Here is a 54,179-nt window from a genome sequence, read left to right as displayed (position 1 = left end):
AGGATCTGCGCACCGACAAGGGCGTCGTCTATGGCGACACGATCGACCGGATGGACTTCGCCTATCTCGCCAAGGTCACCGCAATCAACGCCGCCACCGTCGCGCGACTCGCCGCCGCGCCGGCCGCACCGGCCAATGTCACCCTGGTCGGCGATCTCTCGCGCGACACGAAGGTGAGCTGGACGCCGGTGCCGGGCGCGTCGGGCTATCGCATCCGCTGGCGCGCCAACGACACCGCCGCCTGGGCGCACGCCCGCGACGTCAGCGGCACCAGCGCGACGATGGTGCAGACGCCGGTCGACGACACCTTCTTCGCGGTCTCGGCCTTGGCGGCGGACGGCAGCGAGAGCCTGCCGACCTTCGGCGGCCGCGCCTCGCGGCGGTAGGAGGCGGGCGGGCGTCGATGCTGTGGCCGGTTCCTGTCGAGAAACGGGCGCGCGGCATCGATGCCGCGGCACTCCCCCGTCGGCGACACCGTGTCCATGGATCCCGGCCTTCGCCGGGATGACGAATTTGGGGGGCGGCCCTTCCCACTTTCCTCGTCACCCCGGCGGAAGCCGGGATCCATGGTTACGGGGCGTACGTGGGGCGTACCGCCGTACGACACGGTATCGGCAGCCCGACAACCGACGAAGGACGGCAGCGGGAGCCCGCCGGCCTTCGACGAGCAAGCCCTCGCGTCGGTAGGAGTCGGGAACAGCCGTCGCCGTTGTGCCCCGGCCCTGTCGAGACGCGGCCCCGTGGCATCGATGCCGGCGCCCTCCCCCATCGGCGGCACCGTGTCCATGGATCCCGGCTTTCGCCGGGATGACGAATGGGGGGGGGCGGCCGGTCTCCACTCCCTCGTCATCCCGGCGGAAGCCGGGATCCATGGTTACGGGGCGTACGTGCAGCGCACCGCCGTTCGGCACGGCGTCATCGGCAGACCATGGACGGAAGAAGGACAGTGCCCCCCGCTCCTACCCCCCGCTCCTACTTCCCCCGCCCGAGCCATTCCTCGAGCGTCTCCGGCGGCTCCGCCCGTGCCGATGCGCGCGACGGTGTTGCGAATCCCTCGGTCAGCATCTTCGCCACGCGCCGGTCGCGCAGCGCGACCGAGCGTTCGCCGATCACCACCGCGATCAGCCGCCGGTTGCCGCGCTTGGCGGAGGCGGCGAGCGCGAAGCCGGCTTCGGCGGTATAGCCGGTCTTGATGCCGTCGGCGCCGGGATAGCTGCCGAGCAGATGGTTGTGATTCTGCACCCGTCGCCCCGCCCAGCTGAACGAGCGGGTCGCAAACGCCGCATAGCGCATCGGGTGGTCGCGCAGCAGCGCCATTGAGAGGCGTGCGATGTCCTGCGCGGTGGTGAGGTTGGCGCCGGGCAATCCGGTGGCGTTGGTGAACGACGTGTCCTGCAGGCCGAGCGCGCGCGCCTTCTGGGTCATCATCCGCGCGAAGCGATCCTCGGTCCCGCCGATCCGCTCGGCGAGCGCGACCGCGACGTCATTGGCGGAGATCACCGCCACCGCGCGGATCGCCTGTTCGACGGTCATCGTCGCGCCCGGCCGCATGCCCACCTTGGACGGCTGCATCGCCGCGGCATAGCGCGAGAAGCGCACCGGATCGCCGGGGTGGAGCGTGCCGGCATCGAGCGCGTCGAAGGTAAGGAACAGCGTCATCATCTTGGTCAGCGACGCCGGCCGCCGGACGATGCCGGCATTTTCGGCGAAGAGCACGCTGCCGTCGCGCGCATCGACCAGGATCGCCGAGACCGGCCGGGTCACCGCCGCCGCCGGCACCGCCGCCGCGATCCCGCCGCACAGCATCAGCGCGCCGCACCAGACATGAAGCGTGCGGCGCGTCACCATCGTCATGCCATACGCCTTACTGCGGCTCCTGATCGTTGGACGTCGCCGTATCGTCGCGCGCCGGCGGCGCGTCGCGGCTGACCCGCGCGGTCATGCCGGTCGCATCGGCATCGTCGAGCACCTGCGCGTCGGGCTTGATCGGCGCTTCGGGCGGCGGCGCGATCACCGCGGCGGCATTGGCGTCGGGCAAGGGCTCGGGCGCGACGGTCGGCGTCTCGATCGGCCCGACCTCGGTCGAGGCGTTGGTCATCGGCTGGTCGAGGCCGAGCGTATTGTCGTCCATCGGCCCTTCGGGATCGGGCTTGGAACAGGCAGCGAGCGCGAGCAGTCCGGCGGCCAGCGCCGTCCCCGTCATCGCCATCCTCATCGTCTTGGTGCGAACGCTCATCATATCCTCGTTATCGTGATGCCAGTGCCTGCCGCGCCGAGCGCGCCTCGATCTTCGCCGCCAGCGTGCCGTCCCAGCCATAGGGATCGTCGCGGAAGTTCATCTGGCCGCTGCCGCTGGCGAAGGCGGTCCAGTAGAGCAGATAGACCGAGACCGGTTTGGTCAGCCGCGCCCGCACGGTATCGCCCTTCGCCACCGCGGCGTCGATCGCCTCGGGCGTCCAGGTCGGATCGCCCTTGAGCAGCAATTGCGCAAGATCGGCGGGCTTCTCCAGCCGCACGCAGCCGTGGCTGGCGAGGCGGCTGAAGCTCGCGAACTTGGCGCGCGACGGCGTGTCGTGGAGATAGACCGAGAAGGCGTTGTCGAAGTCGAACTTGAAGCGGCCGAGCGCGCTCTGATCGCCCGCCACCTGTTGCAGGCGGGTGCCGTCGATGACGCGGAAGCCGTTGCGCTTGAAATAGCCGGGATCACGCTTCTGCTTCGGCCACAATTCCTTGGTGGCGATCGAGGTCGGCACGTTCCACGGCGGATTGATGACGATGCTGTGGATCGTCGACGACAGCATCGGCGTCTCGTCACCGGGGCGGCCGGTCACCGCGCGCATCGACATCACCGGCGCGTCGCCGTCGAACACGGTGAGCACCGCGGCGGCGATGTTCACCTGGATACGGTCCTTGGGCAGGTCCTGCGGCAGCCAGCGCCAGCGCTCCATATTGGCCATGATCTGCCGCACCCGCGCCGCGGTCGGCACGTTGAGCGCGGCGAGCGTCTGGGTCGAGACGGTGCCGGTCGGGTTGAGGCCATAGCGGCGCTGCGCCCGGCGGACCGCCTCGACCAGCGGCGCGTCGAAGGTCGTGCCGGTGGTGGCGACGTCCTTGTCCTCGACCGCGAGCCGCTCGCGCAACGCGACGACGCGCGCGCCGGTCGCACCGAAACCGAGATCCGGTCCGGCCGCCAGCATCGGCCAGCCACCCGAGGCGGCGATGCCGCGATAGCGATCGAGCCCCTGCTTCAGCCCGTCATAGCCCGCATAAGGCGGCGGCAGCGCCGCGAACCAGGCGGCGATCCGGTCACGCTTGACGGCATCGGCAAAGCCGGGGAGCGGATCGTAGACCGGCGGGCGCAGCCCCCAGTCGCGCTGGAAATCCGATTCGTCGAGCCGGCCGGCATGGACCGCGCGGGCATGGTCGAGCGCCTCGCGGACCAGCGCGTCCCGCGCCTCCGCGGTGGCGGCGGGCGGCGGGGTCAGCGCCAGACCCTGCGCCATCGTGTCCTTGCCGAGCAGCGCGGCGAGCTGCGTCGCCTGCGCCTCGGTCAGCGTCGGCAGCGGCACCGCGGGTGCCATCGGCACCGTCGCGGGCGCCGTCTGCGCCGGCACCGGCACGGCGACCGGCGGCGCGAGCTGCGCTGCGGCCGGCGCCACCGACGCCAGCCAGGTCGCCATCATCACCGTTGCTGTCGTTCGTCTCATCATCATCCCCCGGGCGGACGCCCTGAGTGGCGTCCGTCGCACCGTGCACCTCGCTCTAGGCTGAACGGACGGTCGCTGGCCACCGACAAGCGTCGGATTATTTACCATATGGTTATCCAGCGCTTAACTGTCACCGAGCGGTGGGCGGCATGACGCGATGGCGATCCCGTCGCCGCTCGTCGCTCGACCACGCTGCCTGCCGTCGCAGATCATCGCGACCTCGCGGATCCCCTCCCCAATTCCACCGAGGCGGTGGCCGGGGTCCGCGCTGGCGAAGCCTTGCTGGTCTTCGCTACTGCTTCCCCACTGGACCCCGGCCTCCGCTGGGGTGGTCGGCATTTGTCGAGAGGTTCCGCAAAGCCAATACCGATCGGCGCCAAGAAGATCACCGGGCTCTGCTTTTCCGAAAGTGCCGGAACAGACCTGCCACGCCAGTCGATCGCCCCCGGGACCGCGCCTCAATACCCTGCGTAGTCGCTGAACTTGGTGATCGTCGGATCGAACTTCATCACCACCTTGCCGGTCGAACCGTGGCGCTGCTTGGCGACGATCAGCTCCGCGAGGCCGTAGACGCGTTCCATGTCGCTCGCCCATTTGGCGTGATCCTCGAACACCTTGGCGTCGTCGCCTTCCATCGGCCGCTTCGGCTCGCGTTGCGCGGTGTAATAATCCTCGCGGAACACGAACCAGACCATGTCGGCGTCCTGCTCGATCGATCCCGATTCGCGCAGATCGGACAGCATCGGCCGTTTATCCTCGCGCTGCTCGACCGCACGGCTGAGCTGCGACAGCGCCAGCACCGGCACGTTCATGTCCTTCGCCAAAGTCTTCAGCCCGCGTGAGATTTCCGAAATCTCCTGGACGCGATTCTCCTTGCCGCCCTTGCCGCCGCTGGTCAGCAGCTGGAGGTAATCGACCACGACCAGTCCGATCTCGTTGTTGTGGCGGCGTTGCAGGCGGCGCACGCGGGTGTGGAGCGCGCTGATGCTGAGGCCGCCGGTATCGTCGATGAACAGCGGCAGCGTCTCGAGCTCCGCGGCGGCGGCGGCGAGCTGGCCGAACTCGGCCTTGCTGATCTTGCCCATACGCAGCGATTCGGAACTGATCCCCGATTGCTCGGCAAGGATACGTGTGGCGAGCTGGTCGGCGCTCATTTCGAGGCTGAAGAAGACGACCTTGGCGCCGACCGATTCGCTCGGCGGGATGCCGTCGGCCATGTCGCGCATCCAGCGCCGCGCCGCGTTGAAGGCGATGTTGGTGGCGAGCGAGGTCTTGCCCATGCCCGGTCGGCCGGCGAGGATCATCAGGTCGGAATGATGCATGCCGCCGATCTTGGCATTGACCGTGTCGAGCCCGGTGGTGACGCCCGACAGATGCCCGCCCGAATTGAGCGCGCGTTCGGCCATCTTGACCGCGGCGGTGGTCGCCTGCGCGAAGGTCTTGGTGGCATTCTCGGCACCGCCGTCGCCGGCGACCTTGTAGAGTTCCTCTTCAGCAAGCTCGATCTGCGCGCGTGGATTGACCTCTTCCGACGTATCCATCGCCCGCTCGACCAGCGTCCGGCCGACGTTGACCAGCGCACGCAGCATGGCGAGATCATAGATCTGCGTCGCGAACTGGCGCGCGCCGATCAGCCCGGCGCCCGATCCGGTCAGGCTGGCGAGATAGGCGGGGCCGCCCAGCTCGCGCATCCCCTCGTCCGCTTCGAACATCGGCCGCAACGTCACCGGCGTCGCGAGCATGTCGTTGACGCGCAGGGTCTTGATCGCGGCGAAGATGCGACCGTGGACGGGTTCGTAGAAATGCGTCGGTTCGAGCCGGTCGATCAGATCGTCGGCAAGCCGGTTGTCGATCATCATCGCGCCGAGCATCGCCGCTTCGGCTTCGACGTTACGGGGCAATTGCAGCGGCTCGGCGGGAGCCGCCGGAATCGGAAATGCGAGTGTGGCCATGCGCCGATCATACCCATGGCCGCGCCCGGCGGACAAACTCGTAATTGTCGTGACCGGCATCGGCCACTATCGGACGACGATGGCCGACCCGCGGATCATCGCCGTCACGCTCGACGAACGTAGCATCGGCTGGCGTTCGGCCGATATCGAGCAGGAGCGGCGGATCGCGATCTTCGACCTGCTCGAGGGCAACCGATTCGCGCCGCAGCGCGTCCATGCCGACCAATATGCCGGCCCCTACCGGATCACGCTCGAGTCGGCGGAAGGGCGGCTCGGCATCCACATCCACCGCGAGGACGATAGCCATCTGGAAACATTGGTCCTCGCGCTTGGCCGCTTCCGCCGCGCGATCAAGGACTATTTCGCGATTTGCGATAGCTACTATCAGGCGATACGCGCCTCTACCCCGCAACAGATCGAGACCGTCGATATGGCCCGTCGCGCCATCCACAATGAAGCCGCCGAGATGCTGCGCGAGCGGCTCGCCGGCAAGATCGAGGTCGATTTCGACACCGCGCGCCGGCTGTTCACGCTGATCTGCGTGCTGCATCTGCGCGGCTGATGATCGCCTTCTTCCTCAAGGCCGGCGGCGTGCTCGCCGCCGCGGGCGCGATCGGCATCGCCGGGTGGAGCTTCGCGACCAGCTGGCATCCCGCCGCCAGCCAATATCCGTTGCAGGGGCTCGACCTGCCCGAGAATCCCGGCGCGATCGAATGGGGGACGGTGCGCGCCCGCGGGGCCGACTTCGCCTATCTCGTCGCCACGTCGGGCGCGGACCGGCGCGATCCCGGATTCGAGCCGAACTGGGCCTCGATCCCGGACGCGGGGCTGCGGCGCGGCGCGGTGCACGTCTATTCTTTGTGCCAGCACGGCCGCGATCAGGCCAATGCCTTCAACGCCTTCGTCCCGCGCACCGCCGATGCGCTGCCGGTCGCGGTCGACGTCAGCTTCCACGACGATTGCACCGCCCGGCCCGAGCGCGCCGCGCTGATCGAAGAGCTCGGCGAATTCGTCCGGATGGTCGAGACGCACACGCGCAAGCCGGTGCTGCTGCGGCTGAGCAAGCCGGTCGAATCGGCCTATCAGATTTCCGCGGCGATCGACCGGCCGGTCTGGGCGGTCGCCAATCTCTTCCCCCCTGCCTATGCCGCGCGGCCATGGCGGATGTGGCGCGCGAGCGACATCCGCCGGATCGACGGCATTGAAGGCCCCGTCAATTGGGATGTCGTCGCACCATGACTGAAGTTTCCGGCACCGATATCGTCGACCGCGACGACGCCGTCCGCCTGATCGCCGCCGCCCGTGCCGCCGCCCGCCACGCGCATGCGCCCTATTCGCGATTCGCGGTCGGCGCGGCGCTGCTGATGCGCGACGGCAGCCTGATCACCGGCGCCAATGTCGAGAATGCGAGCTACGGCCTGTCGCTCTGCGCCGAGACGGTGGCGGTCGCCACCGCCAGCGCCGCCGGACGGCTGCGCGAGGTGGTCGCGGTCGGCGTGATCGGCGGCGCGATGGACGCCGCGGGGCAGGCGACCGGCACCACCCCCGTCTCCCCCTGCGGGCGCTGCCGGCAGGTGCTCAACGAGGCGGCGCAGCTCGGCGGCCGTGACCTCGCCGTCTATTGCGGGGCCGCGGAAGGCGATGCGATCGCGCGCTATCGCCTCTCCGAGCTGCTGCCGGACGCCTTCGGCCCCGCCGACCTCGGCATCCGCTAGGACGCCGCCGCCCTCAGCGGCAGTTGCAGCGCGGCGCGGGCCGCCAGACGCGACGCGTCTTGCTGCGCACCGCCGGCCGGCGCGTGTAGGTGACATGGTCCTCGAACGTCTCGGTGGTGGTCGTCGTCACCACCGGCGCGCTCTGGATCACCACTGTCGTCGAGGATGATGCCGGATAATAATAGCCGTCGCGATAATAGCCGCTGCCGCCGCTCGACGTCGTCACCGTCGTCGTGCCGTCGGACGAGCGCCACGACGATCCGCCCGGCGCATAGGCGACCGGCGGCGGGCCTTCGGGCGCCACCGGCACCTCATAGTCGTGGCGATAGGGTGCGGGCGGCGGCGGCGGCGGCGGCGCGCGGCGATTCCCGGCGCGATCGATCGCATAGCCCGCCGCCGCACCGACGCCGGCGCCGATCACCGTGCCGCCGAGCCGGTTGCCGCGCCCGGCGATGACGTTGCCGGCGACCCCGCCGACCGCCGCACCGGCGACCGCGCCGCCGACGCCGTTGCTGCGCCGGGGTGCGCGATCGTCATAGCGCGCCCGGTCGTCATAGCTGCGGTCGTCATAACCCCGATCGTCATAGCCCCGATCGTCGTAACCGCGATCGTCGTAACCGCGATGGTCGTAGCCGCCGTCGGCATAGACGCGATCGTCCTGGCCATAACCGACGCCGGTCCCATCCCAATCGACGCCGTCGCGCGTATCGAAGACCGAGCCGCGCGCATCGATCAGCACCGCATCGTCGTAATAGCGCACCCAGTTATAGCCGGGCATCGGTCGGCTGAGACCATAAGCCTGCCAGTCGGTGACGTAGAACCGCGGCGCGATCCAATAGCTCGGCAAGGCATAGCCGCGATACGGCCGGCGATAGGCGTGCCAGCCGCCGGGGGCGTTGGCTCCGCCCCACCAATGGCCGTCGACCTTGCTGCCCCACCGCATCGTCGCGGGGCGCGCGACCGGGGCCGGGCGCGCCACCGGGGCCGGGCGCGGGCCGCGCGGTGCCTGCCACGATTGCAGCCGCGTCGCGGGCGCGACGCCCGTCGGCGCAGGGTAGCTCGTGCCCGGCTGCACCATCGGCCCCGGCCCCGGCGTCACCACGCGTTGCGCTTCGGCACCGTGAACAGAGCCCAGCATCAGGCCGGCCGTCGCAATCCACCACGTCCGCATCGTCATCTCCCTGTCGCCGGTGCGCCGCCCCTCGCCCCGAAGCTTACCAAAATCTTAACGCACCGCCTATCATTTCGCCTCCGGACTCACCAGCATCGCCGCCGTCCCGTTTCGGATCAGCGCAGCCGCTCGGCCAGCAACGCCGCCAGCGATTCGCACCCCGCCGCATCCTCGGCGTCGAAGCGCGCCGGCACGGGACTGTCGAGATCGATCACGCCGATCAGCATGCCGTCGCGGACGATCGGCACGACCAGCTCCGACCGGCTCGCCGCATCGCAGGCGATATGGCCGGGAAAGGCGTGGACGTCCTCGACCAGCTGCGTCGTATGCGTCGCCGCCGCGGTGCCGCAAACCCCCTTGCCGAGCGGGATGCGGATGCACGCCGCCTTGCCCTGGAACGGCCCCAGCACCAGCTCATCCGCGACGAAGCGGTAGAAGCCCGCCCAGTTGAGATCGGGCAGATATTGCCACAGCAGCGCTGCGGCATTGGCCATGTTGGCGATCGCGTCAGGCTCGTCGGCGGTCAGCGCGTCGAGCGCCGCGCGGAGGTCACGGTAGAGATCGGCCTTGGCGCCGGCGGTGATGTCGAACTGGTACATGCCGCCGATGTAGGCGCGCCGATGCGGCGCGTCACCTCCGCTGCGCACGTCGCGCGGTCATCCGGCTAATCGAGCCGCACCCGCCCCCGCCCCGCCTTGATCGAGCTGCGGCCCTTCTTCTCGTCGACGCGGCGGGCCTTGGCGGTCTTGCTCGGCTTGGTCGGGCGGCGTTTCTTGGGGATGATCGTCGCTTCCTGGATCAGCGCGACCAGCCGTTCGCGCACCTCGCGGCGGTTGAGCTCCTGCGAGCGGTTGCTCTCGCCGCGCAGCGTCAGCACGCCCTCCTTGCTGAGCCGCGAACCGGCGAGCACGGTCAGCCGCTGCTTGACCAGATCGGGCAGATTGGGCGAGCCCCAGACGTCGAAGCGGAGCAGCACCGCGCTGTCGGTGGTGTTGACGTGCTGGCCGCCGGGCCCGGAGGCGCGGGTGAAGCTTTCCTCCACCTCGCGCTCGTCGATCGCGATCGATCGCGTCACCTGGATCAGCGGCATCGGCGTCGGGCTCAGGCGGCGGGCGGCGCCGGTGCGAGCTCCGGCCAGACGCCGAACCGCTCGGGCAGCGGCGCTTCGGCGGCGATCGGCTCCTTGCCCTCGCGCGGCACGGTGAGTGCGGCGGCGTGGAGCATCATCCCGCCCCGCTCGCCCGCACCGTAAACCGGATCGCCGATCACCGGCAGGCCGAGGCCGGTCGCGGCATGGACGCGGATCTGGTGCGTGCGGCCGGTCGCCGGGCGGAACTCGACGAGCGCGCGGCCGTCGCGTTCGGCGATCAGCCGCCACGCAGTCCGCGCCGCCTTGCCGTCGGGATCGGCGACGATCCGCCAGCCGGTCTCGCGCGTACTCACCTTGCCGAGCGCGAGGTCGATCACCCCCTCGCGCGCCGCCGGCACGCCGGCGAGGATGGCGAGATAGCGCTTCTCCACCGCGCCGCGCTCGAACGCCTGCTGGAAGCGCGCCTGCGCCTTGGGGTTGCGCGACAGCAGCAGGCAGCCGCTGGTGTCGCGATCGAGCCGGTGCACCGGCGTCGGCCAGCGCTGAAAGCCGAATTTCAGCGAATCGAGATGATTCTCCAGGCTGAGGGAGCCGTCGCGCGGCTTGTCGACCGGCAAGCCGGCAGGCTTGTCGATGACCAGAGCCTCGCCGTCGATGAACAATACGCGGTCGCCATGCATGAGAAACGCCTTGCCACTCCCTGCCCGTCCGCGCCAGAGGCGCGCGATGCGCCGCGCCGCTCTTCTGCTCGCCACGATGTCGCTCGCCACGCCGGCGACGGCTCAGGTCTGCGCGGGCGCCTCGGCGAGCATGGCGAGCGACGGGCGGGTCTACGGCCATCTGCCCTATGGCGACGCGCCGCCCGACGACCTCGTCGCCGCGCCGCCGGGCTTCGCGCTGCACGACTGCCAGTTGCGCCGCGACATGATCCCCGATCTCGAACGGCTGCTCGCCGCGGCGCGCGGCGATCCGGCGGTGATGGGCCAGTTGCGCGCGCTCTCCTGCCACCGGTCGATCCTGCGCCAGGCGAGCGTCTTCTGCCGCGATCATCCCGAGGCAGGCGGCCTCGGCGATGCGACGCGCGCGATCTCGGTCGCGCCGCCGGGGCATAGCGAACATGCCACCGGCTATGCGCTCGACTTTGCGGTGCGGCCCGCCAACGGCTGTCCCGACGCCGAAGGCTGTATGGCGGCGACGCCGGCCGCGCGCTGGCTGGTCGCCAATGCGCCGCGCTTCGGCTTCGAAATGTCCTTTCCCGGCGGCAACCGGCAGCACGTCAAATGGGAACCGTGGCACTGGCGGTGGGTTGGCACCAGCGCGACCGCGCCCGGTGCGGCCCGCGCGCGCTTCATCTTCGCCAAGGCGCGTGCGCAATTCCCGGCCGATCCGGCAGTCGACGGCGTGCGGACGATCGCACGGCTGTTGCCGTTGGTCGCGGTGTCGGTGCCGCCCTGGCCCGCGCCGACGCCGCGCAAGGGCAAGCGCCGCCGCTGAGCGGCTCTTGGGTAAACGCCGCCGATGGGCGGCACGGAGGGATTGATGTTCGTCGATTTCCGCGAAGTCCCGCCCCCGCCGCGCTGGGAGCCCGAACCTGCCCGCCGCCGCTTCACCCCGCGCCAGCGCAAGACGATGGAGATCGTCGTCGGCGTCAACCTCGTCATGCTGGTCTTCGCCCCGCTCGGCGGCGCCACGCTGGTGCAGGCCATCGTCGCCCTGTGGCGCTAGGCGGAGCTACTGGCGGACGTACCGGAAATACCACACCTCATGCCCCTGCCGGCGTGCCTTGCGCTCGTAGCGCGTCTCGGGCCAGTCGTCGGGGCGGGTGAGGAAATCGTGCGGCGTCGTGGCGGTCCAGACGAAGTCGCGGCGCTGGTTCATGATCATCATCGCCCAGCGGCAATAGGTCGGGTCGTCGGTGCCGAGCCGGAATTCGGCGCCCGGCTTGAGCTTGGCGGCGATCGCGTCGAGCGGGCCGTGGTTGACCATGCGGCGCTTGGCATGCCGCGCCTTGGGCCAGGGATCGGGGTGGAGCAGATAGACGCGCGACAGGCTCGCGTCGGGCAGCCGTTCGACGACGTCGAGCGCGTCGCCCATGTGCAGGCGGACGTTGGTCAGGTCGCCGTCGCGGATATGACCGAGCGCCCCGACGACGCCGTTGAGGAACGGCTCGCAGCCGATGAAGCCGGTGTCCGGACGCATCGCCGCCTGGCCGGCGAGATGCTCGCCCGCGCCGAAGCCGATCTCGAGTTCCAGCGGCCGGTCGTCGCCGAACAGCGTCGTCGCGTCGAGCGGCCCCGCCTCGGGCACGCTGAGCGGCGCCAGCGTCTCCTCGACGAGCGCCGCCTGGCCAAGGCGTAACTTGTGGCCCTGACGGCGGCCGTACAGGCGGCGGATGGTGGCGGGATCGTTCATGGCCGCGCGCCCTAGAACACAACGCCTTGCAGGGAAACGCCACAATCGCGCACGCGGTGGAGCAAAGCCGCCGGACGGAGTGTTGCACCGCTGATGGCCGACGATACACCCGATGACGATACGCTGAAGGCGGCAGACGCCAAGACGCTGCACAAGACGGTGCGCGAATCGGGAGAGGACGAGCTGCGTCGCCCGGCGATGCAATTGTTCTGGTCGGCGCTCGCCGCCGGCATCGCGATCAGCGTCTCGCTGCTGACCGAGGCGGCGCTGCATGCCGCGCTGCCCGATACACCGTGGCGCGAATTGGTTACCGGCTTCGGCTATCCGATCGGCTTCCTCGCGGTGATCCTCGGGCGGATGCAATTGTTTACCGAAAGCACGATCACCGCGATGCTGCCGCTGGTGACGCGGCCGTCGCGCTGGGCGCTGTGGCGGACGGTGCGGCTGTGGGGGATCGTCCTTTTCGCCAATCTCTGCGGCACCGCGATCGCCGGACTCGCCATCGCCCAAGGCGTGATCGGGAACGAGGAGATCCGCGCCGCGGCGCTGACCATCTCGTCGAGCATCACCGAACTGTCGGCGGGGCGGACCTTCGTCAATGCGATCCCGGCCGGCTTCATGATCGCGATCCTCGCCTGGGCGCTGCCCAATGCGCGCAGCCAGAGCGTGCTGGTGATCGTCGCCTTCACCTATCTGCTGGTCATCGCCGGCTTCAGCCATTCGATCGTCGGATCGAGCGAGGCGTTCCTGCTGATGTTCGCCGGCCGGATCGGCGTGGCGCAGACGCTGTTCGCGCTGATCGCGCCGGCGGTCCTCGGCAATCTCGTCGGCGGCGCCGGCATCTTTGCGGTGCTCGCGCACGGCCAGGTCCGCGGCGAAATGCCGCAGGAGGATGAGACGTGAACACGGCGCAGACGGCAGCGAAGCGGGTCGAGCAGGTCGACCGCCGGCTGACCCATGACGCGGCGGCCGGCAAGGACAGCGCGCCGGTGCAATGGGCCAGCTGGGTCGGCGAGATCGCCGATCAGCCGCAACTGATCACCGCCTCGATCGCGACGATCGCGGCGGGGGTGGTCGGCGGGCGCCGCGACCTGATGCGCGGCGGTGCCAGGATGCTCGCCGCGCACCTCGTCGCCACTGCGGCGAAGAGCGCGATCAAACATTCGATCGACCGGGCGCGCCCCAGAAAGGCGATCGACGAGGGCGACGATCGCTTCGAACCCGGCGACAGCGACGATCACCAGCTCAACTCCTTCCCGTCGGGCCATACCGCGGGCGCCGTGGCGGTGGCGCGGGCGGCGGCGCGCGAGATCGACGGTGCCGCCGCGCCGGCGGCGATCGGCGCGATCGCGGTGGCGGCGATCCAGCCGGTGGCGGGCAATCATTATCTCACCGACGTGCTCGTCGGCGGTGCGATCGGCTGGCTGTCGGAGGCGTTGGTCGACGCGGCGTTCAGACGGCTCGCCCCGCACGGCACGGACGAGCGGCTAGGACGTTAGCACAGGACCCATTGGGTTTTAGCTGTCCCTCATGCTAACGCCTCAATACGGAACCGTTATGACCATCCCGACCGAACCTCCCCGCGAAAAGCGCAACAGCGTCATCGTCCGCGCGCTCATCACCCCGCCCGGCGGCGCCAGCAGCGAACGGCGCGTCCGCAACCTGTCACGGTCGGGCGCCTGCGTCGATCATGACGGCGAACTGACCGCCGGGATGCGGATCGGTCTGGTGATGGGGCGGATCACCGATCTGGTCGGCGAAGTCGTCTGGGCGAAGGAGCGGCTCGCCGGCATTCGCTTCGAGGAGCCGGTCGATCTCGACGAAGCGCGCCAGCCGCGCGGTACGACAGCCCCGGCCAAGGCCGGGTGGATCGCCTCGATCAACGACGCCTATCGCCGCTGAGCAGACCACCTCCCGCGCCGGGCGCGGGAGGCGGCGTGATGCCAATCAGGCGACGGCGGCCTTGAGCCGGTCGACCAGATCGGTCTTTTCCCAGGTGAACAGGTCGCCTTCGGGCTCGCGACCGAAGTGGCCGTAGGCGGCCGACTTCACATAGATTGGTGCGTTGAGCTTGAGGTGCTGGCGGATGCCCTTGGGCGTCAGCCGGACGAGCTGCGGCAGCACCTGCTCCAGCTTCGCCTCGTCGACCGTGCCGGTGCCGTGCGTGTCGACATAGACCGACAGCGGCTCGGCGATGCCGATCGCATAGCTGAGCTGGATCGTGCAGCGCTTGGCAAGGCCCGCCGCGACGACGTTCTTGGCGAGGTAGCGCGCGACATAGGCGGCCGAGCGATCGACCTTGGTCGGATCCTTGCCGCTGAATGCGCCGCCGCCGTGCGGCGCGGCGCCGCCATAGGTGTCGACGATGATCTTGCGGCCGGTGACGCCCGCGTCGCCATCGGGACCGCCGATCTCGAACGCGCCGGTCGGGTTGATATAGACCTTGGTCTCGTCGGTCACGAAGCCCTCCGGCAGGGTGCTCTTGAGCACGCCGGTGACATACTCCTTCAGCACGTCGTACTTGGCGGCATCGGCATTGTCGCCCTGCAGGCAATAGCCCGCCTTGTGCTGCGTCGAGACGACGAGCGCGACCGCGCGCACCGGCACGCCATTCTCATATTGCAGCGTCACCTGGCTCTTGGCGTCGGGCTCAAGGAACGGCGCCTTGCCCGAATGACGGTCGGCCGCCATCGTCTCGAGGATCTTGTGGCTGTAATAGAGCGTCGCCGGCATCAGGCCGGGCGTCTCGTCGGTGGCGTAACCGAACATGATGCCCTGGTCGCCCGCGCCCTCGTCCTTGTTCGACCCCTCGTCGACGCCCATCGCGATCTCCGCCGACTGGCCGTGGAGATTGTTCTGGAAGTCGAAGGTTTCCCAGTGGAAGCCCGACTGTTCGTAGCCGATCCGCTTCACCGTCGCGCGCACCGCGGCCTCGATCTCGGCGAGCGCGCCGTCGGCCCAGGCGCCGTTCTCGTACACGCCCTTGCAGCGGATCTCGCCCGCCAGCACGACGAGGTTGGTGGTGGTCAGCGTCTCGCAGGCGATGCGCGCCTCCGGGTCCTTGGACAGGAACAGATCGACGATCGTGTCGCTGATCTGGTCGGCGACCTTGTCGGGATGGCCTTCGGAAACGGACTCGGACGTGAAGATATAGCTGCTGCGCATCACTGCCTCATAACGATATAAAGATGCCTTTATATGACCGCTCCTAACGCGCGGACCGTCGGATGGCAATCGCCGCCACCGCGAAGCCGAGCGCGACGATCAGTGCCGCCCAATTGCCCAATCGGCTGAACAGCGTGGGCGGCAAGGGCGCCGGCATCGGCAGCTCGATCGCCCCCGCCGTCTCATGCGGAACCGTGGCGAGCAGCCGCCCATCGGCGGCGATCACCGCCGAAATCCCGGTCGGAGTCGAGCGCACGATCGGCAGCCCCTCCTCGATCGCGCGCATCCGCGCCTGGGCGAGATGCTGCGGCGGCCCCCAGCGGCCGAACCAGGCGTCGGTCGACGGATTGAAGATGATCGCCGGTCGATGCGCCTCGTCCACCGTGCGGCCCGAGAAGATGATCTCGTAACAGATCTGGAAGCCGATCGCGCCGAAGCCGGGGATGACGAGCGTGCGCGGCCCTGGGCCGTCGTCAAAGTCGAAATCGCCCGGTACCAGCCGCGCGAGGCCGAGCGGCCTGAGCAGCCACGGTACCGGCAGATATTCGCCGAACGGCACCAGATGCGCCTTGTCGTAGCGGCCGACGATGCGCGCGCGCGCGTCGATGGCGAACACCGAATTGGACGCGCCGGCGACATCGCCCTTGGCGTCGAAGCGCAGCGGCGTGTGGCCGGTCATCAGCACGTCACGCGGGCCGAGCAGCCGCGCCAGCCGCCAGCGGTTGAACAGCGGACTCTGACCGAAATAGATCCAGCGCGGATAGCCGCTCTCCAGATAGTCGCGCATCACGCCTTCGGGCCACAGCACCAGCCGCGGCCGCGGCCCCGGCCGCCCCGACTGGCGGATCAGCGCGGCGAGCATCACCTCCTGGTCGCCCTCGCCGCGAGCGTCCTGCCCGATATTAGGCTGGACGACGCGCAACAATGGCGCGGAGCGCGGGGCCGGCGGCGCGTTGGTCCAGAGCGCCGAGACGGCGGCCAGCGTCAGCATCGCGGCGAGCGCGGCGGGCAGATGCCAGCGCCGCCGGGCGAGCAGCAGCAGCGACACCGCCGCCAGCACCGTCACCCCCGACAGGGCATAGGTGCCGATCCACGCCGACAGCCGCGCGACGCCGATCACCGGCAGCCAGATCACCGCGATCGGATCCCAGGCATAGCCGCTCATCAGCACCGAGCGCAGATATTCGGCGGCGATCCACGCGGCGGCGAAGACCAGCGCATAGCCGGCGTCGGGCGCGCCGCGCCGGCCCACCCGCCAGCTGACCCACGCCGCCGCCATCGGAAAGACCGCCAGATACAGCGCCAGCGCCACCGCGGCGAAATAGCCGAGCACCGGCGGCATCTTGTCCTGAAAGTCGAAGGCGTGCTGGAACCAGTTGTTGTTGATCGTGAAATGGCCGAGGCCCCAGCACCAGCCGAGCCACAGGGCGCGCCGCCCCGTCTCCGCGCGGTGCACCAGCGCGGCCAGCCCGGCGAGCCCCAGCAACGTCAGCGGCCAGAGCTGCAACGGCGCGAAACCCGTCGCGGCGATCGCACCGAGCAACAGGGCGGCAAGGGCAGGACGGCGGGTCAGGAAGCGCATGATCGCGCCTGTAGCGCGCAGCGGCGGCAAAGTCCTCCCCGCCCGCGTCTCAGCTGGTCCAGGCGGCGATATCGTCCTGCAGGCCGATCAGCGCGAGGCCGTGCGCGATCGACGTCAGCTCGCCGCCGGTGGCGATCCGCGCCGCGCCGAACCGTTCGGCGAACAGGCGGCGGATGCGCGGCGTCAGCGAGGTGCCGCCGGTCAGGAAGACGCGGTCGATCGCCGCCGCCGCTACCCCGGCACGCGACAAGGCCTCGTCGACCGCGGCGTCGATACGCGCGATATCCGGCGCGATCCACGTCTCGAACGCGTCGCGCGTCACCTCCGCGGCGATTCGGAGCCCGGCGCCTTCGAAGGTGAAGCGCGCCTGTTCGGCGCTCGACAACGCTCGCTTCACCGCACCGATCGCGTCGTAGAGGTGGTAGCCCAGTTCCTGTTCGATCACCGCGATCATCCGGCCGATCGCATCGGGATCGAGCGCGGCGCGGCGCAATTTGTCGAGTTCGGCGAGCGTCCGCCGATTGCGCATCAAGGCGAGGCGCGACCAGTCGGCGAAGTCGGCGAAATAGCCGGCGGGGATTTCGAGGATCTTGTCGAACGACCGGTAGCTGCCGCCCTTGCCGAGCAACGGCAGCACCAGCCGTTCGAGGATGCGCTGATCGAACCGGTCGCCGGCGATGCCGACCCCGGCGTGACCCAGCGGCACGCAGCGCCGCGCCGCACCCGGCACGTCGACGCGCACCACCGAGAAGTCGCTGGTGCCGCCGCCGAAATCGGCGACGAGGATGGTCGCCTGCTCGCTCAGCCGCGCCGCATAGCTGAACGCCGCGCCGAGCGGTTCGTAGACGTAATGCACCTCTGCACCGAGTGCGCCGAACACCTGATCGTAGCGCTGGCGTGCGAGCGCCTCGTCGGGGCGGCTGCCGGCATAAGCGACCGGCCGGCCGACGACGACGCGGGCGATCGGCCCATTGAGCCGCCCGCGCGCCCGTGCCCGCAATTTGGCGAGGAACAGCGCGCCGAGATCCTCGAAGCGCAGTCGCCGCTCGAAGACATTGGCATGATCGAAGCTCGCGCTGGCGGCGACCGACTTGAACGATTGCAGGAAGCGGCTGCCTTCCGGAAAGTCGAGATATTCGCGGATCGCCCACGGCCCCGCCTCCGACGCGAGGCCGCCGCGCACCTCCGCATCCTCCCAGAAGCACAGCGCCGAGCGGAACACCGGCTCCTCGCCATCGGGCGCGTCGAGCGGGACGAGGTCGGCGGCGGTGCCGGCCGCAATCGCCGCGACGGTGTTGGTGGTGCCGAAGTCGAGGCCGAGCGCAGGCAAGGGAACAGTCATCCCCGCGCCTCTGTCACGGCCGGCCGGGCCGCGGCAAGGATTAGCGGTGGCCTCCCCCGGCCCGCTCGCCTAATCGTGGCGCCATGACGCTGCGCCCCTTCCACCTCGCCTTTCCGGTCCACGATCTGGCTGCGGCCCGCGCCTTCTACGGCGGCGTGCTCGGCTGTCCGGAGGGGCGATCGAGCGACCAATGGATCGACTTCGATCTCTACGGTCATCAGATCGTCGCGCATCTCGATCCCGCCGCGCGCGCGGTGGCCCATGCCAACGAAGTCGACGGCCACCACGTCCCGGTGCCGCATTTCGGCGTCGTCCTGACCATGGCCGACTGGCGCAGCCTCAGCGAGCGCGTCGCCGCCGCGGGCGTGACCTTCGGCATCGCGCCGCACATCCGCTTTCCCGGCCAGGCGGGCGAGCAGGCGACCATGTTCTTTGCCGATCCATCGGGCAACGCGCTCGAGTTCAAGGCGTTCGGCGATGATGCGATGCTGTTCGCAACGAGCAAGGACCCGGCATGAGCGCGCCCATCGAAGTCAATATCCCCCATAGCCTCGGCAAGGCCGCGGTCCGCGACCGGCTTGACGGCGGCATCGGCAAGATCGGCCGGCTGATCCCCGGCGGCGCCGGCGTCGAGCATCGCTGGGAGGGGGATACGATGCATTTTACCGTGACCGCCATGGGTCAGGCGGTCGGCTGCCGCGCGACCGTGTCGGACAGCAACGTCCATGCGGTGGTCGACCTGCCCGGCTTTCTCGGCCTGTTCGCGGGCAAGATCCGCGACGTGATCCAGGCGGAGGGACCCAAGCTGCTGAAATAGGCTCCTCCCCGTGCCGGGGAGGAATAGCCCTTCACCCCATATGCTTCTTGTCGAGCTTCCGCGCCAACGTCCGCCGGTGCATGCCGAGCCGCCGCGCCGCTTCGGAGATGTTGAAGTCCACATCAGCGAGCGTCTGGTGGATATGCTCCCATTCCAGCGTTTTGATCGAGGTCGGCGGCGCTGCGGCGATCGTCGCGCCGGCATCGCCGTCGACGCGCGCGAACGCCGCCTCGATATCGTCGGTATTGGCGGGCTTGGTCAGGTAATTGGTCGCGCCGAGCTTGATCGCCTCGACCGCGGTGGCGATGCTGGCGAAGCCGGTCAGCACGACGATCCGCATCGCGGGATCGAGCGCATGCAGCGTCGCGACACAGCTCAGCCCCGACGCCCCGCCGAGCCGCAGGTCGACCACCGCATGGTCCGGCGCGAAGGCTGCGACCGTCGCCTCGATCCCCTCCGGACTGGGCAGCATCGTCACCGCATAGCCGCGCCGCTCGAACGACCGGCCGAGCGTACGCGCGAAATTGGCATCGTCCTCGACGATCAACAGCCGTCCGCTCATCGTGCCTCCTCCTCCAGCGCCAGCGCCGCGACCGGCAGCCGCAGCACCAGCTCCGCACCGCCGGCAACGTTCCGCGCAGTGAGCGTGCCGCCGAGCGTGCGCAGGACATTGGTGGCGAGGAACAGCCCCAGCCCCGCCCCGCGCCGGTCCTTGCTGGTGTTATAGGGGCGACCGATCCCGGCGAGCACGGCGGGCGAGAAGCCGCCGCCGTCGTCGCGCACGGTCAGCACGATCGTCGCCGCGTCGATCGCCGCGGTCAGCGTGATCTCGCCCGCGCCCGCCTCCGCGGCATTGTCGAACACATTGGTCAGCGCCTGGCCCAGCGCCTTGTCGGCGACGATCGCGCGATCCTCGCCGAGCCGGTCGTCATAGGTCACCCGCCCCGGCCACACCGCGACGAGGCCCGAGAGGAAACGGCGCAGGGTGGTCCGCTCGGGCGCCTCGCCGGTGACCTCGCCGGCGGCGAAGAGGATGCCGGAGACGATCGTCTTGCAGCGCAGCACCTCCGCCTGCATCTCGTCGACCTCGGCGGCGAGCCGCGCGTCGCCGCGGATCGCCGGCTCGCTGCGCCAGTCGCCGAGCAGCACGAGGATCGAGGCGAGCGGCGTGCCGAGCTCGTGCGCCGCACCGCTGGCGAGCAAACCCATGCGGACGATCTGGTCCTGCTCCGCCGCGCGCTGCCGCATCGTCGCGAGATGCGCGTCGCGGCTGCGCAGATTGGCGGCGATGCGCGTCACGAACAGCACCAGCAGGACCGCGGCGAGCACGAAATTCGCCCACAGCCCGACGATATAGACCGGCGACAGATGCGACGCGAACCACGGCGGCAGCGCCAGCGGCGGGCTGAGCCACGCGACCAGCCCGAGCGCGACCGAGGCGAGCCCGACCAGCACCCAGCTCGACCAGGCATGAAGCAGTACCGCGCCCATCACCACCTGAAGGAAGTAGAGCGAGATGAAGGGATTGGCCGGCCCGCCGCTGAGATACAATTGCGCCGACAGCGCGGCGACATCGCAGGCGAGCGAACCGAACAGCTGGAAATTGGTCACCGGCCAATGCGGATGGCCGAGCCAGGTCATGACGTTGAGCATGACCAGCGCGGCGAGCACCACCCCCATCGCCACCACCGGCAGATCGATGCCGAGCCCGTACCGGACGATGAGGATCGCCGCGAGCTGGCCGCCGACCGCCATCCAGCGCAGCAGCACGAGCAGCCGCATGTTGCGCGCCGCGGCATCCTCGGGCGCGGGCGGCGGCAGGCGGGGCGGCTGGGTCGACATGGGAGGAGTGTAGGCGGGTTTACGGCGGTGCGCCAATCGTGGCGACCGGGGCGATATCCGGCGAGACGCGCTGGCTTCGGTCGCTACCATGGCCCGCTCGAGCCTCGCGTTACGCCCCACCGTCATGCCGGGCTTGTTCCGGCATCCACCGTTCCGCGATCAGGCGCCGTCGATTTCGCGGCACCATGGACTCCGGAACAAATCCGGGGTGACGAGGCGTTCGAGGCGGCGGAGCGACTTCGGCCAAGTCTCAGCGCCGCCGTCCGGCCGCGGGACGAGCCGACGGCGACACGCCGTTCCCGACCTTCCAATCACCCCGGATCACGTCCGGGGCAACGAGGGTTGATCGGCGGCCCGCGTTTCCGCGCGCCGCCCTCACCTCACTTCAGCTTGGCGGCCGTCTCGGCGATGCGCTTGCCCTGATAGCGCGCGCCGTCGAGGTCGATCTGGCTCGGCTGGCGGCTGCCGTCGCCATCGGCGATCGTCGAGGCGCCATAAGGCGTGCCGCCATGGACTTCCTTGACCCCGCCCTGCGCCTGATAGCCGTAGTCGAGGCCGACGATGGTCATGCCATGATGCAGCAGGTTGGTGATGATCGAGAAGAGCGTCGTCTCCTGGCCGCCATGCTGGCTGGCGGTCGAGGTAAAGGCGCCGCCGACCTTGCCGATCAGGCCGCCGCGCATCCACAGCCCGCCGGTGGTATCCCAGAAGGCGGCCATCTGCGCCGGCATGCGGCCGTAGCGGGTCGGCGCGCCGACGATGATCGCGTCATAGTCGGCGAGCGCGTCGGGGCCTTCGATCAGCGGATGCGCGGTGTCGGTCTTGAAATGCGCGGCCTTGACCACCTCGTCGGGCGCGGTTTCGGCGACGCGGCGGATGTCGACCTCGGCACCGCCGGCGCGGGCGCCTTCGGCGACGGCATCGGCCATCTGCTCGATATGGCCGTAGGACGAATAATAAAGCACCAGAACCTTGGTCATCCAGACATCTCCGCGTTTCGTATCCGACCCTACATGGCCGCGCTGGCCCGATGGGTAAACCGGCGCGCTGGAAACCGTCCGTTTCCGCACCCGGTTCCCCGGCTCACCCGGTCAGCAGCGCGGCCAGCCGCGGGTCGCGCGGCACGAGGATGTCGAACAGCCCGAGCGCCACCAAAGCCGGCCGCGCCGCCAGCATCGCCGCTGCCGCCGCGGCGACCTGCTCCGGCGTCGCCTGCGCATCGAGCCACGTCCGCGCATTGGCGAGGAACGCCGCCACCGTACCCTTGCGCAGCATCATGCCGTCGCGTTCGACGAAACTGGCCTCGTCCGGCAGGATGTCTTCGGCACGCATGGCGTCTTCCTCTACTGGATGATCCTATTCTAGCGCGCAAATCGATGGAACGGCACCGCCGGCGCTGATAGCGGTCAGCCACTCGCCAGCGAAGGAGCCATGATGCGCCTACCCGATCTCGAAGCCTGGGCGATCTTCGCCGCGGTCGCCGAACATAAGTCGTTCAGCGCCGCCGCCGAGACGATCGGCCTCAGCAAGGCGACGGTGTCGAAGGCGATCACCCGGCTCGAGGAGCAGATCGGCCAGTCGCTGTTCCACCGCACCTCGCGGCGGCTGGCGCTGACCGAGGCGGGCAAACCGCTCGCCGCGCACGCCGGGCGCATCCTCGCCGAGGCGCAGGCCGCCGAGGAAGCCGCACGCGATGCGCTGAGCGCGCCGACCGGCCGCATCCGGCTCGCCGCGCCGATGAGCTTCGGGGTGCGCAGCGTCGCGCCGCTGCTCGCCAAATTCCTCGCTGAACATCCGGGGGTGGAGATCGATCTGCACCTGTCCGACGCACGCGTCGACATCGTCGCCGAAGGGTTCGATGTCGCCTTGCGTATCGGCGACCTGCCCGACAGCAGCCTGCGCGGCCGTCGGCTCTGCGAGGTGCGGATGCATCTCGTCGCCGCGCCCGCCTATCTCGCCGCGCACGGCACGCCGGAGCAGCCCGGCGACCTGACCCGCCATCGCGTGCTCGGCTATTCGAACGCCTCCGCGCCGTGGCGCTTCCAGCATGCCGACGGCCGCGACGTTGCGATCCGGCCGCAGGGGCCGCTGATCGCCAACAGCGGCGAGGCGCTGCTGCCGACGCTGATCGCCGGACTCGGCATCGCGCGACTGCCCGGCTTCATCGTCGGCCCGTATATCGCGAGCGGTGCGGTGGTGACGATCCTGCCCGACTGGTCGGCGGCGGCGATCGGCCTCCACCTGCTCACCCCGCCGAGCGCGCTGCGCCCGGCGCGGGTCGAGGCGTTGATCGGCTTCCTCTCCAGCCGGCTGCGCGACCCATGCGCCGAAGTCGATCAGCCGGCGCGGGCGACCTGAAAGCCGGCGAACGACTGGCTGACCGGCATCAGTTCGAGCCGGTTGATGTTGAGATGCGGCGGCAGCGTCGCCACCCACAGCATCGTCGCGGCGATATCCGCGGCGGTCATCGGGTCGGCGCCCTTGTAGAGCGCATCGGACGCCGCCTGATCGCCGCCGGTGCGGATCGTGGTAAATTCGGTCTCGACCATGCCCGGTTCGATCGAGGTGACGCGGACGCCCTTGCCGTGCAGGTCCGATCGCAGCCCCAGCGAGAATTGCTCGACGAACGCCTTGGTGCCGCCATAAACGTTGCCGCCGGTATAGGGATAGGTCGCGGCGACCGACGACAGGTTGATGATCGCGCCGCGCCGCGCGATCAGCGCGGGGAGCAACCGGTGGGTGAGCGCGACGAGCGCGGTGACGTTGGTCGCGATCATCGTCCGCCAGTCGTCGAGCTTCGCCTCCTGCGCCGGCTTGGTGCCGAGCGCAAGGCCGGCGTTGTTGATCAGCAGGTCGATGTCGCGCCAATCCTCCGGCAGCCCGTCGATCGCCGCGCCGGCGGCCGCCTCGTCGGCGACGTCGAAGGCGAGCGTGTGGACCGCGTCACCCAGCTTGGCGCGCAGGGCGTCGAGCCGCTCGGCGCGCCGCCCGGTCGCGATCACCCGCCACCCCGCCGCGACGAACGCCTCCGCCGCCGCCGCGCCGATTCCGGCGGTGGCGCCGGTGATGAATGCCGTCTTGGTCATGAGCTCTCCGATGATCGTGGGAAGGGACGCGCAACGGATGCCGTCACGGCGTGTCGAACAGCGAGGCGAGCTGCTCGATGATCGTGCCGCCGAGCTGCTCGGCATCCATGATCGTCACCGCCCGCGCATAATAGCGCGTTACGTCGTGGCCGATGCCGATCGCGACCAGCTCGACCGGCGACTTGGCCTCGATCCAGCCGATCACCTGGCGCAGATGACGCTCCAGATAGCTGCCCGAATTGACCGACAGCGTCGAATCGTCGACCGGCGCGCCGTCGCTGATCACCATCAGGATACGCCGCTCCTCGGGCCGCGCGAGCAGGCGGCTGTGCGCCCAGAGCAGCGCCTCGCCGTCGATATTCTCCTTGAGCAGCCCTTCGCGCATCATCAGGCCGAGATTGGTGCGTGCGCGCCGCCACGGTTCGTCCGCTTTCTTGTAGACGATATGGCGGATGTCGTTGAGCCGCCCCGGCTGCGGCGGCCGTCCCGCGGCCAGCCACGTCTCGCGCGCCTGCCCGCCCTTCCACGCGCGGGTGGTGAAGCCGAGGATCTCGGTCTTCACACCGCACCGTTCCAGCGTCCGCGCGAGGATATCCGCGCTGATCGCGGCGATGCCGATCGGCCGCCCGCGCATCGATCCCGAATTGTCGATCAGCAGCGTCACCACCGTGTCGCGGAAATCGGTCTCGCGCTCGATCTTGTAGCTCAGCGACTGGCCGGGCGTGACGACGACGCGGGCGAGCCGCGCCGCGTCGAGCATGCCTTCGTCCTGATCGAAGTCCCAGGCGCGCGACTGCTGCGCCATCAGCCGCCGCTGCAGCCGGTTGGCGAGCTTCGACACCGCCGATTGCAGATGCGCGAGCTGCTGGTCGAGATAGCCGCGCAACCGCGCCAGCTCCTCGGCGTCGCACAGGTCGGTGGCGGCGACGACCTCGTCGAATTGCGTCGTCCACGGCTTGTATTCGAACTGCGGCATGAAGTCGCTGTTCGGGCGATTGGGGCGGACCGGCTGCATGCCGTCGTCGCCGTCGTCGCCGGGCTCGCCGTCGAGGTCGCTCATCGACTCCTCGCCGGACTCCTCGCCCTCGCCCTCGTCGCTGTCCGCCGGTTGCGATTCGCCGCGGGCATCGACCTCCGCCTCGCCCTCGCCGCCGTCCTGCTGCTCGTCCTCCTCGCCCTCGTCCTGCTGCTGCTCGTCGGTGCCCTCGTCCTCCGAGCCGCCCTCGTCGGCATTCTCGGGCAGCACCTCGCCCTCGACCAGCTCGAGCTCCTCGAGCATCTTCATCGCGAGACTCTGGAAGGCGCGCTGGTCGTCGAGCGCCAGCGCGAGGCTCGACAGGTCGGTGCGTTGATCGATCCAGTCGCGTACCAGCGCGAGACCCGGCGCCGCCGCGGCAGGTGCTTCCAGCCCGGTCAGCCGCTCGCGGACGAGCAGCGACAGCGCGGTGGCGAGCGGCACCTCCTCACGGCTGCGCGCGCGCGTGATCGGATCGCTGCGCATCCTGACGTCGAGCGCCTGGGCGAGATTGTCGGTGATTCCGGCATAGCCACGGCTGCCGAGCGCCTCGACCCGCGCGCCCTCGACCGCGTCGAACACCGAGCGCGCCACTGCCTCGGCCGGCGCATGGCGCTGATGGAGTGCGCTGTCGTGATGCTTGAGCCGCAGCGCGAAGCCGTCGGAAAAGCCGCGCGCCTCCGCCACCTGATCCGCCGGCAGCGTGCGGGCCGGCATCGGCACCTTGATATGCTTGCCCGATTGCGCGGGCGTGTCGGCGGTGAAGCCGAGATCGAGCTCGGGCTCCTCGGCGATCGCGCGCGCCGTGCCGGTGAGGACCGCCTTGAACCGGTCGAGAGGAGTGTCGGTGGCCATTCAGCTGTCCAATGCGCGTTGCGCGGCGTCTCGCAGCGCGGGAATGTCGCGTCGCGCCGTGTCGTAGATCACGTGGGGGTCGATCCGGCTATAATCGTGCCGCAGCCGATTGCCGAGACTGCGCACGTCGTTGAACGGTACCGGCAGGCCGAGTGCCGCGGCAGGCTCCGCGCCGATCTGCACCACCGCCTCCGCGATGCGCTCGATACATCGCTCGACGGCATCGACCGTCCGCACGTCGGCGCGGTACCGGTCGAAGTCATAGCCATCGAGATATCCGGCGATCCGGTCGGCATAGAGGACGATATGCTCGAGCCGGGTGCGTATGCGATCAAAAGACATGCACGCGATCCTGATCGACCTGTGCCTGCAACGGCGGCTCCAACGAGGCTTCCGTCATGAAATCGACTTTTGCCCCGAGCATCGCCTCGATCTTCCCCTCGATCCCGAAATAGCCGAACGGGCCGAGCGCGCGGATCGCATCGTAATCGACGCTCGCGACCAGATCGACGTCCGAATCGTCGCGCGCCTCGTCACGCGCGGTCGAGCCGAACATCGACAGCCGGGTGATGCCGAGTTGCCGCAACTCACCCTCGCACGACCGCAACCGCCGCAGCGCTTCGGCCCTCGTCATGCCCGCCTCCTTATGCCTTCCCCACCACGCTTTCCGGCAGGTCCTTGCCGAACACGCGCTGGTAATATTCCGCCACGAGGGAACGTTCGTTCTCGTCGCACTTGTTGAGGAAGCTCAACCGGAAGGCGAAGCCGACATCGCCGAAGATCAGCGTGTTCTGCGCCCAGGTGATCACCGTGCGCGGACTCATCACCGTCGAGATGTCGCCGTTGATGAAGCCCTTGCGCGTCATGTCGGCGACGCGGACCATCTGGTCGACGGTCTTCTTGCCCTCGGGCTTGTCATATTCGCCGGACTTGGCGAGCACGATCTGCGATTCGACCGCGGCGGGCAGATAGTTGAGCGTGACGACGATGTTCCAGCGATCCATCTGACCCTGGTTGATCTGCTGCGTGCCGTGATAGAGGCCGCTGGTGTCGCCGAGGCCGACCGTATTGGCGGTGGCGAACAGGCGGAACCACGGGCTCGGACGGATGACGCGGTTCTGGTCGAGCAGCGTCAGCTTGCCCTCCGTCTCCAGCACGCGCTGGATGACGAACATCACATCGGGGCGGCCGGCGTCATATTCGTCGAAGACCAAGGCGGTCGGCGTCTGCAAAGCCCAGGGCAACAGGCCCTCGCGGAATTCGGTGACCTGCTGGCCGTCGCGCAGCACGATCGCGTCGCGCCCGACGAGGTCGATACGGCTGATATGCGCGTCGAGGTTGATGCGGATGCACGGCCAGTTGAGCCGTGCCGCGACCTGCTCGATATGGCTTGACTTGCCGGTGCCGTGATAGCCCTGCACCATCACGCGGCGGTTGTGCGCGAAGCCCGCCAGCACCGCCATCGTCGTGTCGGGATCGAAGACATAGGCGGGATCGAGATCGGGGACGCGTTCGTCCGCCTCGCTGAACGCGGGCACCTGCATGTCGCTGTCGATGCCGAACAGGTCGCGCACGCCGACCATCTTGTCGGGCGCGTCGAGGATCGTCGTCTCGCGGCTGTCAGGCTGGGTATTGGAAATATCGGTCATCGGGTCGGGGTACCGTATCGAAGATGGCAGATCACAGGCGGCCCTCCCCAACGCGCGAAGCGAGCGAATGGCGCAACGGGAAAGCAGTGGAAAGGGATTGTCCTGTCGTCAAGTCGCCGCGGGCGCTGCGCGCTCGGCGTGACGCCGCCGCGCTCACGCGAAGGCCGGCGCCTGTCGCAACTGCTGGTACGCGGCGATCACCGACTGCAGGCGCGCTTCGTGGCTGCGGTCGCCGCCGTTGCGGTCGGGGTGGTAGCGGCGGACGAGCTCCGAATAGCGTTTGCGCAGGGCCTGCCGGTCCGCGTCCGCCGCCAGCCCCAGCACCTTGAGGCTGGCGCGATCCTGCCCGGACAGCGGCTTGCCGTCGCTCCGCTCGGGCGCGACCTCGCGGCGGTAGCGCGCACCGATCGCGTCGAGCGGATCGCTGAAATCGGCCCAGCGCGGCCCGGGATCGCCGGTCCCCGCGCGCGAAAAGGCGCGCGTCTCGCTTTCCCAGCCGGCCATCGGGCGCTGCGCCTGATGGATCTCGTCCGCGGTCATGCCGTCGAAATAATTGTAGCCGCGGTTGAACGCGCGGACGTGGTCGAGGCACATCCAGCGGAAGGCGCCCGGCCCGTTGCCGCTCGCCGCGCCTTCGATCGGCGGCGCGCGGAACTCGCCCGGTTCGGGGCAACCCGGCTCGGCGCAGATCCGCCCCTGTGCTTCCATCCGGCCATGGAACCGCGTCTGCGGCCGGTCCTTCTTGTCACTCGCGCGCGTCACGAACGCTCCCTAATTGGCGCAATGCCGATATATAGGCGCGATGACCGACACCGCCACCGCCTCTCCGCTCGCCGAAATCATCGCCGCCCGGCTCACCGCCGCCCTCGCCCCGAGCCAGCTCGAAGTGCGCAACGACAGCCACCTGCACGCCGGCCATAGCGGCGACGACGGCACCGGCGAATCGCACTTCTCGGTGATCGTCGAGAGCCCCGCCTTCGCCGGACAGAGCCGGGTCGCGCGCCAGCGGGCGGTGAACCAAGCCCTCGCCGATCTGTTGTCGACGCGGATCCATGCCCTCGCCATCAAGGCGAGCGCACCGGGAGAATGAGTCATGCGCTATCGCCTGTGGTACTGGCCGACGATCCAGGGCCGGGGCGAGTTCGTCCGGCTCGCCTTCGAAGCCGCCGGCATCGCCTATGACGATTGCGCGCGGATCGAGGGCGCGGAAGCGATGCTCGCCGATCTCGAGACGCGCGCCGCCACCGGTCGCGGCCCCTATGCGCCGCCCTATCTGGCGCTCGACGGCCATGCGATCGCGCAGGTCGCCAACATCCTCCAGTTCCTCGGCCAGCAGCACGATCTCGCGCCGTCCGGACTCGCCGACCGCTCCTGGCTCAACCAGGTGCAGCTGACCATCGCCGACCTCGTCGCCGAGGTGCACAACGTCCACCACCCGGTGGCGATGATGGACTATTATGACCATCAAAAGCCGGAGGCCGCCCGCGCCGCGGCGCAGTTCCGCGAGGAGCGGTTGCCCAAGTTCCTCGATCATTTCGAAGCGGCGGCACGCCAGGGATCGGGCGACTGGCTGTTCGATCATCGCTGGAGCTATGGCGACACCTCGCTGTTCCAGATCGTCGAGGGGCTGCGCTACATGTTTCCGCAGCGGATGGCGACGCTCGAGCCGCGCTATCCGGCGCTGGTGCGGCTGCATGATGCGGTCGCCGATCTGCCGGGAATCCGCGCCTATTGCGCGAGCGAGCGGCGGCTGCCGTTCAACACCGACGGCATCTTCCGCCACTATCCCGAACTCGACGCCGCCTGACCCCCGCGCCGGGAACGGCTGCGTTTCGCAAAACCCGCCTTCGCGCCGCCACCGCAAGCGCGTAGAACGCCGGCCATGGCCCGCATCCCCCGCCCCGCCGCCCGCATCCTGCTCGTCGACGGCGCGAACCGCGTGCTGCTGATGCGCTTCACCCCCGACGACCGGCCACCCCTGTGGTGCACGCCGGGCGGCGCGGTCGACCCGGGCGAAAGCTATGCCGAGGCGGCGCGGCGCGAATTGTGGGAAGAGGTCGGCCTGACCCGCGACTGCGGTCCGGAGGTCGCGCAGCGCACCTGCGAGTTCCTGACCTTCGAAGGCGTCGAGGTGACCGCCGACGAACGCTATTTCCGTGTCGACGTCGACTCGCACGCGGTGCGCGCCGGAGCGCTGACCCCGCTCGAACAGCGCGTGCTGGCGGGATCGCGCTGGTTTGCGCGCGACGAACTGGCCGACTGGCCAGAGATTATCTATCCTGCTGATCTTGAACAGCTTCTCAGCGAAACGGACCCACGCCATGCTGGATGACTTCGTGCTGCAGACGATCACCCCGGTGACGCACGACCTGGGCGGCTTCAAGGTGCACCGCACCCTGCCCAACAAGGAACGCACCATGGTGGGGCCGTTCCTGTTCTTCGACCAGATGGGGCCGGCGCATCTGGAGGTTGGCAACGGCATCGACGTGCGGCCGCATCCGCACATCAACCTCGCGACGGTGACCTATCTGTTCGACGGCGCGATCGATCATCGCGATTCGCTCGGCACGCGCCAGCGGATCGAGCCGGGCGCGGTCAATCTGATGACCGCGGGCCATGGCATCGTCCATTCAGAACGCTCGCCCGGCGACGAGCGTGACGCGGGGCCGGCGCTGTCGGGGATCCAGACCTGGCTGGCGCTGCCCGAGGCGCAGGAGGAAACCGATCCGGCCTTCGAGCACGTCGCCAAGGCGGCGCTGCCGACGCTCGCCGCGCATGGCGTGCGGGCGCGCATCATCATGGGCGAATTATGGGGCCAGCGCGCGCCGACCACCACCTATGCCGGCACGATCTACGCCGACATCGTGCTCGATCCCGGCGCGAGCGTGCCGGTCGACGCGGCGGCGGAGGAACGCGCGGTCTATCTTGCGATCGGCGAGGCGAGCCTGGAGGGCGTGCCGCTCGAACCGATGAAGCTCTACGTGCTGCGGCCGGGCATCGCCGCGACGCTGCGCTCGTCGCAGGGCGGCCGGGTGATGCTCGCCGGCGGCGACGCCTTCCGCACGCCGCGCCACGTCTGGTGGAATTTCGTCTCGTCGAGCCGCGAGCGGATCAACGAGGCGAAGCGCGCGTGGAAGGCGGGCGAGTTTCCGGTCGTGCCGGGGGACGACAAGGAGTGGATCCCGATCCCCGCGGTCCCCAACACGGTCAGCTATCCGTGAGCCGCCGGCCGTGACCCTGCCCGCGCTGCGCCGCATCGCTTTGTCCACCGGCGTCGAGCTCGACGTCGCGATCGCCGGCGACCCGACGCAGCCGCCGGTGATCCTGCTGCACGGCTTTCCCGAATCGCACCGGACGTGGCGCGGCATCCTCCCCGATCTGGCGCGCGACCATTACGTCGTCGCGCCCGACCAGCGCGGCTTCGCGCGCTCGTCCAAACCCGACGGGGTCGAGGCCTATGCGGCAGACGCGATCCTCGCCGATCTGATCGCGCTCGCCGATAGGCTGGCGATCGATCGCTTCACGCTCGTCGGCCACGATTGGGGCGGCGCGATCGCCTGGATGGCGGCGCTCGCCCGGCCCGACCGGGTCGCGCGGCTGGTCATCGTCAATGCGCCGCACCCCTTCCTTTTCCAGCGTGCGCTGTTCGACGATCCTGCGCAGCGCGCGGCGAGCCAATATATCCGCCGCTTCCGCGATACGACGATCGATCAGGGGCTGACCGGCGCCGGCCTCGAGCGCTTCTTCGGCTCGACGTTCGCGCAGCATGTCACGCAGGCGATCGCCGGGCCGGACAAGGCCGCCTATCTCGACGAATGGGCGCAGCCCGGCGCGATGACCGCGATGCTCAACTGGTATCGCGCCTCCGGCGTCATCGTCCCCGCCCCCGACGAGGCCCCGCCGCGCCCGGCCTTCCTCGACCGCCCCTTCCCGCCGGTGACGCAGGACACTTTGGTGATCTGGGGGATACGCGATCGGGCGCTGCTGCCTGCCCTGGTCGACGATCTCGGCCCCTATGTGCCGCGGCTGACCGTCGCCAGGATCGACGCGGGGCATTTCGTGCCGTGGGAGGCGCCGGAAGCGGTCGTCGCGGCGATGCGGGACTGGCGGATCTGACCGGACGCGGTCCGATACGTACCGGATCGAGATCGATATTTGGCTTTCGCTAAGCTGACCAAAACATTCCTCATGCGTTCAGGCGCTTGGGCGGAAAAGGCCGCCATGCCCCTCACCGTTCCGGCGGATGAGGGCGCGCCACAGAGGAGTGTTCACCGATGCGTAAGTTCATCATCGCCGCCGTTGCCGCAGCGACCATCCTGCCCGCCGCCGCGGCGAGCGCGCAGAGTGCGCGTGAGGTCCGGCAGAGCGAACGCGAAGTCCGCCAGAGCGAGCGCGATCTCGCCCGCGCGCGCGCCTATGGCGACCGTGGCGACATCCGCGACGCGCGCCGCGAAGTGCGCGAGGATCGCCGCGAGCTGCGCGAGGATTGGCGCGACTATCGCCGCAGCCATGCCAACGTCTATCGCCGCGGCGCCTATAACGGCCCACGCGGCTATCGCTATCGCCCGGTGACCGCCGGTTATCGCTTCGCGCCGGAATATTACGGCCAGCGGTATTGGATCAACGATTACGGCACCTATCGCCTGCCGCGCCCGGGCTACGGCTATCAGCGCTGGGTGCGTTACGGCAATGACGTCGTGCTGGTCGACACCCGCTCGGGCCGCGCGGTGCAGGTCTACAACCGCTTCTTCTACTGATCCGCTGCGGGGAGGGTCCGCCCTCCCCGCCCGTTAGTCGCCGTCCGCCTCATAGGCGCCGCGGCGCATGACGTAATCGCGCGTCTCGAACGGCGGCGCGAGCCCCTCCACCCAGGCGCCGTGCGCATGGGTGAGCGCGACCAGCTCCATCGGCGTCCCGCCCGGCCAGCCGCGCACCCGCACCTCGTGCCGATGAAGATCGCGATTGGGCTCCATCATCACCCAGCCGAGCGGCCGGTCGGCGGTGGCGCGGGCGCCGGCCGCCGCCATCGCGGCGACGATGCGCGCGCGGCCCGCGGCGGGCAGATATTGCCACACCACCGAATGCATCAGCACCCGCGTCACGCCCGCCGCCTGCGGTTCGGCGAGCCGCGCCTCGACCCAATCGGCCGCGTCGCCCTCGTCCAGCGCGACGCCCTGCATGCGGACCAGAGCGATCGCCGCATCGAGCCGCGCCAGCCGCTCCTGCGCATCGACCCAGACATAGGCGGCGAGCCGCGCCGCCTGCGCCGGGTCGCCGACATCGACCGGGGCGATGTCGACACCGCGCGCGCCGGTCACCTCGACCGGCACGGCGGGCGGCGCTACCCCGCGCCAGTCCGGCACGAGCCGCACCGCCGCCGCCTCCGGCCCGACGGTGATACCGCCGAGATCGAAGCGATACCGGCCGAGCATCAGGTTCAGCCCGGCGCTCGATCCGATCTCGAGCAGTTCGATCCGTGGTCCATAGCGCTGCGCGAGATGCAGCAGCCCGGTCATCAGCCCTGCCGATCGCGCCGCCTCATTGGTCTGCGGCGGCCCGTCGAGCCACGGCAGCAGCCGCGCGTCATGGTCTCGCACCACCTCAGCGAGGATCGCCGCCACCGCGTCCACGTCGGAAACCGCGCCGTCGAACACCGAGGACAGTGCGGCGTCGGCGCCGGCGCGGTGCAGCGCGTGCAGACCGCCGACCAGCCGCAGCACCAGCGCATCGGCGATCGGCTCGCCCGGCCAGTCGAGCACCCGCCGCCCGGTCGCGCTGGTACGGTCGAGCACCTGCCCGAGCGCGGTGCAGACCCGCGCGGTGATCGGCGCGGCCATCGCGGCGCAATAGTCGGCCTGCACCGGGAACGCCTGCCGATTGTCCGACTCACCTGCCATCGCCCGCCTCCTGCCGGCGCGTGTTGCGCGCATCCCGGCCCGTCAGTAAAGCCCGACCCGTGTCGACACCCCCATTAGTCATCGCCGTGCCGAAAGGCCGTATCCTCGCCGAAGCGCTGCCGCTGCTGGCGCGCGCCGGTATCCGGCCCGAACCCGCGTTCGGCGACGAGGCCAGCCGCGCGCTGCGCTTCGCCACCGATGTGCCGCATATCGAGCTGATCCGCGTCCGCGCCTTCGACGTCGCGACCTTCGTCGCGCATGGCGCGGCGCAGCTCGGTATCGTCGGGTCGGACGTGATCGCCGAATTCGGCTATACCGAGCTCTACGCGCCGGTCGACCTCGGCATCGGCCATTGCCGCATCTCGGTCGCCGAACCCGCGGCGATGGCGGCGCATGACGATCCGCGCGGCTGGAGCCACGTCCGCGTCGCCACCAAATATCCGCACATCACCGCCGCGCATTTCGCGGCGCGCGGCGTCCAGGCCGAATGCGTCAAGCTCAACGGCGCGATGGAGCTGGCGCCGACGCTCGGCCTCGCGCCGCGCATCGTCGACCTCGTCTCCTCGGGCAAGACGTTGAAGGAAAACGGCCTGGTCGAGGTCGAGGTGATCGCGGAGGTGACCAGCCGGCTGATCGTCAACCGTGCCGCGATGAAGACCCGCGCCGAGGTCGTGCCGCTGGTCGAGGCGTTCCGCCAGGCGGTCGCGCAGGAGCAGGCGGCATGATCCGCCTCGACACGCGCGATGCCGGCTTCGCCGATGCCTTCACCGCGCTGGTCGACGGCCGCCGCGAAGCCTCCGCCGACGTCACCCGCGACGTCGCCGCGATCATCCGCGCGGTGCGTGACGAGGGCGAGGCGGCGGTGGCCGCCTTCACCCGCAGGCTCGACCGCCACGACCTGTCCGACACCGGCTGGCAGATCGAACCCGCCGCCTGTGCGGCGGCCTATGCCGCGCTCGACCCGGCGCTGCGCGACGCGCTCGACCTCGCCGCCACGCGCATCCGCGCCTATCACGAGCGGCAGCGGCCCGCCGACAGCGACTATACCGACGCCGCCGGCGTCCGCCTCGGCGCGCGCTGGCGCGCGGTCGATGCCGCCGGGCTGTACGTACCCGGCGGCCGCGCCGCCTATCCGTCGTCGCTGCTGATGAACGCGATCCCCGCCAAGGTCGCCGGGGTCGAGCGGCTGGTGATGGTGACTCCGACACCGGACGGCCAGATCAACGACCTCGTCCTCGCCGCCGCGCATCTCGCCGGCGTCGACGAGGTGTGGCGGATCGGCGGCGCGCAGGCGATCGCCGCGCTTGCCTACGGCGCGGGCCGCATCCGGCCGGTCGACGTCATCACCGGCCCCGGCAATGCCTGGGTCGCCGAGGCGAAACGGCAGGTCTATGGCGTCGTCGGGATCGACATGGTCGCCGGCCCCAGCGAGATCGTCGTGGTGGCGGATGCGCGCAACGACCCGCAATGGACCGCCGCCGACCTGCTCAGCCAGGCCGAGCATGACGTCACGACGCAATCGATCCTGTTCACCGACGATGCCGATTACGCGACCCGCGTCGCCGCGGCGGTCGAGGACGAGCTGGCGATCCTGCCCACCGCCGCGGTGGCGCGCACCGCCTGGGAGGCGAACGGCGCGATCATCGTCGTCGAATCGCTCGACGCCGCCTGCCCGCTCGTCGACCGGCTCGCGCCCGAACATCTCCAGCTCGCGGTCGACGATCCGCAGGCGCTGTTCGACCGCGTCCGCCACGCCGGCAGCGTCTTCCTCGGCCGCCATACGCCCGAGGCGATCGGCGATTACGTCGCCGGCCCCAACCACGTCCTCCCGACCGGCCGCCGCGCGCGCTTCGCCAGCGGCCTGTCGGTGCTCGACTTCATGAAGCGCACCAGCTTCCTCGGGCTGGACGAAGCCGCACTGGCGACGCTCGGCCCGGCGACGGTGGCGCTCGCGCATGCCGAGGGGCTGCCGGCGCATGCGCGCTCGGTGGCGCTGCGGCTGCGGTTGAATCGGTGATCAACGTCACGCCGCAGTGATTCGCGCGCTTTCGGCCTCGCTCCGGGATGCGCAGGCCATTAGTCATACGCTTGACTAACCTATCGATTTTACCGAGGCGTCTTCGGCCGGCGCGCGAGTTGAGCATCAATATATTGCGCTCCTCGCCTATCGATACCAGCATTACGTTAACTGGTCACTTACCTTGAAATATTTTTTGCGCGAGAATTTCCGATTCTCCACATATTTGAAATACCGCCGCTTCTTTGGCTGCCGTGTGGCAGCTATGGCACAACTACAGCCGGACCTTTCACGCGGTCACTCACGAATATTGACGCTGAATCATTAAGTCTGACAATTGCAGGAACCAGGCAAACTGGGATCGAAGCAATGGGGAGGGGGCTTTATGAAGCGCACTGTGTTGTGGGCGTCCGCAGCGCCGTTATCGTTCGTCGCCGCACATGCGACCGCACAAACATTGACGCCTCGACAGGTGGACTTGCCATCCATCGTGGCAAACGCCGCGGTTACACAAAGTAAATCCGGCGACAACGTCGATCACGATGGTGCGGCGGCGGCAAACCTACTAACCGATGAGGACGCCCAAACAGACGACATCGTGGTCACGGGCTACCGCGCAAGCCTTGGCACCGCGCAAGGCATCAAGCGCAATTCCGATGCGATTGTCGACGTGGTGGTGGCTCAAGACATCGGCAAGCTACCGGACAATACCGCCGCCGAGTCGCTGGCACGCGTTACCGGCATACAGGTCAGTCGCTATAGCGACGAAGTAAACGGCGTGCTGGTGCGCGGTCTGCCGGACGTGGCGACGACCGTGAATGGCCGCGACATTTTCACGGCCGAAGGACGCCGCGTTGCCTTGCAGGATTTCCCCGCGGGCGCCCTGCAGGCGATCGAGGTGTACAAGTCGGGCACCGCAAACCTGCTGGAGCCGGGCTTGGCAGGCCTGATCAATGTACGGTCCTTCCGCCCCTTCGATTTCACCGATCGCGGACTGACCTTGGCCGGCGGCCTGCGCGGGACTTATAACGATCAGGACAAGAAGAAAGACCCGTCCGGCAACCTGTTACTGAGCTACAGGGCCGATACGCCGGTCGGTGAGATCGGTGTGCTTATCAACGGATCCTACACGCAGTCGACCTATCGCAACGCAGTCCGCTACGGTGAGGGTTTCATCGCCAGCCCCGCCGATGGCACCGATATCACCGTGCTCCCCCCATCGGTCGGAATGGCGTTCAAAATTCCGTACCGGATCGGCGTCTACAACGACAGCGGTCGCCGGTGGCGGCCGGCGGCCAATGCGAGCGTCCAGTGGAAGCCCGCCAGCAATTTCGAGCTCTATTACGATTTCATCTATCAGGGCTATCGGGGGGATACGGCTGCCGATTGGTTCGGCGAATATCTTCTGGCCGACAAGGTGACGCTGAGCAAAGTCGTCTTGAAGGATGGCCATCCCGATCAGGTGTCGACGCTAACGAAGTCCGGCGGCGATCCGGCGGAAATGTATCGCAGCACCACGCATGGTCAAACCGATACCCTTCAGGCTGCGGGTGGAGGCAAATGGGACATCGGTCGCGCCCATCTGTCGACTGACCTTGCCTATACCCGCAGCCGGTATACGAGCCGCGCCTGGAGCTTCGATTCCAAGACGGCGGCACCGCTCACGACTGACGTCAACTTCTTCGTAGACAACGGCGTTTCATTCAGCGCGCCGGGCTTCGACGCCGCCAATCCGGCGAATTATATTTGGCGGGGCTATTACGAGGCGGACTATGTCACCAAAGGCGCAGGGTGGCAGTGGCGCGCCGACCTCGACCTCGACACCGACCTGACGATTGTGCCGCGGCTGCAATTCGGCGTCCGCTATACCAATCGCGATGCGTCGCTGCAAAACGGCAATCGTTACGCCTATACACCCGACCTGAACATTCCGCTCGACCAGACCCCGACCGGGACGTTGAGCCTCACGCAAAACACGTTTCGAGGCAATCAAGGCTTTACCGGCTGGCTGATGCCGAGCCGTGACGGCATTGCCGGCAATGCCTTGGAGCTGCGACAATATGCTTATCACGCCTTGCAGCAGCTGGTCATGCTTCACCCCGACGATAGCGGCTATCAGAAAGCCCTGACAAAGTTTTCGCCATTGACCGTTCAGCACGATCCTTTGGCTGCATACTATGCGCGGGAAAAGACGTTCGCCTTCTATGGGCAAGGCAAGTATGAATTCGAGATCGGCGACATCCGGTTCGATGGCCTGTTCGGTGCGCGTGTGATCAACACGGTGGGCCTATACAGTGGCACATCCAACATCACGATCGGTACGAATACGTTCACCAAAGCGGAAGCTCGGGGGTCGAATTACCTTGATATCCTCCCGAATATAAGCCTGCGGATCAGGCCGACCGAGAAGTTTCAAATTCGATTTGGAGCCACAAAGACTGTAACTCGACCATCGTTCCAACAACTCAATCCCGCCGTCAGCCTTTCGGAAAACACGTCATCCCGGACAAATGCCGACGGCAGCCCCAAGGTTCAGGTTCCGGACACGCAGTATCCCATCGGCTTGCAGGGACGCCCCGACTTTTATGCGAGCGGCGGCAACCCGAATTTGGTCGCCTTGACGTCAAGGAATTATGACGCTTCCTTTGAATATTATTTTTCCAAAAACGCTTCTTTGACGGCCGCGATCTTCTACCGTGATCTTTTCGGCTTTACGAGCAATTATACCACGCGCGTTGCCGATCCTGTATACGGGGTGATCGAAATCAATCAGCCGGCCAACGCCGGCGCCGGCAGAATAAAAGGCGTCGAAGTCGGGGGCCAATCGTTTCTGGCTTTCCTGCCCGGCCTGCTCAGCGGTCTGGGGATACAGGCGAATGCCACCTACCTGCAGGGCACGAACCAATATCCCGTATCGGTGCTGAAAACGCTGGGCGCCACAGGCCCCGCCCCCTTCGTCAAGATCCCAGGTCTGTCGAAATGGAGCTACAATGTCGCATTGTTCTTCGAGAAAGGTGCGATTTCGACCCGTCTGTCTTACAACGGGCGATCGTCCTTCCTGAACGGCAACTTCTTCAATCCGTCAGGAAAATTCGTCGGCGGGGAAGGTACGCTCAAGGTCGTGCGCCTCGACTATTCCTTCAATTACACACCTGTACCGGCCATCACGCTGACGGTGGACGCGACCAATCTGCTGGCGACGCCCTTCAATAACTATCGGCAATACGCACCGGATGCCTATTATCCGCGGGATATACGGGATGAAGGCCGATATTACGGGCTGGGTGCGCGCTTCCGCTTCTAACGCGAGACGCGAACCGGGATGGCGTGCCCGGCTGATCCGCTGGCTCGCCATCCATTGCCGGCTCCGGGCAAATGGGCAGGCCCCCACCCTGCCCCCCCCGTCAACGAAACGATCGGCACGCCGCATCCCGCGCGCCGTCGGCGACGTACCTGTGTGCAGCGACCCGTAGGGGGAGCGCCATGGACAAGGATGCACGCATGACCACGCTTCAGTTCCGCACCGCGATCGCCGCGATTGCCCTGCTGGCCGCAGGCCCGGCGATCTCGGCTGCCCGCAACCCGATGGTCGGCGGTGCCGCCATGTATCCGACCAAGACGATCGTCGAGAATGCGGTCAATTCGAAGGACCACACCACGCTGGTCGCCGCGGTCAAGGCAGCGGGCCTCGTCGATACGCTGTCGGGCCCCGGCCCGTTCACCGTCTTCGCGCCGACCAACGCAGCCTTCGCCAAGCTGCCCGCCGGCACCGTCGACACGCTGGTCAAGCCGGAGAACAAGGCGACGCTGACCAACATCCTGACCTATCACGTCGTCGCCGGGACGATGACCTCGAAGCAGATCGCCGCGGCGATCAAGTCGGGCGGCGGCAAGGCGACGCTGACCACCGTGCAGGGTGAGCCGCTGACCGCCTCGATGATGGGCGGTCGCCTGACGCTGACCGACGCCAAGGGCGGCATGAGCCATGTCACGATCAAGGACGTGATGCAGTCGAACGGCGTGATCCATGTCGTCGATACGGTGCTGATGCCCTGAGCCGAAACGGCAAAGGGGTGACGGATGCCGCGCGGGCGACTACATGCCCGCGCGATGTCCCGAAGCTCGAACCGCACCCAGGCGCGCGCCGCCGCCCGCCTCGCCGCCGTCCAGGCGCTCTACCAGCGTGAAATGGAGGGGACGGCCGTGCCCGCTCTGCTTCACGAATTCCATCACCACCGGCTCGGGGCGACGATCGAGGACGCGGAATATGCCGATGCCGACGTCGACTTCTTCGACGATCTGGTCACCGGCACCACCGCGCGCAGCGGCGAGATCGATCTGGCGATCGAGAACAAGCTCGCCACCGGCTGGACGCTGGCGCGGCTCGACAAGCCGATGAAGGCGATCCTGCGCGCCGGCACCTACGAGCTGATGGCGCGACGCGACGTCCCGGTCGGCGCGACGATCAGCGAATATGTCGATGTCGCCCATGCCTTCTACGAGCGTCGCGAGGCGGGATTCGTCAACGGCCTGCTCGACGGCATCGCCAAGGACGTGCGGGCGTCCTGAGTCGCGCGTGCCTGCCGCGCCCGGTCGCCGCGCGGACGCTGCGGCGATGACTGAGGCGGAGTTCCTCGCTGCGTTGCGCCTGCTGCCGCTGCATCCCTCGGCACGCGGTCTGCGCGACGACAGCGCGCGTCTGATCCACGCGCCGCTCGTCGTCACCACCGATACGCTGGTCGAGCGCGTCCATTTCCTCAGCGACGATACGCCGCAGGATGTCGCGTGGAAGCTGGTCGCCGCCAATCTGTCCGACATCGCCGGCAAGGGCGCCAAGCCCGACGGCATCCTGCTCAACTATCCCCTGTCGGACGATGCCTGGGACCGCGCTTTCCTTGCCGGGCTCGGCGAGGTGCTCGCCGCCTGCGGCACGTCGCTGCTCGGCGGCGATACGGTGACGCTGCCGGCGGGGGCGCCGCGGGTGCTCACCGTCACCGCCTTCGGCTGCGACACGCCCGCGCCGCCGCGCGGTGGCGCCGGCGAGAATGACGCCCTGTGGGTGACCGGGACGATCGGCGATGCCGGCGCCGGGCTGGCGATCGCCCAGGGCGCGGCGGGGCCGGCCGAACTGGCGGCGCGCTACCGCCGGCCGCAGCCGCGCATCGCCGAGGGGCGCGTGCTCAGCCGCATCGCGCATGCGATGATGGACGTCAGCGACGGCCTGCTGATCGACGCGAGCCGGATGGGCGAGGCAAGCGGGCTCGCCGTGCACCTCGACCTTGCCGCGGTGCCGCTGTCGGCCGCCTATCGCGCCTTCGCCGGCGACGATCGCGACGCCCGGCTGACGGCGGCGACCGCGGGCGACGATTACGAGCTGCTGTTCGCGATGCCCGCCAACACCGTCCCGCCGGTGCCGGCGACCCGCATCGGCCGCTTCGCCCGCGGCACCGGCCTGCGGCTGTCCGACGGCGCCGCGACGGTGCCGCTGCCGGCGCGGCTCGGCTTCGAACATTAGCCGGCCGCGCCGCCGGGCGGAACGCGCTCAGAAGCGGTAGCCGAGCGAGAGCATGACGTTGCGCGGCGCGGTGTTGAAACAGTCGCCACGCGCCAGACAGATGGCGAAGACCCGTTTGTCGAGCAAATTGGTGGCGTTGAGCGACAGCCGCCAGCGGTCCCGCTCCAGCTCGGCGAGCGCGTCGATCATCGTCCGGCCCGGCGTGACGATCGTCCACACCGGGCTGCTCGACACCTGTTCGCCGAGATAACGGATGCCGACGCCCAGTCGCAGGTCCGCCAGCTGCCCGACGAACGTCTTGCTGCCCCAGGCCGAGGCGACATCCTCGGCCGCCCAGCCGGACGCGACGCTGTCGCCGGTGAGATGATTGTGGCCGTAAGCGAGCGTCAGCTCGGTACGTCCGGGCAGGCTGCGCGTCGCCTCCACCTCGAAGCCGCGCGTCGTCAGGGCGCCCGCCTGGATCTGGCCGAGTGGATTGGCCGGGTCGGCGACCGGCCGGTTGCGTTCGCGGATGCGGAAGGCGGTGACCGTCACCAGCGTCGCGGGCTCCGGCTGCCATTTCACGCCCGTCTCATATTGCGTGCCGGTCTGCGGCTTGAACGCTGCACCGCTGCTGGTCTCGCCGGCGATCGGCTGGAAGCTTTCGGTATAGCTGAGGAAGGGCGAGATCCCGGCCGCGAGTTCGCCGATGATGCCGGCGCGATAGGTCGTGGCGGTATCGCGCGTCCGCTCCGTCTCGCCCGAAGCCCGTTGCAGCGTCGCGCCGCGTACCCGGTCGTGGCGCGTGCCGAGCACCACCGAGATGCGGTTCCACAGGCGGATCTGATCCTGGAGATAGAGGCCGAGCTGCGTCTGCTCGCTGCGGCTGAACGGCGCGACGAGCGGCGGTTCGATGATCGCGGCGCGATCGATCGCATAGAGATCGATCACCTGCCGTGCGAGGTTGCTGCTCTTGCCGACCCGGTTCCAGCTGTAATCGACGCCGGCGAGCAACCGATGTTCGATCGCCTCGCCGGTATGGAAGCGGGCCTGAAGCGTGTTGTCGGTGGAGAAGACCGCCATCCGCGCCACCACCGAACTGGCGTACAGGCCGATGCGACGGCCGTTGCTGCCCGGCAGATAGGGATCGGCGGGATTGCTGTAGCTGTTGGTATAATGAGTGAAATAGTCGAGGTGGCTGTCGATGTAGCGTGCCTTGAGGCTCAGCGTGACGGCATCGCTGACATGATGCGTAACCGCGGCCCCGCCTTGCAGCAGCCGGCCGGCGTAGCGGTCGTACCCGGGCTTGCCGAGGAACAGATAGCGCGGCAGCGGCGGATTGTCGCGATTGGCGCGCAGCGTGCCGACGATCGGCAGGAAGTTGCTCGTCGAGCCGCTATCGTCTTTCTGGTACAGGCCGATCAGCGTCACCTCGCTGCGGGACGATGGCCGCCAGGTCAGCGACGGGGCGAGCAGCACCCGGTCGTCGGGCACATGCGCGACATAGGTGCCCGCCTCCCGCACGCGCGCGACGATCCGCCCGGCGACGGTGCTGCCGGCGACGCCGTTGAGATCGGCGAGCACCTCCTTGCGGCCGTAACTGCCATAGGTCACCCCGACCTCGCCGGCGTCGGCGAAGTTGGGGGTCTTCGACACCAGGTTGATGATGCCGCCGATCGCCCCCTGTCCGAACAGGACCGAGGCGGGGCCGCGGACGATCTCCACGCGCGAGAAATTATAGGGATCGGCGGTGATGCTGGCATAGACCGCGGCGATGTCGCGCATGCCGTCGCGGAATTGCAGCGCATCGACGCCGCGGATCTTGAAGCTGTCGACGCGGGTGTCGCGGCCATAGCTGCCCGCACTGACCCCGGCGGCATAGCGCACGGTGTCGGCAATGTTGATCGCGCCCTGTGCCCGGTACAGGCCATCGGTGATGACGGTGAGCGGCTGCGGCACCTGCAGGATCGGCGTCGCCGTCTTGGTGCCGGCATAGGTGTCGTCGCGCCGCCCCTCGACGAGGATGTCGTCGGACGCTTCCCTTTGGTCGCCCGCCGGCGTCGACTGCTGCGCGGCCGCATCGGCATGATGCTGACCCGTTTCAGCACGGATCGACGACGGGATCAGCGCGGCCAGCGCCGCGCCTGCTAAAAGTAGAGTGGAACGCATATACCCCCCTGTTGATGGGGTGGCAGTTATCGCTATTGCGAATCAGCATCAATGATTCGTTGTGGGGCGAAGCCGCTTGCGCTGGTCCGGTGCGCGCCATAGCCTCGCCGGCATACGTCACGAGACCGGGGGACATCGGCCGTGCGTCAACAGGAGAAGGAGATGCGAGAATGACCACGGTCACCATCGCCATCCTCTGCGGCGTGCTCGCCGTGGTCTATGGCTTCGTCACCAGCCAACAGGTGCTGCGCGCGCCGCCGGGCGACGCCCGGATGCAGGACATCGCCGCCGCCATCCAGGAAGGCGCCAAGGCCTATCTCGGCCGCCAATATACCACCATCGCCATCGTCGGCATCGTCGTCGCCGTGGTGCTGTTCGTGTCGCTCGGCATCATCTCGACGATCGGTTTCGTCATCGGTGCGGTACTCTCGGGCGTCGCCGGCTATGTCGGCATGAACATCTCGGTGCGCGCCAACGTCCGCACCGCGGAGGCGGCGCGGCATTCGTTGCAGGGCGGCCTGACCATGGCGTTCCGCTCGGGCGCGGTCACCGGCATGCTCGTCGCCGGGCTCGGCCTGCTCGCGATCGCGGGCTTCTTCTGGTATCTCACCGGCCCCGCCGGCCATGCCCCGGGCGACCGGATCATCGTCGAGGCGCTGACCGCGCTCGCCTTCGGCGCGTCGCTCATCTCGATCTTCGCGCGGCTTGGCGGCGGTATCTTCACCAAGGCGGCGGACGTCGGCGCCGACCTCGTCGGCAAGGTCGAGGCCGGCATCCCGGAGGACGATCCGCGCAATCCGGCGGTGATCGCCGACAACGTCGGCGACAATGTCGGCGACTGCGCCGGCATGGCCGCCGACCTGTTCGAAACCTATGTCGTGACGCTCGGCGTGACGATGATCTCGATCGCGCTGCTGATCCGCGCCGATGCCGCCGAACTGATGCGTCTGATGAGCCTGCCGCTGCTCGTCGGCGGGGTGTGCATCGTCACCTCGATCATCGGCACCTATGCGGTACGGCTCGGCAAGGGCAGCATCATGGGCGCGCTCTACAAGGGCTTCTGGACCTCGGCGCTGCTGTCGATCCCGGCGATCTATCTGGCGACGCGCTACGTGCTCGGCGACCTCCATCGCACGATCGGCAGCGCCGGCTTCCTCGACGCGGTGTCGGACGATCTCACCACCGGCTTCGACGGGCCGGCCGCGGCGGGCGCGGCGACCCCCGGCTTCACCGGCATGGACCTGTTCTGGTGCATGGTGATCGGCCTGGCGGTCACCGGGCTGATCGTCTGGATCACCGAATATTACACCGGCACCAATTACCGCCCGGTCAAGTCGATCGCCGCCGCCAGCCAGACCGGCCATGGCACCAACGTCATCCAGGGGCTGGCGATCAGCCTCGAATCGACCGCGCTGCCGACCCTGGTCATCGTCGTCGCGGTGATCGCCACCTATCAGCTCGCCGGGATCATCGGCATCGCCTTCGCCGCGACCGCGATGCTCGCGCTCGCCGGGATGGTGGTGGCGCTCGATGCCTATGGCCCGGTCACCGACAATGCCGGCGGCATCGCCGAGATGGCGGGCCTGCCCGACGACGTGCGCCAACGGACCGATGCGCTCGACGCGGTCGGCAACACGACGAAGGCGGTGACCAAGGGCTATGCGATCGGTTCGGCGGGGCTCGCCGCGCTCGTCCTGTTCGGCGCCTATACCACCGACCTGCAGACCTATTTCCCCGACGTCAGCGTCGATTTCAGCCTGTCCAACCCCTATGTCATCGTCGGCCTGCTGCTCGGCGCCTTGCTCCCCTATCTGTTCGGCGCGTTCGGCATGACCGCGGTCGGCCGCGCGGCGGGCGCGGTGGTCGAGGAGGTGCGCGGCCAGTTCCGCGACAATCCCGGCATCATGCAGGGCACCAGCCGCCCCAATTACGGCCGCACCGTCGATCTCGTCACCCGCGCCGCGATCCGCGAGATGATCGTGCCGTCGCTGCTGCCGGTGGCGAGCCCGATCGTCCTCTATTTCGTCATCACCGCGGTGGCGGGGCGGGCGCAGGGCTTCGCGGCGCTCGGCGCGATGCTGCTCGGCGTGATCGTCTCCGGCCTGTTCGTCGCCATCTCGATGACCAGCGGCGGCGGGGCCTGGGACAATGCCAAGAAATATATCGAGGACGGCAATTACGGCGGCAAGGGATCGGAGGCGCACAAGGCCGCGGTGACCGGCGACACCGTCGGCGATCCGTACAAGGACACCGCCGGCCCGGCGGTCAATCCGATGATCAAGATCACCAATATCGTCGCGCTGCTGCTGCTCGCCGCGCTGGCGGCGGGTGGCGGGTAAGCCTCTGCGTCCCTCGCGCTATAAGGAGAAGCGGCGTTCGGGGAGGATGGAATGCGCGGCCAATATCGGATCTTCGCCGATTACCATCAATTCTACCTTTGGGATCAGCTCCACGGCAGCAATACGCTGATCGACTTCACCGAAGAGGATTGCCTGAGGCGGGTCGCGGTGGCCGCGCATGTCATCGCCATCCAGCCGGATCGCAACATGACCGTACCGGTCGAGATCGGCTTGCTCGACCGGCCTTCCGCCGAGCCGTTCGACGCGTGGGACCATGTCGTGGAGGCGAGCCTCGCGGTGCCGTCCGGAATCCTTGAATGCCATGAATGTACCGGCGGCTCGATCGATCGCTGGCGCGTGACGCCCGGCCCCTATCGTGTCAGGGCCTGTTTCGGGGGGCTGGGCACGATCGACGCTTTTGGCATCGAAGGCGGCGATCACTATCGGGTCGACGTATGGCCGGCTCCGCTCGCACCGGTCGTCTTGCTCAAGGATTACGGTCCGCGCCGGGTTTGGATCGAAGCGGGTGACCACCCTCTATAAGAAGCTCAGGCGACGGCGCGCGGTCCGGTCGCCCGCATGCAGCGGCATCCGCGCTCGAAAAGACGATCGCGCATGTCCGAACCGCCGTCCGCCTATCTGAAGGTCACGATCGCCCGCGCCGGGTTCGACCGCTGGCTCGCAGCCAAGCCGCCCGTAGCGCAGCAGTGGGATGACTGGCGGACGATCGGCATGCGCTGGCGCAGCGACGGGGGCACGACGCTGCCGGAGATGCGTGACGAAACGCTCGCCGGCATCCTCGACGAGGCCAGCAAGGATCTCGCCCGCTTTGCGACCAATGCACAGGCCCTCCTGTGCTTCTTCGCCAACCTCGGGTGCGACGAGGGCCTGCATATCGCGGCCTATGACACGACGGACAGTCATTTCCTCGCGGGGACGCTGACCTGGTCGGAAAACCTCGGCGAGATCATCGCCTGCCTGACGCTGATGCGCGGCGTCGCCGACTATCTCGCGCCGGGCGAGCGCGGCACCGCCGTCATCCACAATTACATCTGGGGCGGAGATGGCCGCGACGCGACCGCCGCCGCGCTCGACATCGGCGCGGCGGGCAAGAGTCGGCTGCTGCCGCCCGACGCCTGGCCCGCGGTCATCGCCACCTTCCAGCCGGCAGTCGACGACATGCTCGATCACCGCCTGCCGGAGACCTATCCGATCCGGCTCGAACCCGCGTTGCAACGCCACCGGATCGGCGGCACCGCGCCGACGGCGAACTGATCCGCTCGTTCCGGGACACGGCATCATGATCGGAGCCGAAGCTGGTTTTCTCAAGGTGTCGATCGCGCGACCGGCGCTGGTCGGCTGGCTGCACGCCGCACCGACGGCTGCCTGTCGCTGGGACGATTGGTCGCGCCGCATCTGGCACGTCGACGGAGCGGCACGCGGCGCGATCTTCGACGATCGGACGCTGGCCGACGCCGCGACGGTCGCCGCGCGCTCCGCGATCAACCACGACCTGCTGCTCCATCTGATCGGCGGCGCGGCGGCACCATCGATCGCGGCATTCGACAACAATGGCGTCTTTCTGGCTGGGACGATGTGCTGTTCCGCACGTCCCGGCAACATCCTCGCCTTCCTGGCGCTGGCGCGCAGCCTGACGGACCATCTCGACCGCGATGGCCATGCCATCGCCGTCGTCCGCAACCATGGGTGGAGCCACGGCGATGCCGAGGCGACGATCGACGCGCTTCTCGTCCGGCCCTTCGGGGAGCAGCGCGACCAGATCCGCATTCCCGTCATCGCGGAAACGCGGCACTGAGCCGCCGGCCTCGGCCTTGCCGTTGGCGACCGCGCATCCCACATATTGGTAGCAGACGAACCACGACGCGGCGCGCACAGCAGGCGCCCGCGCGTCATGTGCCGCTTGCTTCCCTTTTTCGGCAGGCTGCGCTAAGGGCGCGCCGACGCTACGCGAACAGAGGTTGATTTTTGGCCAAGGAAGAATTGCTCGAGATGCGCGGCCGTGTGGTGGAGTTGCTCCCCAACGCGATGTTCCGTGTCCAGCTCGAAAACGACCACGAAATCCTCGGGCACACCGCCGGCAAGATGCGCAAGAACCGCATCCGCGTGCTGGTCGGCGACGAGGTGCTGGTCGAACTGACCCCTTATGACCTGACCAAGGGGCGGATCACCTATCGCTTCATGCCCGGTCGCGGCGGCCCCGGCCCGCAATAAGCGGCGGCGGCCTGCGTGTCGCTGGTACTCGCCTCCTCCTCCCCGCGCCGACGCGAATTGCTCGGCCGGCTCGGCCTCGTCGCCGATCGCACCGCCGCGCCCGAGATCGACGAGGCGCCGCTGCCCGCCGAGCGCCCGCGCGACTATGTGCTGCGCATCGCCTGCGCCAAGGCGACGGCCGTGCCACGCGCACCGAATGAGGTGATCCTCGCCGGCGATACCACGATCGCCGTCGGTCGCCGCATCCTCGGCAAGCCCGCCGACGCCGCCGATCTGCGCGCGATGCTGACCCTGCTGTCGGGGCGGCGCCACCATTGCCTCTCCGCCGTCGCGGTGATCGACGCGGGCGGGACGTTGCGCCACCGCCTGTCCGACACGATCGTCGCCTTCCGGCCGCTCGGTGGCGACGAGATCGACGCCTATGTCGCCAGCGGCGAGGGCGAGGGCAAGGCGGGCGGCTATGCCATCCAGGGCCGCGCCGAGGCGTTCGTCCGCTTCATCCATGGCAGCCATTCCGGTGTCGTCGGGCTGCCGCTGATGGAAACGCGCGCGCTGCTGCGTACCGCCGGCCTGCCGCTTGCCTGAATGGCTGTATGAGGACGGGATCGGCGAGGCGCGCGCCGCGCTGGTCGCCGACGGCCGCATCCTCGAAGCCGCCATCGCCCTGCCCGACCCGCTGCCGCTCGACACCGTCGCCCGCGCCCGGCTGATCGAGCTGACCGGCGGCGGCATGGGCCGGCTCGACATCGGCGGCAGCGAGGCGGTGATCGCCCGCATCCCGCCCGGCGTCACCAAGGGCGCCAGCCTGACCGTGCGGATCAGCCGTGAGGCGATCCCCGAACCCGGCCGCGCCAAGCCGCCACGCGCCGTCGCCAGCGACGACGCCCCTGCCCCCGGCCCCACCCTGCTCGACCGCCTGACCGCCAGCGGATGGCCCGTCCGCATCCTGCGCGCGCACGAACCCGATGCGCTCGAAGCCGCCGGCTGGTCCGAATTGCTCGACGAGGCGATCAGCGGCGCGATCGTCTTCCCGCTCGGCAGCCTGCGGCTGTCGCCGACACCGGCGATGACCCTGTTCGACGTCGACGGACCGCCGCCGCTCGAGCCGCTCGCGCTCGCCGCGGCGCGTGCGGTCGCGCTGGCGATCCGCCGTCACGGCATCGGCGGATCGATCGGCATCGACTTTCCGACGCTCGCCAACAAGGCGGCACGCGCCGCGGTCGCCGAGGCGCTCGACGCCGCCTTGCCCCAGCCGTTCGAGCGCACTGCGGTCAACGGCTTCGGCTTCCTCCAGATCGTCCGCCCGCGCCCGCGGGCGTCGCTGCCAGAGCTGCTGCGCGACGATCCGGTCGGCGCGGCGACGCGCGCGCTGCTGCGCCGGCTCGAACGCGAGACGCCGGGCAGTCCGTTGCGGCACCGGCTGCCCCCGGCGATCCACGCCCGGCTGATGAGCCGCCCCGACTGGCGCGACGCGCTTGCCCGCCGCACCGGCGTTCCCCATATTCTGGACAGCGCATGACCCGATCGACCTGCCCCCTCTGCGATACGCCGACCTCTGCCGAGCACGCGCCCTTCTGTTCGCGCGGCTGCCGCGACCGTGATCTGCTGCAATGGCTGGGCGATGGGTATCGTATTCCGGTCAAAGACGATGAGAACGGGCTGGACAGCATCGATTCGGCTGACTAAAGGCCGCGCTTCCGAACGCGAGCATGCTCGCTTCCACCCTGCCCGGGTAGCTCAGTTGGTAGAGCATGCGACTGAAAATCGCAGTGTCGGCGGTTCGAATCCGTCCCCGGGCACCACTTTCCCACATTTGTATTTTGCGTCCTGCCGTTCACGCTCAGGCCATTGCTTTGCAGGAGTCTGGGCACCGAAGGTGCCGGGCCTTGGGTTAAAGCCCTGTCGAGGAATGCGTCGGGCGCCTCACGGCCCGATGTCGATCGCCTCTGCCTTGGCCTGGCGGGACTTCGCATCGGCGAATCCGAGTTGCACGGCAACCGCATCGTTCCAGCCATAGGGATCGGTGCGGAACGCGACCGTGCCATCGTCGGCGACGAAAGCGTTATGGTAGAGGAGCCGCACCGGGATCTCGCGAGGCAGATCGACGATCTCGTACGTGCCGGAGGCCTGTGCCTTGGCCCAGGTGTCGCCGACCCCTTCCTGATCGGCCAGCATCGCCGCAAAGCCCAGGGCATCCGAGACCCGGACGCAGCCATGGCTCAGATGCCGCTGGCTGCGCCCGAACAATTCGGGGGCGGCCGTGTCGTGCAGGTAGATCGCCTGATCGTTCTTCATGTCGAACTTGACCAGACCCAGCGCATTGTCCGGCCCCGAGGGCTGTACCCAATAGCCGTTGATGCGGTGCATGGCCTTGGCCCGGACCGTCGCCCGGGAAACCGGGATCGACTTCGGCACCGTCCACGTCGGGTTGGCGACGAGGCGATAGATCGGCGAACCGAGTGGCGGGGTTTCCCGGTCAGGCTCTCCGACGATGACCTTGCGGCGATCGACCAGCTGCCCATCGCGATAATATTGCAGCTCGGCGGCCGCTGAGTTGACGTCGATGCGCGTGGCCGGCGGCGTTCGCGACAGCCAGCGTCGCCGCTCCAAGGCGACGGCGAGGGTGCGGGCACGGTCGCCAGGCCGGAGCGTCAGGACCCCCAGCGTATCGGGGCCGACGATCCCGTCCGCGCGGATGCCATAATCCCGTTGCAGTGCCTTCACCGCATCCGCGATGTCTTGGGTGTACAGGTCCCGCCGGCGCCGCAGACGGTCGAACCGTCAGATAGCCATCGTCCGCCAGCTGGTCGGCGATCTCCGCCACCTGCGGATGGACGTCGCCGACGTGGATGCTCTGCGCCAGCGCGAGACCGGGCGTCGGGACGTCGGTCTGCCGGTTCGCTTCGAGATAGGCCTGGGACAACATCCTGTATTCCGGGTCGGCGGGAGCCAGTCCATCCAGCCATTGGGCAAGGCGGTTCTGACGGAGGGCATCGCGCAATGCTCCGGCCTGGACGGGCATGGGCCGCGCGATCGTGTAGACGTCGTGGAGCGATGACGGATCCACCAAGCCCTGCGCCAAGGCATCGGCGTACCGCATCGCAGCCTTGGTATAGGCCTCGGCCGCCTCGGCTGCTGGCTGATCGTCGATATCGCGCGGCAGGAACGTCAGATGATCGAGACCGTGGCGGGTACGATCCGCCAGCGCCTGTCTCAGGGCGGCACGGTTCGCCCCGCTCCAGAGGCTTTGCCACTCCGATGGTGAAACGAGTGCGGCCTGCTCCCCCGATGGGGTCTGTGCCATCGCCGGAAACACGGGGATAAGCGCGATCGCGCCGAGCCATACGCAAAACGTCGGTGTCTTCATGCAAGGCCAACGAACGACGTCCCTCCTGCGCCTCACCGACCCTGGCAAGCGAGCCTCGATCCTTCTCGTGAACGACCTAAAGAGGATCGTTCGCCCACAATCGGCCAGTCTCGGTCAGGCCGACAGAAGCTTGCAGATCCAGCGGCTGCGTTCGAACTGCCCGCAGATGATGACGATCGCGGCGGTCAGCGGCACCGCGATCAGCGCGCCCGCGATGCCCCAGACCCAGCTCCAGAAGGTCATGGCGACGATGATCGCCAGCGGCGACAGGCTGAGCTGCTTGCCCTGCAACAGCGGATAGACGACGTTGCTGATGGTCAGTTGCAGGATGACGAAGCCGACGAAGACGAGCGCGGGCATCTGCCATCCCCCGAATTGAACGAAGGCGAAGAGCACCGGCGGCACGATTCCGACGATGTTGCCGATCACCGGGACGAAATTGAGCAGGAAGTTGAGGATGCCCCAGACCAACGCCAGCTCGAGCCCGGTCATCCACGACCACAGGGCCGAGGCGACGCCGGTGAGGATGCTGGTGGCCAGCGTCGTGCCGAGATAGCGACGGACCTGCGCCGAGATGTCCTCGCCGGCGGCCAGCATGTCGCGGCGGTCACCGCTTTCCGTCATCTCGTACAAGCGACGCTTGAGCCGTGGCACTTCGGGCAGGCCAAGCATCACGATGATGCCGATGAACCCGACATAGGTGACGAACCCATAGACCCCGCCTGCCAGCAGCTGGAGCAGCGCCATGATCCGTTGGCGGTTGATGGTTCCCGCGATCGGCACGCCATGCTCGGCAGCCCATCCGGCAAGCCGGCTATATCCCTGCTCAAGGCTCGCCCAGTTCGTCGTGAGTGCGGCGAGGACCTGGCCGATCGACAGATAGACCGCTGCGGCAAAGGCGCCGAGGATCGCGATCAGCGACAGCAGCGTCAGCGTATAGGCCAGCCATGACGGCATGTGCCGCGTCAGCCTGCGCTTGAGCGGCCACAAGGCCGCGACGATGATCGCGGCGAAAGCGATCGGCATCGCGACCGCAAAGGCCGCCTTCAATGCCCCGATCAACACGACGGCCGCGATGAGCGTCATCAGTCGATTGCGATACCGATGTTCGGCCTGACCGTCGCTCATGCGTCGCGTTCCTCGATAATGATGCCTGCCTGATCCATCGCTTCGGCGTTGAGGCGGCCGCCGAGCAGCAACGCCCAGGCGGACACCATCAGCCAGAGCATCAGGATGACCGCTGCGGACAACGATCCATACGTGTCATCGAACCGCGCGAGATGCGTGACGTAGAGGCGGAACACGAGGGTCGCCCCCACCCACATCGTGACGCCCGCGACCGTTCCGGGCAGGACCGATCGCCACGGTATGGCCGCCTCGCTCGCCGGCGCATAGCGATAGACCAGCATCAGGCCGAGGCCCGCCCCCAGCGTCAGCGATCCGAACAGGATGATGGTCGAGGCGAGCCGTGCGCCGGGCAGCCCGTCCGGAACATAGCTTTGCAGGAAGGCGAGCACCGACAGCGAGATCAGGGCGGTCAGCACCAGCCCCGCACATCCCAGCACCAGCAGCATCGCCGTGATCTGCCGGCGGAGTCCCCGGCGCTCGCGCTCGATGCGGAAGGCGAGGTTGATGCCGTGGAGCAGCGAGCGTCCCGCCCGCCGCGCGCTGAACAGCGCGATGCCCAGCGAGACGATGACCGTCACGCCGGCGGAATGGCCGGACAGCGTATCGCGCAATCCGCCCGCCACGATGTGTTGCGCGTCGCGCGGCAAAATCGCCGTCAGCGTCGCAAGATTGCGGGCCACCGTCGCGCCGGGGACGAACAGGCCATAGGCTCCGGCGATCAGGCCGACGAGCGGGACGAGGGCGAGAAAGGCGGCGAAGGCAATCGAGCTGGCCGCGATGCCGAAATCGTCCCGGAGGCCGCTGCGCACGGCGCGGACCGACAGCGCGACCCACTTGCCGCCGGACCCCAGCCGGCGTTGCAGATGGCGAGGCGATGCGAGCTGCCGCAGCGACGCGCTGATCGCCGCGGCGGCGGCCCTAGCCTTCCGCCGGTGCACCGACGAATACCGCGACCAGACAGAGGATGCCGACGGCGACGAAGCCGATGCGATGCAGCATCGATCCTGCCTTGCTCCGGGCCGAGACCAGCAACGCCAGCACGCATTGCATCGCATAGAAGAGCGCAAAAGCGCGCGACGACAGCGCCACGACCTGGAACGGGTCGGTCAGCCAGACCACCAGCACCGCGAGCGCCCCGGCCAGGGTGAAGGCGAGCGGCACGCTGATCTTGCGCCGCGACACTTCATTGACCAGCCCGCCCGATCCGATCGAGTCCGCAACGGCGGCGCTGAGCTGGCTGGAGACGGCGCCGGCCAGAACGAAGATGCCGAGCGCGGGCGCGATGAATTCCATGATGTCGAGGATACCGGCCACCCCCTCGGTCGCCGCGGCGCGCGCGAGGAACGGCGTCAGCAGCGTGATGAAGGCGAGATAGATGACGGACGCAATCCACTGCGCGTGACGCATCGTCCTGATCCGCAAGGCGGCGGCATAGTCATGCCCGAGATAGCGCGACGTCTCGAACCCCTGCACGGTGATGATCAGGCCGAGCAGCATCGGGATGCTCGCCCAGGAGATGCGCGCCGGCGGCAGCGGTTCGGTCATGCCGCCCCTGGCCCAGGCGATGCCGAGCGCGACCAGCATGCCGGCGATGATGCCGATCTTGATCGACACCGTCCCATGCGCGAGATGCTCGACCTTGCGCAGGCTCCCGCCCAGCGCCAGCAGCGTCATCAGCACGATGATGACCGTCACGATGCTATTGGCGGCAACCGGCTGCCACGCCAGGTCGATGGCAACCGGCTTGAGCGTGAACTCGGCCAGCAGCTTCAGATAATAAGCGACCGAGACGGCATAGGCGAGCGCGAGGACGGCTTGGGTCAGACGCGCGACCCAGGCGATCGGATCGTTGAAGCGCGCCTCGGCAAGGTGGTTTTCGACATGGACGATGTTGAACCGGATCACCCAACCCGCCGCATAGGCGATGGCCAGCAGCAGGCCCATGGCGAGGATGGCGGCACTGCCGAACTCGCGGGCGAGCAGCGGCCCGCAGATCAGAAAGCCCGACCCGATGATCGAGGCGAGCGGCGTCACCGTCGCGCGCCAGCCATCGCTGCGCGCGAACGGGCTGACGGTCAGTGCGAGCGTGACGATCAGGGCAACGCCGAGCGCGACGGCGACGATCATGCGACGCCC

Annotated in this window: 61 protein-coding genes, 1 tRNA gene and 1 pseudogene (1 of these 63 cut by a window edge); 34 read left to right on the top strand and 29 right to left on the bottom strand. The window is 68.6% G+C overall.

Annotated elements, in window-relative coordinates; all coding sequences use genetic code 11:
• Nucleotides 1-386, top strand: partial view of a M20/M25/M40 family metallo-hydrolase gene (locus V8201_RS03460; protein WP_037532814.1) — the final stretch only. It extends 901 nt beyond the left edge of the window; the window shows 386 of its 1,287 coding nt (coding positions 902-1,287); its start codon lies beyond the left edge, outside the window; it ends in the stop codon at nucleotides 384-386.
• Between the two features lie 586 nt (nucleotides 387-972).
• On the opposite strand, the gene V8201_RS03455 is transcribed toward V8201_RS03460, so the two are convergent.
• The 4 genes from V8201_RS03455 to V8201_RS03440 all read right to left on the bottom strand — a co-directional run bounded on the left by V8201_RS03455 (nucleotide 973) and on the right by V8201_RS03440 (nucleotide 5,659).
• Nucleotides 973-1,854, bottom strand: coding sequence for a D-alanyl-D-alanine carboxypeptidase family protein (locus tag V8201_RS03455; protein ID WP_081792957.1), 882 nt, complete (start codon nucleotides 1,852-1,854; stop codon nucleotides 973-975).
• Between the two features lie 10 nt (nucleotides 1,855-1,864).
• Complete coding sequence (locus V8201_RS03450; RefSeq protein ID WP_235199675.1) at nucleotides 1,865-2,236, bottom strand: hypothetical protein; 372 nt, start codon at nucleotides 2,234-2,236, stop codon at nucleotides 1,865-1,867.
• A gap of 10 nt (nucleotides 2,237-2,246) precedes the next feature.
• Nucleotides 2,247-3,707: a L,D-transpeptidase family protein gene (locus V8201_RS03445; protein WP_373276447.1), complete on the bottom strand. Its 1,461-nt coding sequence runs from the start codon at nucleotides 3,705-3,707 to the stop codon at nucleotides 2,247-2,249.
• A 458-nt stretch (nucleotides 3,708-4,165) separates the two neighbouring features.
• Nucleotides 4,166-5,659: a replicative DNA helicase gene (locus tag V8201_RS03440; RefSeq protein ID WP_037532809.1), complete on the bottom strand. Its 1,494-nt coding sequence runs from the start codon at nucleotides 5,657-5,659 to the stop codon at nucleotides 4,166-4,168.
• A gap of 79 nt (nucleotides 5,660-5,738) precedes the next feature.
• Between V8201_RS03440 and V8201_RS03435 the strand changes: the two genes are divergently transcribed.
• Genes V8201_RS03435 through V8201_RS03425 form a run of 3 tightly spaced genes read left to right on the top strand, consistent with a single transcriptional unit; the run spans nucleotide 5,739 to nucleotide 7,374 of the window.
• Nucleotides 5,739-6,221, top strand: coding sequence for a UPF0262 family protein (locus V8201_RS03435; RefSeq protein ID WP_037533243.1), 483 nt, complete (start codon nucleotides 5,739-5,741; stop codon nucleotides 6,219-6,221).
• Entirely contained in the window at nucleotides 6,221-6,898 is a 678-nt protein-coding gene (locus tag V8201_RS03430) for a GH25 family lysozyme (protein ID WP_336544481.1), read from the top strand. Before V8201_RS03435 ends, V8201_RS03430 begins: the two co-directional genes overlap by 1 nt.
• Nucleotides 6,895-7,374, top strand: coding sequence for a cytidine deaminase (locus V8201_RS03425; protein ID WP_271299243.1), 480 nt, complete (start codon nucleotides 6,895-6,897; stop codon nucleotides 7,372-7,374). The genes V8201_RS03430 and V8201_RS03425 overlap by 4 nt, the downstream gene beginning before the upstream one ends.
• 13 nt (nucleotides 7,375-7,387) lie before the next feature.
• Here the strand turns inward: V8201_RS03425 and V8201_RS03420 are convergent, their stop codons facing one another.
• The 4 genes from V8201_RS03420 to V8201_RS03405 all read right to left on the bottom strand — a co-directional run bounded on the left by V8201_RS03420 (nucleotide 7,388) and on the right by V8201_RS03405 (nucleotide 10,315).
• Nucleotides 7,388-8,545 carry an RcnB family protein gene (locus tag V8201_RS03420; RefSeq protein ID WP_336544480.1) on the bottom strand — a complete coding sequence of 386 codons (1,158 nt, stop codon included), beginning with the start codon at nucleotides 8,543-8,545 and terminating at the stop codon, nucleotides 7,388-7,390.
• Between the two features lie 116 nt (nucleotides 8,546-8,661).
• Nucleotides 8,662-9,144 carry a free L-methionine (R)-S-oxide reductase MsrC gene (gene msrC, locus V8201_RS03415; RefSeq protein ID WP_037533236.1) on the bottom strand — a complete coding sequence of 161 codons (483 nt, stop codon included), beginning with the start codon at nucleotides 9,142-9,144 and terminating at the stop codon, nucleotides 8,662-8,664.
• 65 nt (nucleotides 9,145-9,209) lie between these two features.
• Nucleotides 9,210-9,635 (bottom strand): alternative ribosome rescue aminoacyl-tRNA hydrolase ArfB, encoded by a 426-nt coding sequence (arfB, locus tag V8201_RS03410; protein WP_037532802.1) that lies wholly within the window; start codon nucleotides 9,633-9,635, stop codon nucleotides 9,210-9,212.
• 11 nt (nucleotides 9,636-9,646) lie between these two features.
• Nucleotides 9,647-10,315, bottom strand: a complete 669-nt coding sequence (locus tag V8201_RS03405) for an RluA family pseudouridine synthase (RefSeq protein ID WP_336544479.1) — start codon at nucleotides 10,313-10,315, stop codon at nucleotides 9,647-9,649.
• Nucleotides 10,316-10,361: 46 nt separating this feature from the next.
• Between V8201_RS03405 and V8201_RS03400 the strand changes: the two genes are divergently transcribed.
• Together V8201_RS03400 and V8201_RS03395 are read left to right on the top strand one after the other, a co-directional pair.
• Nucleotides 10,362-11,129, top strand: coding sequence for a M15 family metallopeptidase (locus V8201_RS03400; RefSeq protein WP_037532799.1), 768 nt, complete (start codon nucleotides 10,362-10,364; stop codon nucleotides 11,127-11,129).
• 45 nt (nucleotides 11,130-11,174) lie between these two features.
• Complete coding sequence (locus tag V8201_RS03395; protein ID WP_037532797.1) at nucleotides 11,175-11,360, top strand: hypothetical protein; 186 nt, start codon at nucleotides 11,175-11,177, stop codon at nucleotides 11,358-11,360.
• A gap of 6 nt (nucleotides 11,361-11,366) precedes the next feature.
• On the opposite strand, the gene trmB is transcribed toward V8201_RS03395, so the two are convergent.
• The gene (gene trmB / locus V8201_RS03390; protein WP_336544478.1) at nucleotides 11,367-12,047 is read right to left on the bottom strand and encodes a tRNA (guanine(46)-N(7))-methyltransferase TrmB; all 681 of its coding nucleotides are present in this window, start codon (nucleotides 12,045-12,047) and stop codon (nucleotides 11,367-11,369) included.
• A 93-nt stretch (nucleotides 12,048-12,140) separates the two neighbouring features.
• Between trmB and V8201_RS03385 the strand changes: the two genes are divergently transcribed.
• The 3 genes from V8201_RS03385 to V8201_RS03375 are packed head-to-tail and all read left to right on the top strand — an operon-like array spanning nucleotide 12,141 to nucleotide 13,949.
• Complete coding sequence (locus V8201_RS03385) at nucleotides 12,141-12,950, top strand: formate/nitrite transporter family protein (RefSeq protein ID WP_037532792.1); 810 nt, start codon at nucleotides 12,141-12,143, stop codon at nucleotides 12,948-12,950.
• Complete coding sequence (locus V8201_RS03380) at nucleotides 12,947-13,546, top strand: phosphatase PAP2 family protein (protein ID WP_336544477.1); 600 nt, start codon at nucleotides 12,947-12,949, stop codon at nucleotides 13,544-13,546. Before V8201_RS03385 ends, V8201_RS03380 begins: the two co-directional genes overlap by 4 nt.
• A 58-nt stretch (nucleotides 13,547-13,604) precedes the next feature.
• Nucleotides 13,605-13,949, top strand: a complete 345-nt coding sequence (locus V8201_RS03375) for a PilZ domain-containing protein (RefSeq protein ID WP_037532791.1) — start codon at nucleotides 13,605-13,607, stop codon at nucleotides 13,947-13,949.
• A 45-nt stretch (nucleotides 13,950-13,994) separates the two neighbouring features.
• Here V8201_RS03375 and metK read toward each other — a convergent pair whose 3' ends face one another.
• From metK to V8201_RS03360, 3 genes are read right to left on the bottom strand one after another with little or no spacing between them, the layout of a single operon-like run.
• Nucleotides 13,995-15,212 (bottom strand): methionine adenosyltransferase, encoded by a 1,218-nt coding sequence (gene metK, locus V8201_RS03370; RefSeq protein WP_037532789.1) that lies wholly within the window; start codon nucleotides 15,210-15,212, stop codon nucleotides 13,995-13,997.
• Nucleotides 15,213-15,255: 43 nt separating this feature from the next.
• Entirely contained in the window at nucleotides 15,256-16,794 is a 1,539-nt protein-coding gene (gene lnt / locus V8201_RS03365) for an apolipoprotein N-acyltransferase (RefSeq protein WP_336544476.1), read from the bottom strand.
• 49 nt (nucleotides 16,795-16,843) lie between these two features.
• Entirely contained in the window at nucleotides 16,844-18,136 is a 1,293-nt protein-coding gene (locus V8201_RS03360) for an Hsp70 family protein (protein WP_336544475.1), read from the bottom strand.
• A gap of 83 nt (nucleotides 18,137-18,219) precedes the next feature.
• Here V8201_RS03360 and V8201_RS03355 point away from each other — a divergent pair, with 83 nt between their 5' ends.
• Complete coding sequence (locus V8201_RS03355) at nucleotides 18,220-18,654, top strand: VOC family protein (RefSeq protein WP_037532784.1); 435 nt, start codon at nucleotides 18,220-18,222, stop codon at nucleotides 18,652-18,654.
• Nucleotides 18,651-18,953 (top strand): polyhydroxyalkanoic acid system family protein, encoded by a 303-nt coding sequence (locus V8201_RS03350; RefSeq protein ID WP_336544474.1) that lies wholly within the window; start codon nucleotides 18,651-18,653, stop codon nucleotides 18,951-18,953. The genes V8201_RS03355 and V8201_RS03350 overlap by 4 nt, the downstream gene beginning before the upstream one ends.
• Before the next feature lie 31 nt (nucleotides 18,954-18,984).
• Here the strand turns inward: V8201_RS03350 and V8201_RS03345 are convergent, their stop codons facing one another.
• The 4 genes from V8201_RS03345 to V8201_RS03330 form a co-directional block, all read right to left on the bottom strand.
• Nucleotides 18,985-19,515 (bottom strand): response regulator transcription factor, encoded by a 531-nt coding sequence (locus tag V8201_RS03345; RefSeq protein ID WP_037532777.1) that lies wholly within the window; start codon nucleotides 19,513-19,515, stop codon nucleotides 18,985-18,987.
• Nucleotides 19,512-20,795, bottom strand: coding sequence for an ATP-binding protein (locus V8201_RS03340; protein ID WP_037532774.1), 1,284 nt, complete (start codon nucleotides 20,793-20,795; stop codon nucleotides 19,512-19,514). The genes V8201_RS03345 and V8201_RS03340 overlap by 4 nt, the downstream gene beginning before the upstream one ends.
• A 380-nt stretch (nucleotides 20,796-21,175) precedes the next feature.
• Entirely contained in the window at nucleotides 21,176-21,775 is a 600-nt protein-coding gene (wrbA, locus tag V8201_RS03335; RefSeq protein WP_037532772.1) for an NAD(P)H:quinone oxidoreductase, read from the bottom strand.
• A 103-nt stretch (nucleotides 21,776-21,878) separates the two neighbouring features.
• On the bottom strand, nucleotides 21,879-22,127 hold the full coding sequence (locus V8201_RS03330; protein WP_271299253.1) for a hypothetical protein: 249 nt from the start codon (nucleotides 22,125-22,127) through the stop codon (nucleotides 21,879-21,881).
• 102 nt (nucleotides 22,128-22,229) lie between these two features.
• Here V8201_RS03330 and V8201_RS03325 point away from each other — a divergent pair, with 102 nt between their 5' ends.
• The gene (locus V8201_RS03325; protein WP_336544473.1) at nucleotides 22,230-23,153 is read left to right on the top strand and encodes a LysR family transcriptional regulator; all 924 of its coding nucleotides are present in this window, start codon (nucleotides 22,230-22,232) and stop codon (nucleotides 23,151-23,153) included.
• Here V8201_RS03325 and V8201_RS03320 read toward each other — a convergent pair.
• The 6 genes from V8201_RS03320 to V8201_RS03295 form a co-directional block, all read right to left on the bottom strand.
• Entirely contained in the window at nucleotides 23,132-23,881 is a 750-nt protein-coding gene (locus V8201_RS03320; protein ID WP_336544472.1) for an SDR family NAD(P)-dependent oxidoreductase, read from the bottom strand. The two genes, V8201_RS03325 and V8201_RS03320, sit on opposite strands and share 22 nt — an antisense overlap.
• Nucleotides 23,882-23,924: 43 nt before the next feature.
• A complete protein-coding gene (cobT, locus tag V8201_RS03315; RefSeq protein ID WP_336544471.1) occupies nucleotides 23,925-25,751 on the bottom strand; it encodes a cobaltochelatase subunit CobT in 1,827 nt (608 codons plus the stop codon).
• Entirely contained in the window at nucleotides 25,752-26,093 is a 342-nt protein-coding gene (locus V8201_RS03310) for a HepT-like ribonuclease domain-containing protein (RefSeq protein ID WP_336544470.1), read from the bottom strand.
• A complete protein-coding gene (locus V8201_RS03305) occupies nucleotides 26,083-26,385 on the bottom strand; it encodes a nucleotidyltransferase family protein (RefSeq protein WP_037532757.1) in 303 nt (100 codons plus the stop codon). Before V8201_RS03305 ends, V8201_RS03310 begins: the two co-directional genes overlap by 11 nt.
• Before the next feature lie 10 nt (nucleotides 26,386-26,395).
• Nucleotides 26,396-27,400, bottom strand: coding sequence for a cobaltochelatase subunit CobS (gene cobS / locus V8201_RS03300; RefSeq protein ID WP_271299255.1), 1,005 nt, complete (start codon nucleotides 27,398-27,400; stop codon nucleotides 26,396-26,398).
• Between the two features lie 153 nt (nucleotides 27,401-27,553).
• Nucleotides 27,554-28,108, bottom strand: a complete 555-nt coding sequence (locus V8201_RS03295; RefSeq protein WP_200870372.1) for a J domain-containing protein — start codon at nucleotides 28,106-28,108, stop codon at nucleotides 27,554-27,556.
• Nucleotides 28,109-28,202: 94 nt separating this feature from the next.
• Here V8201_RS03295 and V8201_RS03290 point away from each other — a divergent pair, with 94 nt between their 5' ends.
• The 6 genes from V8201_RS03290 (at nucleotide 28,203) to V8201_RS03265 (ending at nucleotide 32,157) form a co-directional block, all read left to right on the top strand.
• Complete coding sequence (locus tag V8201_RS03290; protein ID WP_336544469.1) at nucleotides 28,203-28,490, top strand: BolA family protein; 288 nt, start codon at nucleotides 28,203-28,205, stop codon at nucleotides 28,488-28,490.
• Between the two features lie 3 nt (nucleotides 28,491-28,493).
• Nucleotides 28,494-29,207, top strand: coding sequence for a glutathione S-transferase (locus tag V8201_RS03285; protein WP_037532749.1), 714 nt, complete (start codon nucleotides 28,494-28,496; stop codon nucleotides 29,205-29,207).
• A 75-nt stretch (nucleotides 29,208-29,282) separates the two neighbouring features.
• Nucleotides 29,283-29,732 carry an NUDIX hydrolase gene (locus V8201_RS03280; RefSeq protein WP_037532748.1) on the top strand — a complete coding sequence of 150 codons (450 nt, stop codon included), beginning with the start codon at nucleotides 29,283-29,285 and terminating at the stop codon, nucleotides 29,730-29,732.
• Complete coding sequence (locus V8201_RS03275; protein ID WP_037532747.1) at nucleotides 29,722-30,621, top strand: pirin family protein; 900 nt, start codon at nucleotides 29,722-29,724, stop codon at nucleotides 30,619-30,621. The genes V8201_RS03280 and V8201_RS03275 overlap by 11 nt, the downstream gene beginning before the upstream one ends.
• 10 nt (nucleotides 30,622-30,631) lie before the next feature.
• Entirely contained in the window at nucleotides 30,632-31,516 is an 885-nt protein-coding gene (locus V8201_RS03270) for an alpha/beta fold hydrolase (RefSeq protein ID WP_037532745.1), read from the top strand.
• 158 nt (nucleotides 31,517-31,674) lie between these two features.
• Nucleotides 31,675-32,157 (top strand): RcnB family protein, encoded by a 483-nt coding sequence (locus V8201_RS03265; RefSeq protein ID WP_037532743.1) that lies wholly within the window; start codon nucleotides 31,675-31,677, stop codon nucleotides 32,155-32,157.
• 33 nt (nucleotides 32,158-32,190) lie between these two features.
• Here V8201_RS03265 and V8201_RS03260 read toward each other — a convergent pair whose 3' ends face one another.
• Nucleotides 32,191-33,297 (bottom strand): DUF2332 domain-containing protein, encoded by a 1,107-nt coding sequence (locus tag V8201_RS03260; RefSeq protein WP_336544468.1) that lies wholly within the window; start codon nucleotides 33,295-33,297, stop codon nucleotides 32,191-32,193.
• 86 nt (nucleotides 33,298-33,383) lie between these two features.
• Here V8201_RS03260 and hisG point away from each other — a divergent pair, with 86 nt between their 5' ends.
• The 6 genes from hisG to thiL all read left to right on the top strand — a co-directional run bounded on the left by hisG (nucleotide 33,384) and on the right by thiL (nucleotide 40,829).
• On the top strand, nucleotides 33,384-34,022 hold the full coding sequence (gene hisG / locus V8201_RS03255) for an ATP phosphoribosyltransferase (protein WP_037532739.1): 639 nt from the start codon (nucleotides 33,384-33,386) through the stop codon (nucleotides 34,020-34,022).
• Nucleotides 34,019-35,314, top strand: coding sequence for a histidinol dehydrogenase (gene hisD / locus V8201_RS03250; RefSeq protein WP_336544467.1), 1,296 nt, complete (start codon nucleotides 34,019-34,021; stop codon nucleotides 35,312-35,314). Before hisG ends, hisD begins: the two co-directional genes overlap by 4 nt.
• Before the next feature lie 385 nt (nucleotides 35,315-35,699).
• Nucleotides 35,700-38,618 (top strand): TonB-dependent receptor, encoded by a 2,919-nt coding sequence (locus tag V8201_RS03245; protein WP_336544466.1) that lies wholly within the window; start codon nucleotides 35,700-35,702, stop codon nucleotides 38,616-38,618.
• A gap of 197 nt (nucleotides 38,619-38,815) precedes the next feature.
• Nucleotides 38,816-39,370: a fasciclin domain-containing protein gene (locus tag V8201_RS03240; protein WP_336544465.1), complete on the top strand. Its 555-nt coding sequence runs from the start codon at nucleotides 38,816-38,818 to the stop codon at nucleotides 39,368-39,370.
• A 54-nt stretch (nucleotides 39,371-39,424) separates the two neighbouring features.
• Nucleotides 39,425-39,883: a transcription antitermination factor NusB gene (nusB, locus tag V8201_RS03235; protein ID WP_152542167.1), complete on the top strand. Its 459-nt coding sequence runs from the start codon at nucleotides 39,425-39,427 to the stop codon at nucleotides 39,881-39,883.
• Between the two features lie 46 nt (nucleotides 39,884-39,929).
• Nucleotides 39,930-40,829 (top strand): thiamine-phosphate kinase, encoded by a 900-nt coding sequence (gene thiL / locus V8201_RS03230; protein WP_271299265.1) that lies wholly within the window; start codon nucleotides 39,930-39,932, stop codon nucleotides 40,827-40,829.
• Between the two features lie 27 nt (nucleotides 40,830-40,856).
• Here thiL and V8201_RS03225 read toward each other — a convergent pair whose 3' ends face one another.
• Complete coding sequence (locus V8201_RS03225) at nucleotides 40,857-42,977, bottom strand: TonB-dependent siderophore receptor (protein ID WP_336544464.1); 2,121 nt, start codon at nucleotides 42,975-42,977, stop codon at nucleotides 40,857-40,859.
• Nucleotides 42,978-43,147: 170 nt separating this feature from the next.
• Here V8201_RS03225 and V8201_RS03220 point away from each other — a divergent pair, with 170 nt between their 5' ends.
• The 9 genes from V8201_RS03220 (at nucleotide 43,148) to V8201_RS03180 (ending at nucleotide 49,350) form a co-directional block, all read left to right on the top strand.
• On the top strand, nucleotides 43,148-45,316 hold the full coding sequence (locus V8201_RS03220; protein WP_336544463.1) for a sodium-translocating pyrophosphatase: 2,169 nt from the start codon (nucleotides 43,148-43,150) through the stop codon (nucleotides 45,314-45,316).
• Nucleotides 45,317-45,367: 51 nt separating this feature from the next.
• Nucleotides 45,368-45,859: a hypothetical protein gene (locus V8201_RS03215; RefSeq protein ID WP_336544462.1), complete on the top strand. Its 492-nt coding sequence runs from the start codon at nucleotides 45,368-45,370 to the stop codon at nucleotides 45,857-45,859.
• A gap of 72 nt (nucleotides 45,860-45,931) precedes the next feature.
• Nucleotides 45,932-46,591, top strand: a complete 660-nt coding sequence (locus V8201_RS03210; protein WP_336544461.1) for a hypothetical protein — start codon at nucleotides 45,932-45,934, stop codon at nucleotides 46,589-46,591.
• Nucleotides 46,592-46,616: 25 nt separating this feature from the next.
• Nucleotides 46,617-47,132, top strand: coding sequence for a hypothetical protein (locus V8201_RS03205; protein WP_336544460.1), 516 nt, complete (start codon nucleotides 46,617-46,619; stop codon nucleotides 47,130-47,132).
• Between the two features lie 170 nt (nucleotides 47,133-47,302).
• Nucleotides 47,303-47,548, top strand: a complete 246-nt coding sequence (gene infA, locus V8201_RS03200; protein WP_017977808.1) for a translation initiation factor IF-1 — start codon at nucleotides 47,303-47,305, stop codon at nucleotides 47,546-47,548.
• Between the two features lie 15 nt (nucleotides 47,549-47,563).
• Nucleotides 47,564-48,133, top strand: coding sequence for a Maf family protein (locus tag V8201_RS03195; protein WP_336544459.1), 570 nt, complete (start codon nucleotides 47,564-47,566; stop codon nucleotides 48,131-48,133).
• Nucleotides 48,126-49,067, top strand: a complete 942-nt coding sequence (locus V8201_RS03190; RefSeq protein ID WP_336544458.1) for a ribonuclease — start codon at nucleotides 48,126-48,128, stop codon at nucleotides 49,065-49,067. The genes V8201_RS03195 and V8201_RS03190 overlap by 8 nt, the downstream gene beginning before the upstream one ends.
• A complete protein-coding gene (locus V8201_RS03185) occupies nucleotides 49,064-49,234 on the top strand; it encodes a DNA gyrase inhibitor YacG (RefSeq protein ID WP_081792956.1) in 171 nt (56 codons plus the stop codon). The genes V8201_RS03190 and V8201_RS03185 overlap by 4 nt, the downstream gene beginning before the upstream one ends.
• Nucleotides 49,235-49,274: 40 nt before the next feature.
• Nucleotides 49,275-49,350, top strand: a tRNA-Phe gene (locus tag V8201_RS03180).
• Between the two features lie 121 nt (nucleotides 49,351-49,471).
• On the opposite strand, the gene V8201_RS03175 is transcribed toward V8201_RS03180, so the two are convergent.
• A complete protein-coding gene (locus V8201_RS03175; protein WP_336544457.1) occupies nucleotides 49,472-50,272 on the bottom strand; it encodes a L,D-transpeptidase family protein in 801 nt (266 codons plus the stop codon).
• 106 nt (nucleotides 50,273-50,378) lie between these two features.
• On the opposite strand from V8201_RS03175, the gene V8201_RS03170 reads away from it, so the two are divergent.
• Nucleotides 50,379-50,606, top strand: a complete 228-nt coding sequence (locus V8201_RS03170; RefSeq protein ID WP_336544539.1) for a hypothetical protein — start codon at nucleotides 50,379-50,381, stop codon at nucleotides 50,604-50,606.
• Here the strand turns inward: V8201_RS03170 and V8201_RS03165 are convergent.
• From V8201_RS03165 to V8201_RS03150, 4 genes and pseudogenes are all read right to left on the bottom strand, one after another.
• A pseudogene (locus V8201_RS03165) lies at nucleotides 50,520-50,852 on the bottom strand (L,D-transpeptidase scaffold domain-containing protein); the annotation flags it as partial. The gene V8201_RS03170 and the pseudogene V8201_RS03165 overlap by 87 nt on opposite strands.
• Nucleotides 50,853-51,029: 177 nt before the next feature.
• Nucleotides 51,030-52,043: an AI-2E family transporter gene (locus tag V8201_RS03160; protein ID WP_336544456.1), complete on the bottom strand. Its 1,014-nt coding sequence runs from the start codon at nucleotides 52,041-52,043 to the stop codon at nucleotides 51,030-51,032.
• Nucleotides 52,040-52,981: a YihY/virulence factor BrkB family protein gene (locus V8201_RS03155; protein ID WP_336544455.1), complete on the bottom strand. Its 942-nt coding sequence runs from the start codon at nucleotides 52,979-52,981 to the stop codon at nucleotides 52,040-52,042. Before V8201_RS03155 ends, V8201_RS03160 begins: the two co-directional genes overlap by 4 nt.
• A complete protein-coding gene (locus V8201_RS03150; RefSeq protein ID WP_336544454.1) occupies nucleotides 52,962-54,170 on the bottom strand; it encodes an Aq_097 family APC-type transporter in 1,209 nt (402 codons plus the stop codon). The genes V8201_RS03155 and V8201_RS03150 overlap by 20 nt, the downstream gene beginning before the upstream one ends.
• Nucleotides 54,171-54,179 lie beyond the last annotated feature (9 nt).

Source organism: Sphingomonas kyungheensis (genome assembly GCF_037120395.1).
Classification (GTDB): Bacteria; Pseudomonadota; Alphaproteobacteria; order Sphingomonadales; family Sphingomonadaceae; genus Sphingomonas; species Sphingomonas kyungheensis.
This window is presented reverse-complemented; position numbering and strand designations above follow the sequence as displayed.

Bases quoted from the DNA above. Each gene is read 5' to 3' on its own strand.
- V8201_RS03440 (WP_037532809.1), bottom strand. From the start codon at position 5,659: ATGGCCACACTCGCATTTCCGATTCCGGCGGCTCCCGCCGAGCCGCTG.
- V8201_RS03385 (WP_037532792.1), top strand. From the start codon at position 12,141: ATGGCCGACGATACACCCGATGACGATACGCTGAAGGCGGCAGACGCC.
- V8201_RS03425 (WP_271299243.1), top strand. From the start codon at position 6,895: ATGACTGAAGTTTCCGGCACCGATATCGTCGACCGCGACGACGCCGTC.
- V8201_RS03280 (WP_037532748.1), top strand. From the start codon at position 29,283: ATGGCCCGCATCCCCCGCCCCGCCGCCCGCATCCTGCTCGTCGACGGC.
- V8201_RS03305 (WP_037532757.1), bottom strand. From the start codon at position 26,385: ATGACGAGGGCCGAAGCGCTGCGGCGGTTGCGGTCGTGCGAGGGTGAG.
- V8201_RS03290 (WP_336544469.1), top strand. From the start codon at position 28,203: ATGACCGACACCGCCACCGCCTCTCCGCTCGCCGAAATCATCGCCGCC.
- V8201_RS03400 (WP_037532799.1), top strand. From the start codon at position 10,362: ATGCGCCGCGCCGCTCTTCTGCTCGCCACGATGTCGCTCGCCACGCCG.
- metK (WP_037532789.1), bottom strand. From the start codon at position 15,212: ATGCGCAGCAGCTATATCTTCACGTCCGAGTCCGTTTCCGAAGGCCAT.
- trmB (WP_336544478.1), bottom strand. From the start codon at position 12,047: ATGAACGATCCCGCCACCATCCGCCGCCTGTACGGCCGCCGTCAGGGC.
- V8201_RS03450 (WP_235199675.1), bottom strand. From the start codon at position 2,236: ATGAGCGTTCGCACCAAGACGATGAGGATGGCGATGACGGGGACGGCG.
- V8201_RS03360 (WP_336544475.1), bottom strand. From the start codon at position 18,136: ATGACTGTTCCCTTGCCTGCGCTCGGCCTCGACTTCGGCACCACCAAC.
- V8201_RS03210 (WP_336544461.1), top strand. From the start codon at position 45,932: ATGTCCGAACCGCCGTCCGCCTATCTGAAGGTCACGATCGCCCGCGCC.
- V8201_RS03240 (WP_336544465.1), top strand. From the start codon at position 38,816: ATGACCACGCTTCAGTTCCGCACCGCGATCGCCGCGATTGCCCTGCTG.
- V8201_RS03435 (WP_037533243.1), top strand. From the start codon at position 5,739: ATGGCCGACCCGCGGATCATCGCCGTCACGCTCGACGAACGTAGCATC.
- thiL (WP_271299265.1), top strand. From the start codon at position 39,930: ATGACTGAGGCGGAGTTCCTCGCTGCGTTGCGCCTGCTGCCGCTGCAT.
- V8201_RS03405 (WP_336544479.1), bottom strand. From the start codon at position 10,315: ATGCATGGCGACCGCGTATTGTTCATCGACGGCGAGGCTCTGGTCATC.
- V8201_RS03285 (WP_037532749.1), top strand. From the start codon at position 28,494: ATGCGCTATCGCCTGTGGTACTGGCCGACGATCCAGGGCCGGGGCGAG.
- lnt (WP_336544476.1), bottom strand. From the start codon at position 16,794: ATGCGCTTCCTGACCCGCCGTCCTGCCCTTGCCGCCCTGTTGCTCGGT.
- V8201_RS03455 (WP_081792957.1), bottom strand. From the start codon at position 1,854: ATGACGATGGTGACGCGCCGCACGCTTCATGTCTGGTGCGGCGCGCTG.
- wrbA (WP_037532772.1), bottom strand. From the start codon at position 21,775: ATGACCAAGGTTCTGGTGCTTTATTATTCGTCCTACGGCCATATCGAG.
- V8201_RS03310 (WP_336544470.1), bottom strand. From the start codon at position 26,093: ATGTCTTTTGATCGCATACGCACCCGGCTCGAGCATATCGTCCTCTAT.
- V8201_RS03245 (WP_336544466.1), top strand. From the start codon at position 35,700: ATGAAGCGCACTGTGTTGTGGGCGTCCGCAGCGCCGTTATCGTTCGTC.
- V8201_RS03445 (WP_373276447.1), bottom strand. From the start codon at position 3,707: ATGAGACGAACGACAGCAACGGTGATGATGGCGACCTGGCTGGCGTCG.
- V8201_RS03260 (WP_336544468.1), bottom strand. From the start codon at position 33,297: ATGGCAGGTGAGTCGGACAATCGGCAGGCGTTCCCGGTGCAGGCCGAC.
- V8201_RS03325 (WP_336544473.1), top strand. From the start codon at position 22,230: ATGCGCCTACCCGATCTCGAAGCCTGGGCGATCTTCGCCGCGGTCGCC.
- V8201_RS03160 (WP_336544456.1), bottom strand. From the start codon at position 52,043: ATGAGCGACGGTCAGGCCGAACATCGGTATCGCAATCGACTGATGACG.
- V8201_RS03420 (WP_336544480.1), bottom strand. From the start codon at position 8,545: ATGCGGACGTGGTGGATTGCGACGGCCGGCCTGATGCTGGGCTCTGTT.
- V8201_RS03375 (WP_037532791.1), top strand. From the start codon at position 13,605: ATGACCATCCCGACCGAACCTCCCCGCGAAAAGCGCAACAGCGTCATC.
- arfB (WP_037532802.1), bottom strand. From the start codon at position 9,635: ATGCCGCTGATCCAGGTGACGCGATCGATCGCGATCGACGAGCGCGAG.
- V8201_RS03205 (WP_336544460.1), top strand. From the start codon at position 46,617: ATGATCGGAGCCGAAGCTGGTTTTCTCAAGGTGTCGATCGCGCGACCG.
- V8201_RS03215 (WP_336544462.1), top strand. From the start codon at position 45,368: ATGCGCGGCCAATATCGGATCTTCGCCGATTACCATCAATTCTACCTT.
- V8201_RS03345 (WP_037532777.1), bottom strand. From the start codon at position 19,515: ATGAGCGGACGGCTGTTGATCGTCGAGGACGATGCCAATTTCGCGCGT.
- V8201_RS03320 (WP_336544472.1), bottom strand. From the start codon at position 23,881: ATGACCAAGACGGCATTCATCACCGGCGCCACCGCCGGAATCGGCGCG.
- V8201_RS03185 (WP_081792956.1), top strand. From the start codon at position 49,064: ATGACCCGATCGACCTGCCCCCTCTGCGATACGCCGACCTCTGCCGAG.
- V8201_RS03340 (WP_037532774.1), bottom strand. From the start codon at position 20,795: ATGTCGACCCAGCCGCCCCGCCTGCCGCCGCCCGCGCCCGAGGATGCC.
- cobS (WP_271299255.1), bottom strand. From the start codon at position 27,400: ATGACCGATATTTCCAATACCCAGCCTGACAGCCGCGAGACGACGATC.
- V8201_RS03295 (WP_200870372.1), bottom strand. From the start codon at position 28,108: ATGGAAGCACAGGGGCGGATCTGCGCCGAGCCGGGTTGCCCCGAACCG.
- V8201_RS03150 (WP_336544454.1), bottom strand. From the start codon at position 54,170: ATGATCGTCGCCGTCGCGCTCGGCGTTGCCCTGATCGTCACGCTCGCA.
- V8201_RS03265 (WP_037532743.1), top strand. From the start codon at position 31,675: ATGCGTAAGTTCATCATCGCCGCCGTTGCCGCAGCGACCATCCTGCCC.
- cobT (WP_336544471.1), bottom strand. From the start codon at position 25,751: ATGGCCACCGACACTCCTCTCGACCGGTTCAAGGCGGTCCTCACCGGC.
- msrC (WP_037533236.1), bottom strand. From the start codon at position 9,144: ATGTACCAGTTCGACATCACCGCCGGCGCCAAGGCCGATCTCTACCGT.
- nusB (WP_152542167.1), top strand. From the start codon at position 39,425: ATGTCCCGAAGCTCGAACCGCACCCAGGCGCGCGCCGCCGCCCGCCTC.
- hisD (WP_336544467.1), top strand. From the start codon at position 34,019: ATGATCCGCCTCGACACGCGCGATGCCGGCTTCGCCGATGCCTTCACC.
- V8201_RS03225 (WP_336544464.1), bottom strand. From the start codon at position 42,977: ATGCGTTCCACTCTACTTTTAGCAGGCGCGGCGCTGGCCGCGCTGATC.
- V8201_RS03355 (WP_037532784.1), top strand. From the start codon at position 18,220: ATGACGCTGCGCCCCTTCCACCTCGCCTTTCCGGTCCACGATCTGGCT.
- V8201_RS03330 (WP_271299253.1), bottom strand. From the start codon at position 22,127: ATGCGTGCCGAAGACATCCTGCCGGACGAGGCCAGTTTCGTCGAACGC.
- V8201_RS03170 (WP_336544539.1), top strand. From the start codon at position 50,379: ATGGACGTCGCCGACGTGGATGCTCTGCGCCAGCGCGAGACCGGGCGT.
- V8201_RS03430 (WP_336544481.1), top strand. From the start codon at position 6,221: ATGATCGCCTTCTTCCTCAAGGCCGGCGGCGTGCTCGCCGCCGCGGGC.
- V8201_RS03220 (WP_336544463.1), top strand. From the start codon at position 43,148: ATGACCACGGTCACCATCGCCATCCTCTGCGGCGTGCTCGCCGTGGTC.
- V8201_RS03350 (WP_336544474.1), top strand. From the start codon at position 18,651: ATGAGCGCGCCCATCGAAGTCAATATCCCCCATAGCCTCGGCAAGGCC.
- V8201_RS03275 (WP_037532747.1), top strand. From the start codon at position 29,722: ATGCTGGATGACTTCGTGCTGCAGACGATCACCCCGGTGACGCACGAC.
- V8201_RS03395 (WP_037532797.1), top strand. From the start codon at position 11,175: ATGTTCGTCGATTTCCGCGAAGTCCCGCCCCCGCCGCGCTGGGAGCCC.